General features: G+C 43.4%; 48 protein-coding genes, 1 tRNA gene and 2 riboswitches (1 of these 51 cut by a window edge). Of the genes, 25 read left to right on the top strand and 24 right to left on the bottom strand.

Annotation, left to right across the window (positions count from 1 at the left end):
* Positions 1–139: 139 nt before the first annotated feature.
* Positions 140–1,804: an energy-dependent translational throttle protein EttA gene (ettA, locus tag Q8J82_RS12960; RefSeq protein WP_304890656.1), complete on the top strand. Its 1,665-nt coding sequence runs from the start codon at positions 140–142 to the stop codon at positions 1,802–1,804.
* A 205-nt stretch (positions 1,805–2,009) separates the two neighbouring features.
* Here the strand turns inward: ettA and Q8J82_RS12965 are convergent, their stop codons facing one another.
* The 4 genes from Q8J82_RS12965 to argS form a co-directional block, all read right to left on the bottom strand.
* Positions 2,010–2,801 carry an SDR family oxidoreductase gene (locus tag Q8J82_RS12965; protein ID WP_304907981.1) on the bottom strand — a complete coding sequence of 264 codons (792 nt, stop codon included), beginning with the start codon at positions 2,799–2,801 and terminating at the stop codon, positions 2,010–2,012.
* Positions 2,802–2,989: 188 nt separating this feature from the next.
* Entirely contained in the window at positions 2,990–3,640 is a 651-nt protein-coding gene (locus tag Q8J82_RS12970; protein WP_304890658.1) for a thiol:disulfide interchange protein DsbA/DsbL, read from the bottom strand.
* 131 nt (positions 3,641–3,771) lie between these two features.
* On the bottom strand, positions 3,772–4,398 hold the full coding sequence (locus Q8J82_RS12975) for an SPOR domain-containing protein (RefSeq protein WP_304890659.1): 627 nt from the start codon (positions 4,396–4,398) through the stop codon (positions 3,772–3,774).
* Between the two features lie 120 nt (positions 4,399–4,518).
* On the bottom strand, positions 4,519–6,192 hold the full coding sequence (gene argS / locus Q8J82_RS12980; RefSeq protein ID WP_305252291.1) for an arginine--tRNA ligase: 1,674 nt from the start codon (positions 6,190–6,192) through the stop codon (positions 4,519–4,521).
* 136 nt (positions 6,193–6,328) lie between these two features.
* Here argS and Q8J82_RS12985 point away from each other — a divergent pair, with 136 nt between their 5' ends.
* On the top strand, positions 6,329–8,527 hold the full coding sequence (locus tag Q8J82_RS12985) for a primosomal protein N' (protein ID WP_304890661.1): 2,199 nt from the start codon (positions 6,329–6,331) through the stop codon (positions 8,525–8,527).
* A gap of 72 nt (positions 8,528–8,599) precedes the next feature.
* A tRNA-Gly gene (locus tag Q8J82_RS12990) sits at positions 8,600–8,673 on the top strand.
* A gap of 28 nt (positions 8,674–8,701) precedes the next feature.
* Here the strand turns inward: Q8J82_RS12990 and Q8J82_RS12995 are convergent.
* Complete coding sequence (locus tag Q8J82_RS12995) at positions 8,702–9,094, bottom strand: hypothetical protein (protein ID WP_305326962.1); 393 nt, start codon at positions 9,092–9,094, stop codon at positions 8,702–8,704.
* A gap of 254 nt (positions 9,095–9,348) precedes the next feature.
* On the opposite strand from Q8J82_RS12995, the gene thiD reads away from it, so the two are divergent.
* The 6 genes from thiD (at position 9,349) to hemE (ending at position 19,654) form a co-directional block, all read left to right on the top strand.
* A complete protein-coding gene (gene thiD / locus Q8J82_RS13000) occupies positions 9,349–10,209 on the top strand; it encodes a bifunctional hydroxymethylpyrimidine kinase/phosphomethylpyrimidine kinase (RefSeq protein ID WP_305326963.1) in 861 nt (286 codons plus the stop codon).
* Between the two features lie 21 nt (positions 10,210–10,230).
* Entirely contained in the window at positions 10,231–10,866 is a 636-nt protein-coding gene (thiE, locus tag Q8J82_RS13005; protein WP_305326964.1) for a thiamine phosphate synthase, read from the top strand.
* A complete protein-coding gene (hemL, locus tag Q8J82_RS13010; protein WP_305328450.1) occupies positions 10,863–12,152 on the top strand; it encodes a glutamate-1-semialdehyde 2,1-aminomutase in 1,290 nt (429 codons plus the stop codon). The genes thiE and hemL overlap by 4 nt, the downstream gene beginning before the upstream one ends.
* Positions 12,153–12,289: 137 nt before the next feature.
* Positions 12,290–16,990 carry a glutamate synthase-related protein gene (locus Q8J82_RS13015; protein WP_305328451.1) on the top strand — a complete coding sequence of 1,567 codons (4,701 nt, stop codon included), beginning with the start codon at positions 12,290–12,292 and terminating at the stop codon, positions 16,988–16,990.
* A 53-nt stretch (positions 16,991–17,043) separates the two neighbouring features.
* Entirely contained in the window at positions 17,044–18,471 is a 1,428-nt protein-coding gene (locus Q8J82_RS13020; protein ID WP_304907988.1) for a glutamate synthase subunit beta, read from the top strand.
* Positions 18,472–18,589: 118 nt separating this feature from the next.
* Positions 18,590–19,654, top strand: a complete 1,065-nt coding sequence (hemE, locus tag Q8J82_RS13025) for a uroporphyrinogen decarboxylase (RefSeq protein WP_304907989.1) — start codon at positions 18,590–18,592, stop codon at positions 19,652–19,654.
* A 57-nt stretch (positions 19,655–19,711) separates the two neighbouring features.
* On the opposite strand, the gene Q8J82_RS13030 is transcribed toward hemE, so the two are convergent.
* A complete protein-coding gene (locus tag Q8J82_RS13030) occupies positions 19,712–20,311 on the bottom strand; it encodes a cytochrome b (RefSeq protein ID WP_304907990.1) in 600 nt (199 codons plus the stop codon).
* Between the two features lie 109 nt (positions 20,312–20,420).
* Here Q8J82_RS13030 and Q8J82_RS13035 point away from each other — a divergent pair, with 109 nt between their 5' ends.
* On the top strand, positions 20,421–21,344 hold the full coding sequence (locus tag Q8J82_RS13035) for a quinoprotein relay system zinc metallohydrolase 2 (protein WP_305328452.1): 924 nt from the start codon (positions 20,421–20,423) through the stop codon (positions 21,342–21,344).
* A gap of 47 nt (positions 21,345–21,391) precedes the next feature.
* Here Q8J82_RS13035 and Q8J82_RS13040 read toward each other — a convergent pair whose 3' ends face one another.
* Positions 21,392–21,760 (bottom strand): DoxX family protein, encoded by a 369-nt coding sequence (locus tag Q8J82_RS13040; protein ID WP_304890793.1) that lies wholly within the window; start codon positions 21,758–21,760, stop codon positions 21,392–21,394.
* 107 nt (positions 21,761–21,867) lie between these two features.
* On the opposite strand from Q8J82_RS13040, the gene Q8J82_RS13045 reads away from it, so the two are divergent.
* From Q8J82_RS13045 to Q8J82_RS13055, 3 genes are all read left to right on the top strand, one after another.
* Complete coding sequence (locus Q8J82_RS13045; protein WP_304907991.1) at positions 21,868–22,311, top strand: GNAT family N-acetyltransferase; 444 nt, start codon at positions 21,868–21,870, stop codon at positions 22,309–22,311.
* Positions 22,312–22,403: 92 nt separating this feature from the next.
* The gene (gene fae, locus Q8J82_RS13050; protein WP_304907992.1) at positions 22,404–22,955 is read left to right on the top strand and encodes a formaldehyde-activating enzyme; all 552 of its coding nucleotides are present in this window, start codon (positions 22,404–22,406) and stop codon (positions 22,953–22,955) included.
* Between the two features lie 99 nt (positions 22,956–23,054).
* Entirely contained in the window at positions 23,055–23,285 is a 231-nt protein-coding gene (locus Q8J82_RS13055; RefSeq protein WP_304890796.1) for a hypothetical protein, read from the top strand.
* 54 nt (positions 23,286–23,339) lie between these two features.
* Here the strand turns inward: Q8J82_RS13055 and Q8J82_RS13060 are convergent, their stop codons facing one another.
* From Q8J82_RS13060 to thiC, 11 genes are all read right to left on the bottom strand, one after another.
* Positions 23,340–23,630 (bottom strand): YqjK-like family protein, encoded by a 291-nt coding sequence (locus Q8J82_RS13060; RefSeq protein ID WP_304890797.1) that lies wholly within the window; start codon positions 23,628–23,630, stop codon positions 23,340–23,342.
* Between the two features lie 2 nt (positions 23,631–23,632).
* Complete coding sequence (locus Q8J82_RS13065) at positions 23,633–24,001, bottom strand: phage holin family protein (RefSeq protein ID WP_304891777.1); 369 nt, start codon at positions 23,999–24,001, stop codon at positions 23,633–23,635.
* Positions 24,002–24,026: 25 nt separating this feature from the next.
* Complete coding sequence (locus Q8J82_RS13070) at positions 24,027–24,362, bottom strand: YqjD family protein (protein ID WP_304907993.1); 336 nt, start codon at positions 24,360–24,362, stop codon at positions 24,027–24,029.
* A gap of 418 nt (positions 24,363–24,780) precedes the next feature.
* On the bottom strand, positions 24,781–25,767 hold the full coding sequence (locus Q8J82_RS13075) for a transglycosylase SLT domain-containing protein (RefSeq protein ID WP_304907994.1): 987 nt from the start codon (positions 25,765–25,767) through the stop codon (positions 24,781–24,783).
* Between the two features lie 278 nt (positions 25,768–26,045).
* The gene (mutY, locus tag Q8J82_RS13080; RefSeq protein WP_304891780.1) at positions 26,046–27,107 is read right to left on the bottom strand and encodes an A/G-specific adenine glycosylase; all 1,062 of its coding nucleotides are present in this window, start codon (positions 27,105–27,107) and stop codon (positions 26,046–26,048) included.
* A gap of 58 nt (positions 27,108–27,165) precedes the next feature.
* A complete protein-coding gene (locus Q8J82_RS13085) occupies positions 27,166–30,153 on the bottom strand; it encodes an AsmA family protein (RefSeq protein WP_370868659.1) in 2,988 nt (995 codons plus the stop codon).
* Positions 30,154–30,206: 53 nt separating this feature from the next.
* A complete protein-coding gene (locus Q8J82_RS13090) occupies positions 30,207–30,851 on the bottom strand; it encodes an exopolysaccharide biosynthesis protein (protein WP_304890351.1) in 645 nt (214 codons plus the stop codon).
* Between the two features lie 149 nt (positions 30,852–31,000).
* Positions 31,001–31,828: an undecaprenyl-diphosphate phosphatase gene (locus Q8J82_RS13095; RefSeq protein ID WP_304890352.1), complete on the bottom strand. Its 828-nt coding sequence runs from the start codon at positions 31,826–31,828 to the stop codon at positions 31,001–31,003.
* 112 nt (positions 31,829–31,940) lie between these two features.
* Positions 31,941–32,333: a YidB family protein gene (locus tag Q8J82_RS13100; protein WP_304890353.1), complete on the bottom strand. Its 393-nt coding sequence runs from the start codon at positions 32,331–32,333 to the stop codon at positions 31,941–31,943.
* Positions 32,334–32,377: 44 nt separating this feature from the next.
* Complete coding sequence (locus tag Q8J82_RS13105) at positions 32,378–33,604, bottom strand: pseudouridine synthase (protein WP_304890354.1); 1,227 nt, start codon at positions 33,602–33,604, stop codon at positions 32,378–32,380.
* Positions 33,605–33,887: 283 nt separating this feature from the next.
* A complete protein-coding gene (gene thiC / locus Q8J82_RS13110; RefSeq protein ID WP_304907996.1) occupies positions 33,888–35,771 on the bottom strand; it encodes a phosphomethylpyrimidine synthase ThiC in 1,884 nt (627 codons plus the stop codon).
* A 67-nt stretch (positions 35,772–35,838) separates the two neighbouring features.
* Positions 35,839–35,945: riboswitch (TPP riboswitch) on the bottom strand.
* Positions 35,946–36,152: 207 nt separating this feature from the next.
* On the opposite strand from thiC, the gene Q8J82_RS13115 reads away from it, so the two are divergent.
* From Q8J82_RS13115 to Q8J82_RS13130, 4 genes are all read left to right on the top strand, one after another.
* A complete protein-coding gene (locus tag Q8J82_RS13115) occupies positions 36,153–36,299 on the top strand; it encodes a hypothetical protein (RefSeq protein ID WP_304890356.1) in 147 nt (48 codons plus the stop codon).
* Between the two features lie 331 nt (positions 36,300–36,630).
* Positions 36,631–37,377 (top strand): phosphatase PAP2 family protein, encoded by a 747-nt coding sequence (locus Q8J82_RS13120; protein ID WP_305328454.1) that lies wholly within the window; start codon positions 36,631–36,633, stop codon positions 37,375–37,377.
* Positions 37,378–37,436: 59 nt separating this feature from the next.
* Entirely contained in the window at positions 37,437–39,377 is a 1,941-nt protein-coding gene (locus tag Q8J82_RS13125) for an LTA synthase family protein (RefSeq protein WP_305328455.1), read from the top strand.
* 26 nt (positions 39,378–39,403) lie between these two features.
* Positions 39,404–39,634 carry a hypothetical protein gene (locus Q8J82_RS13130; RefSeq protein ID WP_305252282.1) on the top strand — a complete coding sequence of 77 codons (231 nt, stop codon included), beginning with the start codon at positions 39,404–39,406 and terminating at the stop codon, positions 39,632–39,634.
* Here the strand turns inward: Q8J82_RS13130 and Q8J82_RS13135 are convergent.
* Entirely contained in the window at positions 39,631–40,542 is a 912-nt protein-coding gene (locus Q8J82_RS13135) for a LysR family transcriptional regulator (RefSeq protein ID WP_304890360.1), read from the bottom strand. The two genes, Q8J82_RS13130 and Q8J82_RS13135, sit on opposite strands and share 4 nt — an antisense overlap.
* A 109-nt stretch (positions 40,543–40,651) precedes the next feature.
* Between Q8J82_RS13135 and metE the strand changes: the two genes are divergently transcribed.
* Positions 40,652–42,925 carry a 5-methyltetrahydropteroyltriglutamate--homocysteine S-methyltransferase gene (gene metE / locus Q8J82_RS13140; protein WP_304907999.1) on the top strand — a complete coding sequence of 758 codons (2,274 nt, stop codon included), beginning with the start codon at positions 40,652–40,654 and terminating at the stop codon, positions 42,923–42,925.
* 1 nt (position 42,926) lies between these two features.
* On the opposite strand, the gene Q8J82_RS13145 is transcribed toward metE, so the two are convergent.
* The 3 genes from Q8J82_RS13145 to Q8J82_RS13155 form a co-directional block, all read right to left on the bottom strand.
* A complete protein-coding gene (locus Q8J82_RS13145) occupies positions 42,927–44,729 on the bottom strand; it encodes an ABC transporter ATP-binding protein (RefSeq protein ID WP_304908000.1) in 1,803 nt (600 codons plus the stop codon).
* 325 nt (positions 44,730–45,054) lie between these two features.
* Positions 45,055–45,453, bottom strand: coding sequence for a hypothetical protein (locus Q8J82_RS13150; RefSeq protein WP_305328456.1), 399 nt, complete (start codon positions 45,451–45,453; stop codon positions 45,055–45,057).
* A complete protein-coding gene (locus tag Q8J82_RS13155) occupies positions 45,419–45,949 on the bottom strand; it encodes a hypothetical protein (RefSeq protein WP_305328457.1) in 531 nt (176 codons plus the stop codon). Before Q8J82_RS13155 ends, Q8J82_RS13150 begins: the two co-directional genes overlap by 35 nt.
* Positions 45,950–46,173: 224 nt before the next feature.
* Positions 46,174–46,407, top strand: a riboswitch (cobalamin riboswitch).
* Positions 46,408–46,588: 181 nt separating this feature from the next.
* Here Q8J82_RS13155 and Q8J82_RS13160 point away from each other — a divergent pair.
* On the top strand, positions 46,589–49,435 hold the full coding sequence (locus Q8J82_RS13160; RefSeq protein WP_305328458.1) for a ribonucleoside-diphosphate reductase subunit alpha: 2,847 nt from the start codon (positions 46,589–46,591) through the stop codon (positions 49,433–49,435).
* Between the two features lie 24 nt (positions 49,436–49,459).
* Entirely contained in the window at positions 49,460–50,602 is a 1,143-nt protein-coding gene (locus Q8J82_RS13165; RefSeq protein ID WP_305328459.1) for a ribonucleotide-diphosphate reductase subunit beta, read from the top strand.
* 48 nt (positions 50,603–50,650) lie between these two features.
* Here the strand turns inward: Q8J82_RS13165 and Q8J82_RS13170 are convergent, their stop codons facing one another.
* Positions 50,651–50,776, bottom strand: coding sequence for a TetR family transcriptional regulator (locus Q8J82_RS13170; protein WP_370868655.1), 126 nt, complete (start codon positions 50,774–50,776; stop codon positions 50,651–50,653).
* 57 nt (positions 50,777–50,833) lie between these two features.
* On the bottom strand, positions 50,834–51,481 hold the full coding sequence (locus tag Q8J82_RS13175; protein ID WP_305328461.1) for a DUF2380 domain-containing protein: 648 nt from the start codon (positions 51,479–51,481) through the stop codon (positions 50,834–50,836).
* Positions 51,482–51,835: 354 nt separating this feature from the next.
* Between Q8J82_RS13175 and Q8J82_RS13180 the strand changes: the two genes are divergently transcribed.
* The 5 genes from Q8J82_RS13180 to Q8J82_RS13200 all read left to right on the top strand — a co-directional run.
* Complete coding sequence (locus Q8J82_RS13180) at positions 51,836–52,468, top strand: TetR/AcrR family transcriptional regulator (RefSeq protein ID WP_305328462.1); 633 nt, start codon at positions 51,836–51,838, stop codon at positions 52,466–52,468.
* The gene (locus Q8J82_RS13185; protein WP_305328463.1) at positions 52,465–53,559 is read left to right on the top strand and encodes an efflux RND transporter periplasmic adaptor subunit; all 1,095 of its coding nucleotides are present in this window, start codon (positions 52,465–52,467) and stop codon (positions 53,557–53,559) included. Before Q8J82_RS13180 ends, Q8J82_RS13185 begins: the two co-directional genes overlap by 4 nt.
* Positions 53,556–56,726 carry an efflux RND transporter permease subunit gene (locus tag Q8J82_RS13190; RefSeq protein WP_305328464.1) on the top strand — a complete coding sequence of 1,057 codons (3,171 nt, stop codon included), beginning with the start codon at positions 53,556–53,558 and terminating at the stop codon, positions 56,724–56,726. Before Q8J82_RS13185 ends, Q8J82_RS13190 begins: the two co-directional genes overlap by 4 nt.
* Before the next feature lie 94 nt (positions 56,727–56,820).
* Positions 56,821–57,504, top strand: coding sequence for a protein-L-isoaspartate O-methyltransferase (locus Q8J82_RS13195; protein WP_305328465.1), 684 nt, complete (start codon positions 56,821–56,823; stop codon positions 57,502–57,504).
* Between the two features lie 13 nt (positions 57,505–57,517).
* A protein-coding gene (locus Q8J82_RS13200; RefSeq protein WP_305328466.1) for a TolC family outer membrane protein crosses the window boundary here: on the top strand, positions 57,518–57,671 show its start. The gene runs 1,316 nt beyond the window's last position; only the first 154 of its 1,470 coding nucleotides appear in the window; it begins with the start codon at positions 57,518–57,520; its stop codon lies beyond the right edge, outside the window.

Below are 57,671 nucleotides of genomic sequence, written 5' to 3' on the forward strand. Positions count from 1 at the left end.
GTGAATGCATTATACCTAGATTGCTATAGCCTTATTTGCTGCACTATTCTTTATGAGCAAGTGTATGCAAAGAAGTGTTAGCGAGCAAGCCATCCTGCTTTCTGTTAAGCTTTCATTTTTTAACATGTAAGTAAATATCATGGCCCAATATGTAATGTCTATGCTCCGCGTGAGCAAAACGGTTCCCCCTAAAAAACAGATTATTAAAGATATTTCGCTGTCTTTCTTTCCAGGCGCCAAAATTGGTCTGTTAGGGCTGAATGGCTCGGGTAAATCGACTGTGTTGCGCATTATGGCTGGTGTAGATAAAGAGTTTGAGGGCGAGGTGCAGTGGCAGCCAAATTTGACTATAGGTTACTTGCCACAAGAGCCACAACTAGACCCGGAAAAAACGGTGCGTGAAGAAGTTGAGTCTGGTATGGGAGAGGTAATGCAAGCCCAAGCTAATCTAGAAGCCGTCTATGCTGCTTATGCTGAGCCAGATGCAGATTTTGATAAACTGGCAGAGCTACAAGCCAAGTACGAAAATATTATTGCCGCCAGCGGCGCAGATTTAACCACACAATTAGAAATTGCCGCGGATGCGCTGCGTTTACCAGCATGGGATGCGAAAATCGGCCCGCTATCAGGCGGTGAAAAACGCCGTGTGGCATTGTGCAAACTATTGCTATCTAAGCCTGATATGTTGTTGTTGGACGAGCCAACCAACCATTTGGATGCAGAATCAGTAGAATGGTTAGAACAGTTTCTTGTGCGTTTTCCCGGTACCGTGGTGGCAGTCACACACGATAGATACTTCCTCGATAATGCAGCGGAGTGGATTTTAGAGCTAGACCGCGGACATGGTATTCCGTGGAAAGGCAACTACTCAAGCTGGCTAGATCAAAAACAAGCGCGCTTAGCGTTAGAGGAATCACAAGAGTCTTCACGCCGTAAAGCATTGAACACCGAATTGGAATGGGTGCGCCAAAACCCCAAAGCCCGCCAAGCGAAAAGTAAATCTCGTATTGCCCGCTATGAAGAGCTTGCCAGTGCTGAATACCAGAAACGTAACGAAACACAGGAAATTTTCATTCCTGCAGGCGAGAGGTTGGGCGACCAAGTCATTGAGTTCAACGGAGTGACTAAAGCGTTTAAAGACCGTTTGTTAATTGATAATTTGAGCTTTAGTGTACCTGCTGGCGCCATTGTCGGTATTATCGGCCCGAATGGCGCGGGTAAATCTACCCTGTTCAAAATGATTACAGGAAAGGAGCAACCCGATAGCGGTGAGGTAAAAATCGGCCAAACGGTGAAGCTTGCTTATGTTGACCAAAGCCGTGATGAATTAAGTAGCGATAAAACTGTGTTTGAGGAGATATCTGGCGGCTCTGATATTTTGACTGTCGGGCGTTATGAAACGCCATCACGCGCCTACATTGGCCGTTTTAATTTTAAAGGCGGTGACCAGCAAAAAATCGTAGGCCAACTTTCTGGCGGTGAGCGCGGACGTTTACATCTAGCTAAAACACTGATTTCTGGCGGCAATGTGCTGTTGCTTGATGAGCCTTCAAATGACCTAGATGTAGAAACGTTACGTGCACTAGAAGATGCGCTGCTAGAGTTCGCAGGTTGTGTATTGGTAATTTCACATGACAGATGGTTCCTGGACCGTATTGCCACACATATACTAGCAGCTGAAGGTGATTCACAATGGACCTTTTTTAACGGAAACTATCAGGAATATGAGGCTGATAAGCGTAAACGCTTGGGTGAGGAAGGCGCGAAGCCGAAGCGTATCCGCTATAAACCAATTACACGTTAGATTCAAGAATACATCGACCTATTACGAACGCCTTCCGTACCAGCAATTGGTATGCCCCCGAAACTACACCACAGAGACCGCAAGCGCCTTCCCCGCCACTCTTGGTGCTAAAGCACATAAGGTTGGCGTGATGGCAATTTCGGCGACAAAGGCGCGAAGCCGAAACGTATTCGTCACAAACCCATCACACGTTAAGGTTTTTTACTTATAACCAATCCCAATCCAAGCGCTTCTTATGAGGCGCTTTTTTCATGGCAAAATCCCATAATATTGGCGGTATAAAACGCATGAATCTAGCCAGCCAACCCATTTGCCATGGAATCACTACAAAACGGCGTTTGCGTTCGATAGTGTTTATAAATTTAGTCGCAGCAATATCGGCATCCATTAAAAATGGCATTTTGTAGTCATTAACAGCTGTCATGGCGGAACGAATATAGCCTGGCGCGATAGTGGTTACAGTAATATTGCTGGCGGCCATTTCTACCCGTAAACTTTCTAAATAAGTTATTGCCGCAGCTTTGCTTGCGCTATAAGCACCCGCACCGGGTAAGCCGCGTATTCCGGCAACACTTGCAATACCGACTAACCGTCCCTGCCCCGCCTGCTTCATGGCCGCAATGAATGGCTGAAAAGTATGCACCAAGCCCATGACGTTAATGTCCATCACGGCTTGAAATGCAGCAATATCTTCTTTGTGGTCTGTTAGAGTGCCACGGCTAACGCCTGCACAGGCTATCACTACATCTGGTGTGCCATGTAACAGCATAAAATCACTTGCAGCTAATGCGAGTGCAGCGTCGTCACGCACGTCTAACGGATAAATCTCACATTTTACTTGATGTGATTTTTCTAGTTTGAGTTTTAGGTTTTGTAAGTGCTCACTACGTCTGGCTATTAGGCCTATGATTGTATTCTTGTTATTGTGGCGTTTTGCATATTCTATAGCGAGTGCTTCGCCAATGCCGCTGGATGCGCCAGTGATAAAAACTTTCATATGTGAACCTTTATGAACCTTAAAAAATGAGCAAAGAAAAATGAAAATATTAAGCACATAAAAAAACCCGTTTTCACCAACAGGCAGAAACGGGTTTATTTTAAGCAGTCAGAAATTACAGTTGCACTGCAAAAGTTACCAATTAAAAATCCATTTGTAAAAAGATTTAAACCAGTTTTTATCTTCAGTTACTTTTTTGCTGGTGTAACCACCTTAGCTTTGTCAGCACGAATATTTGCAACAATATAATCGACAGTTTTTAGTGCTTGCTCGTTACCACCAGCCATTGTGCTTGAAGTAATGAATTGGCCATTAATGATAAAGCTAGGTACGCCAGTCGCGCCAGAAGCACGGAAAATTTGTGCCGCTTGGTTTAGCTTATTGTTCATAGAAAACGATTTAAATGAAGCTTCTACTTTACTTTTATCTAAACCACTTTTTTTGGTGATCCAATCAATGGCAGCAGCTTCGTTAGTTGGGTTGAGTGTTTTATCTTTATTCACTGCATCAAACAAGGCTGTGTGCAGTTTGTCAGATAACTTTAAATCTTCCAATGCGTAAAAAGCTTTAGCCATTGGTGCCCATGCGGGTTGAGGCAGGCCAGGTACACGCTTAAATACGACATCAGCAGGCAGTTTTTTAACCCATACATCCACCATAGGATCTATGTGATAACAATGAATACAGCCGTACCAGAATATCTCGGTCACCTCAATTTTATTTGGCGTATCGTTTGGCATGGCCTGAGCCGTTTTATCAAAATCTTTGCCCATTTGCGGGTCTGCCGCCAACACATTGAATGAGGCTAATAAAAGTAGTGCGCTCAACAATTTTTTCATTGTTATATTCCTTTTGCTTTATCTAAATATTAAAAATATTGGTATTCACTAACAACATGTAAACTCAAACGAATGACTCCTGTTTCGGCTGACAATTCAATGCATAATAAATTAAGGCATAAATTTAAAAATTACTGATTTTCAATATTTACTTTAATTAAATCAGCATTAAAGCCGTTGCTTAGTAAATCACCTTTTGTTTTGTTAATCTGGTCTAAATCATTTAGCGGTCCGACGCGAACGCGATGCCAAATTCCTTTATCAGGAATGCTGGCAGTTTGCACTACGGCCTCAAATCCCTGTAATGCTAATTTGGCCTTTAGGTTATCAGCCTCTTCTTCAGTTTGAAATGCGCCAACTTGTAAAAAGTAACTTTTTTGAACAACTGGTTGTGGCTCGTTTTCTTTGATTTTGATTTCTTCTTCTTTCGTTACTTTGCTCTCGCTGCCTGGCAAAATAGTGTAAAAATCAAAGCGAGTTTGGTTTTCGGTATTGTCGGCACTCGCCAATGCGGACTTTTCGGCAGCAGCTTTCTCAGCCTCTGCTTTTGCGTTTTCTTTGATTTTATCGGCTAAGGGCTTGGTTGGTTCTTTGCCTGATTGTAGGCTGAACGGGCTGTTATCGCCTTTTATATACATAACTACGCTTAGTGACGCGGCAACGCCCAATAAAACTCCAATAAGTAAGCCTGTTAAAAATGGGCTCCCTTTTTTGCTGTTTCTAGGTTTTTCGGCACTTGGTTTGTAGTCTCTACTCATAATTAATTTTGGTCCTTATTAAATCTGTAAATCTAAACTTACTTTGCTGATTATGCCTAGTCGAAACTGTTTGTGCTTGTATCGGCTTACCGTCATGATAGTGTTGATTTGCAAATAAAATTACATTTTTTCCGGGGCACTTACACCAAGTAAATCTAAACCGCTTCTTAACACTCGCTGCGTTGCGCTTATTAAACTTAAGCGCGCAAGTTTAACCGCTTCATCATCAATTAAGAATTTATATTCATTGTAATAACTGTGTAAATCGCTGGCTAAATCTTTTAAGTAATTAGCAATGGTATGCGGCGCAAGTTCCGTAGCAGCATTTGCAACCGTTTCAGGATAAGTGCTTAGGCGCTGCATGAGTGCAATTTCATGTGCGTTAGTCAGCGAGCTTAAATCCACCTTATCTAACTGCGTTGTACTACCACCCCACTGCGTTAATACGCTGCAAATACGCGCATGAGCGTATTGAATGTAGTACACAGGGTTGTCATTGGTTTGCGCTCTGGCTAAATCAATATCAAATATCAATTGCGAATCAGAACGGCGCGCTGCTAAGAAATATCTGGTCGCGTCGCAGCCTACTTCTTCAATCAAATCACGCAAGGTTACATAACTGCCCGCACGTTTGGAGAGTTTTACTTCCTCTCCACCGCGCATGACGGTGACCATTTGATGCAACACGTAATCAGGCCAACCTTTTGGAATGCCGATATTTAAAGCTTGCAGACCGGCACGCACACGGGTAATTGTGCTGTGGTGGTCTGCACCCTGCTCGTTAATTACACGAACAAAACCGCGATTCCATTTATCTGTATGGTAAGCAACATCAGGTACAAAGTAGGTATAGCCGCCGTCCGTTTTGCGCATCACGCGGTCTTTGTCATCACCAAAGTCGGTAGTTTTAAGCCAAAGAGCCTCATTTTCTCCGTAAGTGTGGCCGCTTTTAATCAGAGCCTGAACCGTTTTTTCAACGGTTCCATTAGTATAAAGCGCGCTTTCTAGCGAAAATACGTCAAACTTAATTTGAAATGCTTTTAAATCTAAATCTTGTTCGTGCCGTAAATACGCCACACTAAACGTGCGAATGGATTCTAAATTGTTGATATCCCCACTCGCAGTCACTTCAATGTCATCTGCGATTACAGTGTGTTTGGTTAAATAGGCTGCCGCAATGTCATTGATGTATTCACCGCGATAACCGTTTTCAGGAAAGCTTTCGTGTTCAGTCGAGATACCTTTGCATCTCGCTAAAACTGAAATGGTGAGGTTATCAATCTGCGCGCCAGCGTCATTGTAATAAAACTCACGTGTTACATCCCAACCATTTGCGTCTAATAAACGTGCCAGGCAATCACCTACTGCAGCACCGCGGCCATGCCCCACATGTAAAGGGCCTGTTGGGTTGGCAGACACAAACTCAACTTGCACCTTTTGTGCTATGCCATTTAAGCCATGACCAATATTGTTGCGACCATAGAGCGCGCCTGCAGCTAAAATTTCTTTTACTACCGATTGTTGAGATTGCGCATTTAAAAAGAAATTGATAAAACCAGCGCCAGCAATTTCTGTTTTAGCGATATAGTCGCTTGCAGGTAATGCTTCAATAATCAGCGCAGCAATGGCCCGAGGGTTCTGTTTCAGCGGTTTAGCCAAAACCAAAGCTAAATTGGTAGCAAAATCGCCATGTTCTGCAGATTTAGGGCGTTCAAGTAAAATGCTGATTTCTGTACTGTCAGGCGCAATAGTTTTTGCGGCAGATGCCAGTAATTGGGTAAGATGTGCTTTCAAAACAAATTCGCGCTTAAGTAAATAATTTAAGAGTGATATTTTAACCTACTGTCGCCATTTTTTCTTTAAACAGTTGAAAATCAAATGGCTACATTTAACCAAGTTATTATAATAACAACTAAAGTTTAAAATAAATTTGCCTAAACTTATCCTGAAAATTGCCTTAGATGTGCCGCTGGACCGCTTATTTGATTATTTAAGTGGTGGCCAAGTTGTAAAGATTGGTCAGCGTGTACTGGTGCCGTTTGGCCGCAGAAGCCAGATTGGTATTGTGATGGATATGGCGGACACTAGCGATTTTCCTATTGAAAAGCTTAAGCCAATCACACAAGTGTTTACTGATGAATTGCCGGTAGATGCGGAAACGTTAAATTTGGTAAAGTTTAGTGCAAGTTATTACCAATATCCGCTTGGTCAGGCTTTGTTATCTGCGCTACCTGCAAGATTACGGCAAATCGCACCAGCGGTATCACGCAAGCATTATGCCTATCAGCTTACAGATTTTGGCCAGATGCAAACAGTTGAGCAAATCCCCAAGCGCCAGTTAGTTACGCGTCGCGTATTTGCCGCTTTGCGAGCAGAAAGCTTACTGACTGAGGCTGATTTAGATGCAATTTCGAGCAGTGCGCGTAAAGCAGTAAAACAGTTAGTCAGCGATGGCTGGGCAATTAGCAAGCAAGTGCAAGTTTCAATCAAGCTACCTGAAATGCCAGCTGCGGTAATGCCAGAGCTTAATGAAGAACAAGCAATGGCAGTCAAACAGATTGTGAATGATTCGCAAAGCTTCAAGGCTTGGCTATTGCATGGCATTACTGGTAGCGGAAAAACAGAAGTGTACATTCGTTTAATGCAACACGTTCTAGAGAATAAGTGTGCGCAAGTATTAGTTTTAGTGCCTGAAATCAACTTAACGCCACAGTTAGAAGCGCGCTTTAGAAGTCGTTTATCCAATTACCCGTTGGTGAGCCTTCATAGTAATCTCAGTGAGAGTGAACGCTTACGTAATTGGCAGTTGGCGCAGTCAGGTACGGCGAGAATTGTGATTGGCACGCGACTTTCTATTTTTACGCCCCTACCTAATTTAAAGCTCATTATCATTGATGAAGAGCACGATAGTTCTTATAAGCAGCAAGATAGCATGCGTTACCATGCGCGTGATGTGGCTTTGGTGCGGGCAAAGCGATTGAATATTCCTGTGGTATTGGGTTCGGCTACGCCCGCGCTTGAAAGCTGGCATAACGCAGCGGCTAACAAATATCATTTACTTAGCTTAAATCAGCGCGCGGTCACTGCTGCACAATTACCTAATATTGAATGCATCGATACCACTAAAGTTAATCTACAACATGGCTTAACACCCCAATTGATTGCTGCTTTACGTTTAAGATTAAAACGTAAAGAACAGAGTTTGTTGTTTATCAATCGCCGTGGGTATTCGCCCGTTTTGTTATGTTCAGCCTGCCATTGGATTGCACCCTGTATGCGTTGCAGCAGTCGGCTGGTGGTGCACTTAGGGCTTCGAGCCTTACGTTGCCATCATTGCGGACATGAGCAGAAAATCCCAAACCAATGCCCAAGTTGCGGCAATGCTGATTTACATCCAACTGGGCATGGTACTCAGCGGCTGGAACAAACGCTGGCGCAGTTGTTGCCAACTGCACGTATTGCCAGGGTGGATCGTGACAGTACTAGCCGCAAAGATGCTTTAGTTGAAATTTTGGATAAAGTGCATAACCAGGAAATAGATATTCTGGTTGGCACGCAAATGCTGGCAAAAGGCCATGATTTTCCAAACCTTACTTTGGTGGGTGTGATTGATACCGATAGTGCGCTACATAGTCCAGATTTTCGAGCGAGCGAGCGGCTATTTGCACAGCTTATGCAAGTAGCCGGCCGCGCTGGCCGTGCAGATAAAGCAGGTCAAGTGATTATTCAAACCCAGTTTCCTGAACACTCCTTATTTAACGCCCTGCGCAGCCAGGATTATGTGAGTTACGCAAATGCCATGCTGCAAGAACGCGAACAAGTGCAATTTCCGCCACACGTATTCATGGCGCTATTGCGCGCTGAAGCTAATGAATATCAACTAGTACAGCAATTTTTGAATCATGCGTTTACACTAGCACGTGAATTAACTAATGATGTCACGGTGTACGACCCAATCCGACCGCAAATGGAGCGACTAAAAGGTATGGAGCGCGGTCATGTACTGATGCAAAGCACAAGCAGGCAAGCTTTGCAAAACGTGCTTAAAAATTTAGTTGGTCAGTTAAGAGGTCAGCCGATTGCATCAAAAGTCAGGTGGGCGGTAGATGTAGATCCGCTGGAATTTTAGGGGCTGGTTTATTGCTGAATGTGCTCATCGAACTAACTGCGTTTATTAAAATGCAGTAAAATATAGCCTCAAGCGGGCGTCGTATAATGGTAATACCCTAGCTTCCCAAGCTAGAGCCGTGGGTTCGATTCCCATCGCCCGCTCCAAACCAGCTCTCAGCTAGATAGTTGCAAATTAAACTTTATGTGGATTCATGCTGCATTTAATGCAGTTTTTGTTATCTAGCAGGCTTAATGAATGACACGTTCCAATTAAGTTTGTGTAGTATTCGGTGTAATTTATTTTAAATTGTTCAGAATGCTCAATGAGATATTCGACAATTTTATATTGTATGCACGCCTCCGAGCCAAAGCCCTCTTTTGTAGAATATTCAATACGGTTATCAACACTGCTATTAATATCAAACACCTTAGGTGATATGTCGGGATAGCCCAGTGCCTTATAAAAACTCATAAAATTTTTAATGTGGTGCATTACTTCGCCATCTAAAACGATGCACCAGGAATAATGTTTTTCTGGATGCACTAGGTGCAAAGTAAAATGTGGAACCGAATCAGTATTTTTCATGTTTATAACAGCTTAATCTAACTCTGAAACTACATATCACTATACCCAAATAACATTGCCTATAAAGTGGTTAATTGTAAATAATGGTTAATTGATTGGGATGCAATGATATTTTGAACAGCTCGAATGTATTGGGTTAAAATCTAAACTAGATGAATGTGTTTAACACCTTACCGGTGCGATGATAAATCGAAAATAACCGATGGCTCACCTACTTCAATTTTGAAAATTAAAATTAGCGATATATAAAGATTATGGCAAATCAGGCTCCACCTTCAGTATTAACATTTGCCGGCACAGACCCCAGCGGCGGCGCGGGTTTGCAGGCTGACATTCTGACGTTTGCCAGTATTGGTTGCCATCCGCTTTCAGTGGTGACAGCGATTACAGTACAGGATACGCGCGGCGTTGATAGCGTGTTGGCGATGGATGCCGATTGGGTGAATGATCAGGCGCGCGCAATTTTAGAAGATGTTCAGGTATCGGCATTCAAACTAGGTCTGTTGGGTTCTGTAGAAAACATTGCAGTGATAGCAGAAATCATGGCGGACTATCCCGATGTGCCGTTGTTAATCGATCCGATTTTAACGTCTGGTCGCGGTGATGATTTAAGCAATGACGACATGATGGATGCTATGATTGAATTGCTGTTTCCACAAGCCACTTTGATTACACCCAATAGCTTAGAAGCACGCCGAATTGCATTTGCTGATGATGTTGATGAGGTGGCGTTGACTTCATTGGATGAAGCGGCGGCCCGTTTATTAGCTATGGGCAGTGAATACGTGCTGATTACTGGCACGCATGAACGCTCTATTGAAGTTACTAATACTTTGTATGGTGAAAATAAGTTCATTAAAGCCTATAAATGGGAGCGTTTAGCGGGCAGTTATCATGGTTCAGGCTGTACACTAACCAGTGCGATAGCAGCTTGTATGGCGCATGGTTTAAACATGGAAGAAGCTGTGATAGAAGCGCAGGAATACACCTGGCAAACGCTTAAAAATGGCTTTAGACCTGGCATGGGGCAATTTATACCTGACCGTATGTTCTGGGCGCGTGATGAAGAAGATGCCGTTGTGAATAGTGGTGACGGCAGCGTCAAAGCTCATTAATTCAGTAACGACAAACACCTCATGATTAGTGGTTTATACGCCATAACGCCAGACGAAACCAATACTGATGTACTGCTAAGTAAAATAGAAGCGGCGCTGCAAGGTGGCATCAGCGTGTTGCAGTACCGCAATAAGTTGGCCAGCCATAAGCTTCAAACCCAACAGGCTCGTGCGATATTGCCAATATGCAGGCAATATCGAGTACCGTTCATTATCAATGATTCAGTTAAGCTTTGCATGACTTTAGACGCAGATGGCGTACACATAGGCGCAGATGACGGTAATATAGCAGAAGTTCGTGCAAGAATGGGTTTAGATAAAATCATTGGTGCATCTTGTTATAATCGATTTGATTTAGCCTTGCAAGCGCAACATTCTGGCGCAGATTATGTGGCTTTCGGAGCATGTTTTGCTTCTAATACCAAACCTACCGCACCTGTGGCTAACTTAGATTTATTTAAAATGGCGCAAACGCAGCTGAATATCCCGGCAGTGGCAATTGGTGGTATCACCCTGGAAAATGCTTCGTTGGTGATTGAGGCTGGGGCTAGTTCTATTGCTGTGATTAGTGCTATTTTTAATGCGAGTGACGTAAAATTAGCCGCACAACAATTTTCACAATTATTTAACGATAAAAACTTAAAGACTTCATCATGACATCTACCAATCAAACCCTTTTTGAAAAATCACAAAAACTCATTCCAGGAGGGGTGAACTCGCCAGTGCGTGCATTTAGAAGTGTGGGAGGCACCCCGATTTTTTTCAAAAAAGGCTTGGGTTCTAAACTGTGGGATGTGGATGACAAAGAGTATATTGACTATATCAACTCATGGGGGCCGATGATTGTTGGCCATGCCCATCCGCAGGTGATTAAAGCCGTGCAAGAAGCTGCGGCAAATAGCTTGTCGTTTGGCGCGCCGACTGGTTTAGAGCTTGAAATGGCTGAACTTATCAATAAACTCGTCCCCAGCATGGAGCAGGTGAGGTTAAACAGCAGCGGTACAGAGGCTACCATGAGTGCGATTCGCACGGCGCGTGGCTTTACTGGCCGCGATAAAATCGTGAAGTTTGAAGGCTGTTACCACGGCCATTCAGATGGTTTGTTGGTGAAAGCGGGTTCAGGGCTGCTTACTTTTGGCGAGCCAGACTCCGGCGGCGTTCCTGCGAGTGTGGCTGCTCACACTTTAACGCTTGAATATAACAATACGCTGGCGCTTAAGGATTTATTCAGTCAAGTGGGTGATGAAATCGCTTGTGTGATTATTGAGCCGGTTGTTGGCAATATGAACTTAATTGTGCCGCACATGGAGTTTTTACAAACCTTACGTGAGTTGTGTACTAAACACGGCACAGTGCTGATTTTTGATGAAGTCATGACAGGCTTCCGTGTGGCATTAGGCGGTGCGCAAGCGATGTATAACATTAAGCCCGATATGACTACGTTGGGTAAAGTAATTGGTGGCGGCTTGCCGGTAGGTGCGTTTGGTGGACGAAAAGATATTATGCAATGTCTCGCACCTGTCGGTAAGGTTTATCAGGCTGGCACGCTGTCAGGCAACCCGGTAGCGGTGACCGCTGGTTTGAAAACGCTGGAGCTGATTCAGGCGCCAGATTTTCACGCCAAACTAAGCATGCAAACTACTAAGCTGGTCGATGGACTAAAAGCCGCAGCAAAAGAAGCGGGCGTGATTTTTAACGCACAAAGTGTAGGCGGCATGTTTGGGCTGTATTTCTGCGAAAAATGCCCAACTTCTTATCATGAGATGATGCAATCTAATAAAGAGCACTTTAATCAATTCTTCCATAGTATGCTTGATAGCGGAATTTATTTAGGCCCTTCGGCGTTTGAAGCAGGTTTTGTGTCAGCCGCACATTCTGATGAAGATATAGCAATTACTATTGCTGCAGCTAAAAAAGCTTTTCTATCGATAGCGGTGTCTTAGACAGTAGTGATTAAATTCGCCTGCATTGCATTGATGTTTATAAAAATAATCTGAAACTTTAGGCTCTATCTTATTGAACACATAGGCATTAAGCGGTAAACTTAAAGGTTCCGCTAAATGTTTTGTGACTAGATAATATGGCATCAGATTTAAGTAGTTCAATCAACCTAAATTCAAGCAACCTGAATTCAAACAAATCAGTCAAGCAAGGTCTGAACAGCCTCGCTCCAACTCAGCAGGGCTTATACAGCCCTTCTAACGAACGCGATGCTTGTGGTGTTGGTTTTGTGGCGCATATCAAAGGCAAAAAAAGCCATGATATTGTGCAAAAAGGCTTGGAATTACTCACTAACTTAACGCACCGTGGGGCAACAGGTTATGACCCTAAGTTGGGTGATGGCGCTGGTTTGCTCATGCAAATGCCTGATGCATTTATGCGTAAAGAGGCAGCCAAACTCAATATTAATCTGCCAGCTGCCGGGCATTATGCCGTGGGTAATGTGTTTTTACCGCAAGCTGTAAAAAACCGCAAAGCATGTGAAGCGTTATTCACAAAAATCATCGCGGAAGAAAATCAAACATTATTAGGCTGGCGTGATGTGCCGGTTGATAACAGTAACATCGCCCAGGCTGCACGTGATGTTGAGCCTACCATGCGCCAGGTGTTTATCGCCTCTGCCAGCGCAGATCAGGATGTGTTTGAGCGTAAGTTATTTGTCATTCGTAAGCGTATTGAACATGCGGTACGCGCACTTGAGTTAAAAGATAACGCTGCGTTTTATATGCCTTCATTATCCTCACGTACCATTGTTTACAAAGGCATGTTGCTGGCAAATGAGGTTGGTGTTTATTACAAAGATTTAAGTGATGGAACCGTTGTTTCAGCGCTTGCGCTGGTACATCAGCGCTTCTCTACCAATACATTTCCGGCATGGGATTTAGCGCATCCGTTTCGCATGATTGCGCATAACGGTGAGATTAACACCATCCAAGGTAACGTGAACTGGATGGCTGCTCGTCACGAAACGATGAAATCCAGTCTGATTGGTGAGGATTTAGAAAAACTATGGCCATTGATTGTTGATGGCCAATCAGATTCAGCCTGTTTTGATAATTGCTTGGAGTTGCTGGTCGCTGGTGGCTACAGCTTGCCGCATGCAATGATGTTGCTGATTCCTGAGGCTTGGGGTGCAAAAGATGCTGACGGTAATCCGCTGATGGAAGAAGAGCGTCGTGCATTCTATGAATATCATGCCGCATTGATGGAACCATGGGACGGGCCCGCGGCAGTAGCATTTACTGATGGCCGTATGGTTGGGGCGACCTTAGACCGAAATGGATTGCGCCCTGCACGTTATCTGATAACCGATGATGACATCGTGATGATGGCCTCTGAAATGGGCGTGATTACCTTTCCGCAAGAAAGAATTGTTAAGAAATGGCGTTTAGAACCAGGAAAAATGCTGTTGATTGACATGGAGCAAGGGCGCATTATTGAGGATGCCGAGGTGAAGGGTGCGCTTTCCAGCGCCAAGCCTTACAAGCAATGGTTAGAAAAAACACGCTACTTTTTGAGTGATATGCCAAATGTAGACAATAGTTTGGATATGACGGTTAGTTTGCTGGATGCACAACAGGCATTTGGTTACACACAGGAAGACATTAAATTTGTGTTGCAACCGATGGTGCAAACTGGCGAAGAAGCTTATGGCTCTATGGGTAACGATGCTGCATTGCCAGTGTTATCAGCGAAACCTAAGCTTTTATATAACTACTTCAAGCAGTTGTTCGCACAAGTGACTAATCCACCAGTCGACCCAATCCGTGAAGAGTTGGTCATGTCGCTGGTTACCTTTATTGGCCCTAAACCTAACTTGTTGGCAGTGGATGAAGTCAAGCCATCTATGCGGCTAGAGGCCAGCCAGCCGGTATTGACGCTAGAGGAGTTGGAGCAGTTAAAGGTGATTGCTACTCTCACACAAAATCAGCATAAATCCCTGGTGCTAGATATTACTTACCCAGCTGAGCAAGGTAAGGCGGGAATGGCTGCCGCAGTAGCAAACATTACAAGTGCCGCAGAAAATGCCGTGAAAGAGGGCTTCAATATCCTCATCCTTTCTGATAGAAGCATGAGCGAAACGCGTCTGGCAATCCCCGCATTGCTGGCTTGCTCTGCAACGCATAAGCATTTGGTACAATCTGGCTTAAGAACCAGCACAGGTTTAATAGTTGACACCGGATCAGCTCGAGAAGTCCATCATTTTGCGCTGCTTGGTGGTTATGGTGCAGAGGCAGTTTGTCCGTGGTTAGTGTTTGAAACCATTAAACACATGGATACAAAAGATACATACGAAGCTGGGAAGAAGTTTGTAAAAGCGATAGGCAAAGGCTTGTATAAAGTCATGTCTAAAATGGGTATTTCTACTTACCAGTCATACTGTGGTGCGCAAATATTTGAAGCAATTGGTTTAAATAGCGCGTTTGTTAATCAGTACTTTACTGGCACTGCGACCAATATCGAAGGTATCGGTCTGGATCAGGTAGCTGAAGAAACTGTACGTTTACATAGTGCTGCCTTTGGTGAAGACCCGGTGTTGGCGAACAGCCTGGATGCAGGCGGTGAATATGCTTTCCGCGTGCGTGGCGAGGAGCATACCTGGACACCAGATTCTATTGCTAAATTGCAAAATGCTACACGTACTGGCCAATATGAAACTTACAAAGAATATGCGAAATTGATTAATGATCAAACGCGTCGCCACATGACGTTGCGCGGCTTGTTTGACATTAAGCCAGCAAGTTTGCCTATTCCACTGTATCGCGTTGAATCAGCTAAAGAAATTGTCAAACGCTTTGCGACAGGCGCGATGTCGCTGGGTTCAATTTCAACAGAAGCCCATGCTACGCTGGCAATTGCCATGAACCGAATTGGCGGTAAATCAAATACGGGTGAAGGTGGCGAAGATCCTAAACGTTTCATTCCTGTGACTAGCGGCACTAGCGTAGCTGCTGTTATTGGCCATAATTTGATAGAAAAAGACATACCGCTTAAGGTAGGCGATTCTATGCGCTCTGCGATTAAGCAAGTTGCTTCTGGTCGTTTTGGTGTAACGGCTGAATACCTGTCTAATGCCGATCAAATCCAAATCAAAATGGCTCAAGGTGCTAAGCCAGGCGAGGGTGGGCAGTTACCAGGTCACAAGGTCTCGGAATATATTGCCAAGTTACGCTTTTCCGTGCCAGGTGTTGGATTGATTTCACCACCGCCACATCATGACATTTATTCTATTGAGGATTTAGCGCAACTTATCCATGATTTGAAAAATGCGAATCCTAACGCCTCTATTTCAGTGAAGTTGGTTTCTGAAACGGGTATCGGCACCGTCGCCGCCGGCGTTGCAAAAGCCAAGTCAGATCACATTGTAGTTGCTGGTCATGATGGCGGTACAGGTGCATCTCCAATATCCTCGGTTAAACATACGGGCACACCATGGGAGTTGGGTCTTTCAGAAACACAACAAACGCTGGTGTTGAATCAGTTGCGTGGTCGTGTAGTGTTGCAAGTGGACGGCCAGATTAAAACAGGCCGTGATGTGCTGATTGGCGCATTGCTAGGCGCAGATGAGTTTGGTTTTGCTACTGCACCGCTAGTGGTTGAGGGCTGTATCATGATGCGTAAATGTCATCTCAATACTTGCCCTGTCGGTGTTGCAACACAAGACCCGGAGTTGCGTAAACGCTTTACTGGTCAGCCTGAACACGTGGTGAACTATTTCTTCTTTGTTGCCGAAGAAGTGCGTGAGCTGATGGCTTCAATGGGCATTGCAAAATTTGAAGACCTGATTGGTCGTGCTGATCTGTTGGATATGCAAGCAGGTATCGATCACTGGAAGATAAATGGTTTAGACTTCAGCAAGGTTTTCCATCTGCCAGAAATGCCAGCGAGTGTGTCACGTAAGAACAATGATGTGCAAGACCATGGCTTAATTCATGCGCTTGATAACAAGTTAGTCAAACTTGCTAAACCAGCTTTAGAAAGAAGCGAGAAAGTAGTGTTAGATCTACCAATCTCTAACACCAATCGTACAGTAGGTACGATGTTGTCACACGAAATAGCGAAACGGTACGGTCAGGCAGGTTTGCCGGATGACACCATACATGTCAAATTTACTGGTACATCTGGTCAAAGTTTTGCGGCATTTTTAGCGCAAGGTATTAGTTTTGAGCTGACAGGTGAAGGTAACGATTATGTTGGTAAAGGCCTATGTGGCGGACGTATTGTAATCAAGCCGCCAGTTGCATTCCGAGGTCTCTCGCATGAAAACATTATAGTTGGTAACACGGTGATGTACGGCGCAACGTCAGGTGAAAGCTATTTCAGTGGTGTGGCTGGCGAGCGTTTCTGTGTGCGTAACTCGGGCGCTACAGCGGTGGTTGAAGGTGTTGGTAACCATGGTTGCGAATATATGACAGGTGGCACTGTGGTGGTGCTTGGCCTAACAGGCCAAAATTTCGCCGCTGGTATGAGTGGCGGCGTGGGCTATGTGTACGATGAAGATGGCGCGTTTGCGAAGCGTTGCAATATGAGCATGGTGTCACTAGAAAAAGTAGAAAATGCAGAATCAAGCATTGGCAAAGTACATCATTTAGATCAGCCAGATGAAGTGACGCTTAAAACGCTGATTGAAAATCATGCAAAATACACAGATAGTGTACGAGCCCACGAAATGCTAGCCGACTGGGCAAATTATAGAGCTAAGTTCATTAAAGTGATGCCGAATGAATATAAACGTGCATTAATAGAACTCGCAGAAGACAAAGCGCTGGTAGCTGCTTAAGGCAGTGTTGAATAAATAGTAAAGACTTTAAATATTGGTAAAGGCTTATTAGTATGGGTAAGGTAACAGGGTTTATGGAATACGCAAGACTGGCAGAAGCAAACTTGCCAGTGACAGATCGTGTTAAAAACTACAAAGAATTTGTATTACATTTAACTGATAATCAAGCCAAGCAGCAAGGCGCGCGCTGTATGGATTGCGGCATTCCATTTTGCACTACGGGATGCCCAATCAACAACATCATTCCAGACTGGAACGATTTGGTTTATCAGCAAGACTGGAAAGCTGCAATTGAAGTGTTGCATTCAACTAACAACTTTCCTGAGTTCACAGGCCGCATATGCCCTGCCCCATGTGAAGCCGCTTGTACGTTGAACATCAACGCTGATCCAGTGGGCATTAAGTCTATTGAACATGCAATTATCGACAAAGCCTGGGAAAATGACTGGGTTACACCACAAATTCCTATACATAAGACTGGTAAAAAAATTGCAATCGTAGGTTCTGGCCCTGCTGGTATGGCTGCTGCACAGCAATTGGCGCGTGTGGGTCACACTGTGGTGGTGTTAGAAAAAAGTGACCGCATTGGTGGCTTGCTGCGTTATGGTATTCCAGATTTCAAAATGGAAAAATCACATATTGATCGCCGCATGACACAAATGCAGGCAGAAGGTGTTGAGTTCCGCGTGAATCAACATGTTGGTGAGAATGTTAAATCAGATGATTTGTTGGCTGAATTCGACGCTGTTGTGTTAGCTGGTGGTGCTGAGCATCCTCGTGATTTACCAGTATCAGGTCGAGAGTTAGATGGTGTGATGTATGCCATGGATTTTTTAACACCGCAAAATAAAGTGGTTGCGGGCGATACTATTGGCAATCAGGTGATGGCAACCAGTAAGAACGTTGTTGTTATTGGCGGCGGCGATACAGGTTCTGACTGTGTGGGTACGTCAAACCGTCACGGCGCCTTATCAATTACGCAATTTGAATTGATGCCACAACCGCCGGAAAAAGAAAATAAAGAAATGTTTTGGCCAAACTGGCCGCTTAAAATGCGTACTTCAAGTTCGCACGAAGAAGGAGCTAATCGTGATTGGTCTATTACGACCAAAGAGTTGATTGGCGAAAAAGGCAATGTAGTTGCTCTAAAAGGTGCAAAAGTAGAGTGGGTAGATGGCAAGATGGTTGAAGTTGCAGACTCTGAATTCACAATAAAAGCAGATTTAGTGCTATTAGCAATGGGTTTTGTGTCACCAATACAAAAATTGCTTGATGTCTTTGGTGTGGAAAAAGACAGTCGAGGTAATGTCAAAGCGACTACCGAAGGTGCTGACAGCTATAAGACCAGTAAAGCAAAAGTATTTGCTGCGGGTGATGTGCGCCGTGGACAATCGTTAGTGGTTTGGGCGATACGTGAAGGCCGTCAGGCTGCTCGTGCAGTAGATGAGTTTCTAATGGGCTCTTCTACACTTCCACGTTAAATTACTAGCTTAAAATTGCAATTAGCTTAGAAATAAAATTATTAGTTAAAGCTAATTAAAAAAATCTTAAGGACGCGAAGTAAAACTATTTTGCGTCCTTTTTTATTAGGTTAATAAAATGAATCAATTAAAAAATGACACGTTCTTAAAAGCGCTTATGCGTCAACCTACGGATTACACGCCCGTGTGGATGATGCGTCAAGCAGGACGCTATTTGCCTGAATATCGAGAAAGCCGTAAAACGGCGGGTAGCTTTTTGCAGTTATGCAAAAATCCGGATTTTGCGACTGAAGTCACCATCCAGCCGTTAGACCGCTACCCATTACTTGACGCTTCCATCTTGTTCTCGGATATTTTGACTGTGCCAGATGCCATGGGCTTAGGCTTATATTTTGAAGAAGGTGAAGGCCCAAAATTCGAACGTACTTTGCAACTAGAAGCGGATATTCAAAAATTAGTCGTACCAGACATGGCTAAATTGCAATATGTGTTTGATGCTGTAAGCAGCATACGTAAAGCACTTGATGGCCGTGTACCGCTGATTGGTTTTTCAGGCAGCCCTTGGACGTTAGCGACCTACATGGTCGAAGGCAAAGGCGGTACGGATTTTTTAACTATAAAAAAAATGGCCTATGCCCGCCCCGATTTATTACACCATATTTTAGAAACTACTGCGCAAACAGTGATTCAATATCTAAACGCACAAATCGCTGCAGGGGCACAAGCGGTGATGATATTTGATTCATGGGGCGGCGCACTTTCACACAATGCTTACACTGAGTTTTCGCTTAATTACATGCAAAAAATCGTAGCGGGTTTAATTAAAAACAATGATGGATGCAAAGTACCTAGCATCGTGTTCACCAAAGGCGGCGCATTATGGCTAGAAGCACAAGCTGAGATTGGCGCAGATGCATTAGGGTTAGATTGGACGGTAGATATTGGGCAAGCACGACAACGTGTGGGCGATAAAATGGCGCTACAAGGCAACTTAGATCCCGCTATTTTGCTCAGCACACCTGAGGCCATTGAGAAAGAGGTTGCCAGCGTACTGGCAAGTTATGGGCATGGTCACGGGCATGTGTTTAACTTAGGCCATGGCATTACACAATGGACGCCACCAGAGAATGCGGCAGCGATGCTAGAGGCGGTTAGACACCATAGTCAGCAGTATCATCAGTAATAAAATTAACAATAAAAAAGCCCGCATCATTTGCGGGCTTTTTTATTGTTAGTTCAATTATTTCAATGACATGCGTTTCAGCGTGTCATCTTTATCAATAAACTTATGTTTTAACGCACCTGCAATGTGCAGGATGATGAATGCCAAAAATAACATGCCAACAATTTCGTGCACCTCTTTAAAAAGTTCACGTAAATTTTTATTATCTAGCCCGGCAATGAAATCAAACCCAAACCACATGACACCATATTTGCTGTTAATCGCCATAATAAGACCACTAACAGGCACGGCAATCATTAATAAATAAAGTAAATGATGAGTGCCAGTAGCGAGTTTTCTCTCCCATGCCTTGTATGAGGCTAGCATGGCTGGCGGGCGATGCGTAATGCGCCAAAGCACACGGACTGCAATTAAGGCTAGCAGGGTTACACCGATAGATTTATGCAGATTATAGTAGAATGTTCTAGGGCTTGCTTCTTCTGCCAGTTGCCAAGTGTAAATGCCTAAGTCAAATAAATCGAAGCCAGTTTGTTTTGCGGCATCTTTCGGGATTTCGCTCATATACCAGCCGAGTGCAAACATTGCAAAAATACCAAGTGCTATAAGTGTATGTAGAATAATGGCTACTTTTGTATAGCGTGTTGAAGCGTGATTCATAGTAATATCCTGAAAGAAATAAATATTATTGTGTGTGATAGGCGTCACAGTCAATAATTGCATAAAGCTGCATCATTCTAATCGGTAACATGCATTTAAGGAATAATTCATGCGAATTCTAATGATAATCATGAGTATGCTGGTTTTTAGTAGCTGCTCTCACGCTCAAATACATTCAGATAACTTTGCTTTAGAAAGTCTAGGCGATGGTATTTATGTGCACCATGGCGTGCATTTAGACATTGATGACGGCTATCACGGTGATATTTGTAATGCTAGCTTTATCGTTGGCAGCAAAGGCGTGGCGGTTATTGATACTGGAGGTAGTCTTAAAGTTGGTCAACAGTTGCGTGAGGCAATACGCAAAGTAACGCCTTTGCCAGTGCTCTACGTGATAAATACACATGTGCACCCAGACCATATTTACGGTAATGCGGCGTTTTTAGCGGATAAGCCTCAATTTGTTGGCCATGATAAATTAGCGACAACTATGGAGCTGCGTCATGAAGCATACGCTAAATTAAATGCAAGGCTATTGGGTGACGATGCCAAAGGCAGTGAGCTTGTAAAGCCTTCAATGACGGTTAAATCAACGCTGGAGTTAGATTTGGGTGACAGAAAGCTTATGCTGACAGCTCACCCGGTAGCGCATACCAATACGGATGTTTCTGTGATGGAAAGTAAGGCTGGTACATTGTTTGCAGGAGATTTGTTGTTTATCGAGCGTACGCCAGTGTTAGAGGGCGACATTAAGGGCTTAATAGCCGAAATTGAAAAACTGAAAAGCAGCCCTGCTAAACAGGTTGTACCTGGGCATGGTCCAGTCACTAAAAATTGGGTTGAAGCGCTAAATAATGCACAACGTTATTTGAACGTGCTTTTAACAGACATACGTGCGAGTATTAAAAAAGGTGAAAGCATGGAGTCCGCAATGAATACCGCTGCGGCTTCAGAAAAAGATAAATGGGTGTTGTTTGATATTGCTAACAGGCGCAACGTGAATACGATTTACCCCGCACTTGAGTGGGAGTAAATCAGAAATAAAAAAGCGGCCTCATGCCGCTTTTTTATTGGAAGATATTATTTTTTGATGTTATCAATACTACATGCAGTAACAGGATTTAAATAAAGCATGAGCAGGCCACCTGCAATAGCTAAGTATTGCAATACTGGTAAATGTAGTAAAAAAGAAATGATTACGGCATAAATCGCCATGAATAATGCAAAAAACTTAGTTTTATAACCAAAAAATAAAGCTAAACCACCAACTAACTGCACCAAAATAATCAGTGGCGCAAAAATACTAGCCAACCCCAAGCTGCCTAATCCAGCCTGATATTGCGCATAGCCGTCTGGGTTACCAAAAAAGCCGATAATCAGCATGGTAATTTGTAATAAAAAAACTTGAGCGAGTAAAATGCGGGCAAGAGCCGTTAAATAGCGTTGCATAATTTAACCTTTTATAGTGAAATCAAATAAAAAATAATAGCCAGCATAATGCACTGAACACGCTAAAATCGCAAGTGTGCACAGACTTTAGACCGAATATCGATGGCATGAAAATTAAACACGTAAATACTCAAAAAGTGACTATTAAACAAGTGACTTGGCAAGATGCAGAAATTGAACTACGGGCAGTAAGAACGCCAGTATTTATAAATGAGCAGTTCGTTACGCCTGAGTTTGAATGGGATGAAATCGATGCTGATGCTGTGCATTTTCTCGCAATGTTTGAACACCAGCCTATCGCTTGTTTGCGCATTATCAATTATCAAAAAATTGGTCGTATGGCTGTACTTAAGCATTGGCGTGGTGCCGGGCTGGGGACAGCTCTATTGCTAGAGGCTATCAAACTCTGCAAAAAGAATGGTAGTAAGATTATTTATTTGTCAGCACAAACGCATGCGATTGATTTTTATCAAAAAGCTGGTTTTAGCCAAACTAGCGATGAATATACAGATGTAAATATTCCACATGTGGATATGCAGCTTGATTTATAGCTGTATTTAAATTGTAGTTGCAATTAAATTGAAACCAAGTCTAAGCCTTTGGTAAAATGATGTTTTATTTAACATCAATGAAGAGAAAAATTATGTCAAAAATCGTGTTTAAAGCTGGTGAAGCAACTGTTTACTCTGAAGGAAAAGACGTGACTGCTGCCATGCCAGAAATCTTAATCGGCAGTGTAGATGGTCCTGTTGGGCAAGCATTTGCTAACATGATGGCGCAAAGTAAAGGCCACACAGCAATGTTTGCAGTGCGTGACATTAACCAATTAGTGCGCCCAGCTTGCATGATGGTGCCAAAAGTAACACTAAAAGGTAGCACCGATGTTGGTTTATTCGGCGGTGTGGTGCAAGCAGGTGTTGCAGATGGTATTTTGGATGCCGTCATTGAAGGCATTATTCCTAAAGATCAAGTGAATGATTTGTGTATTGTTGCATTATTGTGGATTGATCCAGGTTGTATCGAGCTAGAAAAAGCGGGCACATTAGATAAAGCTGATTTGTACAAGAACAACTACGAAGCGATTAAACTAGCGCTTAAACGCGCATTAAACGATGAGCCAACGATTGATGAGTTGATTGCAAACCGTCATAAAATCAAACATTGCATGTGGGAAGAAAGCTGGGGCGAGATTTAGTTTGAGAAATAGCTAACAGAGGGCATTGTGGCCAAATTTTGACAAATTTTATTTTAGATTTGATATGATGAAATCTGAGACACGATATTCGGGAGATATATGGCAGAACAAAATGTATGTATGGAAGCATTCGAGCGGCTTTGCGAAGATGTAAATACTGACCAGAAGTCTGCCATAAATCAATCGGATTACTGGTTGTTTGAACTGGGATTTAGATCTGCTATTGAAGAGCTCTTATCAATTGCGGATACGGGAATACAGCCTAAAAAATTCGTGTCACCACGTTTTCAAATGTTGGCAGATAAAATTTTGAACTCACGTCTTCATTAAATAAAAAAGCGGCCTAGGCCGCTTTTTTATTGGTGCTTAATTTAATACAAAGATTTAACTTTTGATTAACAACTTGCGAAAATTACGCGCTAGTAAAAATGCTCCCCATCCCCGCTGCAGCCATTTTCCCACACGAGTAGGGCGCAGTATGCCAAATAAAGCTGCTACACCAATTGCTATAGATGGGCGTTGTTTAACATAACGCGCTATCGATAAGCCGCGATCCGCCAATGATAAAGTTGAGCGTAAAGGTTCCACCTCTTGAGCTAACGCCGTACGTTGTTCTGCAGCTTGTGATATTAGCTGTTCACGCCGTTGTGATATGAGGGCTAATTTTTTTTCCATTTTTACGAATCGAGATGCTGTTTGTCTTTAGCCAATTCAATTAAGCTTGCCTTAAATAACCTTGGCATAGCCTTCAATGCACGTATTGCAAGCCCGCAAAGGACTGCACCAGCTACTAGAAAAATGCTTGTTAACAGCCCTAACACTAACAGGCGATGGGTATCCCAAAAAGCAACCACAATAAAAATAGCTAACAATACTACACCAACGCAAAGGCAAAAAAGTGAGACAAAAGCCATCACCAAAAGCGACATGAGCCGCTCTCTACCCTCCTCTAAATCTGTTGAGAGAATATCCAGACGAGTATGCACAACAGCAACCAAAGTTGCCGCCATATTTTTAATGGATACAAATAAACCTTCATCTGCCATGTTAGGTTCTTTCCTCAAATCTAGCCTAGCGCCTGCCTATGAGAAGGCCAATCACAAGACCTACACCAGCGGCAACGCCAACAGATGCCCATGGATTTTCGTGCACATACTCATCGGTAGCTTTAGCGGCTACTTTAGATTTCTCGATTAAAGCATCCTGAGCCTCAGCCATTTTTTCCTTTGCCACAGCAAGTGACTCTTCTGCTCTAGTTCGTAAAGTTGCAAACGCTTCACCGCCCTGATTGGCTGTCGCCTTAATCAGCGCCTCAGCATCGGCTACTACTACCTTAAAGTCAGCTATTAGCTGTTCTTTGGTAACATCAGAAAATTCAGTGCCTGCGGGTAAATTTTTCAAACTCATTGACGTTTCTCCTTGTAGTTTAGTCGTAATACTATGATTGCGCTAATGATGCAAAAAAACAAGCCCTGCTAAAATAAAATGCGAATTTTTAAATTAGAGTTGCCTATTCATTCATTACATTTAATCCAGTTCGTTTTGTCTATGTTTTCGTGTCGTTCGATATTGATTCATCATACGCTGAATTTTAGTTAATTTATTGATATAGAACAAATAACCATATGAAGGAATATCACTATGGCCGTTAAATCTATTTCATTTTAGGAGTGTGTATTGACTGCTGAAAAATTCGGCGAAGAAGTATAGTCAATAATATAGTCAAGTCAGATCCAGTAAGGCCTAGAAGGCGAAATGAATTTAGAGTTAAATGTTATTTAACCAGTACTTGAAAACTACAATTTAAATTTAAAATATGTAATTTTTAAATTGTAGTTTTTCTAGGCAAGCTAAGTAAAGGCGATGCTTTCACTAGATTTTCTTTGTATGGGTGAGTCGTCTTGTTATAAAGTTTGGTAATTTTTTGTACGTACTTTTGTGTTTCGGCATAGGGAGGGATGCCCTTATACTTATTTACCGCACCTTCACCGGCGTTATAGGCGGCAGCCACTAATTGAACATCACCTTTAAAATAAGCAAGCAGCCATTTTAAATATGACAGCCCCCCCTTGATATTGTCCTCCGCCTTGTATGCGTCTTTTACGCCAAAACGTTCAGCCGTCTCGGGTATCAGTTGCATCAAACCCTGTGCATTTTTTGGTGAGGTTGCCATCGTATTGAATCTTGATTCCACTGCTATGAAGGTCATTGCCAGATTAACGTCTATATCGTAGCGTGGCGCAAGCTTGTTAACTAGCTTGAGAATATTGCCCTGAGCATTGAAAAGTTTCGTTGTTTCAACAGAAATAGATTTTTGTTCAATCTCAGCAGTTTCTGAATTTGGCGCAATTGCCACTGGAGCAGGCGGATCAGGTAAGAGGCAGGCAAGTAAAGGCGCTTGTGATGACAGGCTAGAAATTGTAGCAAGCGATTCTTTCGCACGGGCATGCCCTTGCTCCGCAGCCATAGTAAACAGTTGTCCAGCAATCTGTTCATCTAATGGCACTCCGCGCCCATTGGCATACATCCAGCCTAGTGCATACTGTGCATCGGCATCACCAAATTTTGCTGCACGGCAATAATCTGCTGCAACCACTGCATAATCTTTAGGCGTGCCTTCGGAATTTTTGAATTTAAATGCCATTGCTACTAACATAGAATTCGGATTTTTGAGAGATTTTTTTGTATCTTGCGCACCTAAATTAGGTGCTGCTAACGGCGCAGCTGAATTTTCGGTACTTTTCTGCAATTCGGTTGAAGGCTCACCAGTTGAGGCTTCAACTTCATTCGCCATAGTATTTGTGCATGCCATTAGCCCTACCAAGATCACTAATGGCTTTATACAAGATAAGTTTAAATAGTTTTTCATTGGTATAGTTAGGTCTTTACATTCAATATTTTGTTGATTAGCACAACAAAATATCTATATTTATCAGGATGATAAGTCTATCGGTTTCAGTGCAGGAATCAATGACCCGTTTGGGTCATTTGCCTTCAAGTCGTTGACGTTGATTAAACTGCAGCAATAGAAAAATAAAGTAGCTGTAGTTTAAAAAAGTTTAGATGAATGGATTTGGCTTAAACACCAATCTAAATGGAGTTTTTATTTTGTAGTAAGTTTAAAATTTTACGTATTGGTGCAGGTATGGCTGCACCGATAGCATCTTCAACAGCTATCCACATTTTGCCTGGCTCACTAACCTTAGTATCAAGTTTTAATACCTCTAAGGTTTGTGGTTGAATGTGGAGTTTAAAGTGAGTAAAAGTGTGGCTTAGTATTGGTAGTGTAATGCCAGCTTTTGCGATGATGCCAAATTGATTCAGCACTATTGATTCAACCTGATGGTTAGTTTCAACTTCAGGAAAGCTCCACAGCCCTCCCCAAATGCCAGTGGGAGGACGTTTTTCCAGCATAACTTGATCGCCACGCAAAAAAATCAACATGGTGATGTTTTTTTCAGGAACCACCTTGCGAGGTTTCGGTGTTGGTAATGCATGAACACGCTGCTGTTTGTATGCCTCACAAGTGCCGTTTAAAGGGCACTTGCTGCATTTAGGATTGCTTCTGGTGCAGATTGTTGCACCCAAGTCCATTAAGCCTTGCGTGTACGCGACTATGCTTTTGTTGGTGGTTTGCTTTGGCAGTAATTTTTCAGCTAACACCCAAAGTTCTTTTTCAATTTTTGGCGCACTTGGCCAGCCTTCTACAAAAAAATGTCTAGCGAGCACACGTTTTACGTTGCCATCCAAAATGGTTTGCACTTGGTTGAAGGAGAATGAGGCAATTGCTGCGGCGGTCGAGCGGCCTATGCCAGAAAGCGTTTGAATTGTGTCAAAATCCTGTGGAAATTGTCCGCTATGTTCATCCATAATGGTTTGTGCAGCATTGTGTAAATTTCGTGCCCTAGAGTAGTAGCCTAGTCCACTCCAATGCTGTAACACGTCATCTTGCGTGGCGCTGGCAAGGGCGGCTATGGTCGGGAAGCGCACCATGAATTTGCTGTAATAACCAATAACAGCAGATACTTGGGTTTGCTGAAGCATAATTTCGGAAACCCAAATCGCATAGGGGTCGGTAGTATTTTGCCATGGCAGATTGTGTCGCCCGTGTTGCTTTTGCCAAACAATCAAGCGGCTGGCAAAGTCAGTCATACATAACCCTGACTAGCCGCAAGTGATGCTGGTAAATACTATACGCATCATTAGATACTTAAAAGTTAAGTAATTTCTTAAGTTTTTTCTCGGCTTTTTCTTTAGCCTGGTCTTCTAAAGATTTAGGCGGTTCGGCAGGCGCAGCGGGCTGTGCTGTACTATCAGCATTTGTTGGTGTTTCTGGTGCGGCAGTATCAGCTGGTTTTTTCTTACCCAATAAACCTTTTATCGCATCCACTTTATCTCCGCCGCCTATCAATTCTTTAACGGCAACGCCTTTTTCGCCGCCCACTTTGTCCAGCAGGTTAGATTTTGCTAGCGCTGCACCTACCGCTGCAAAGTCCATACCATATTTAGGATTGGAAAATGTGCCTGTAATTTTTACTGGAATGGCAAAGCCTGCAAGTGCATCAAGATCTGCGCCGCCTTGCCCACTGAGAGATTTAACAATGGTAGGTTTGGCTAGGTAGTTGATAGACTCATTACCAATATCAATGTCACCACGGCTATCACCTTTTGCCAAGCGAAGAATCGGTGCTTTCATGGCTAAATCTTCGTTATGAGCAACACCATTTTTAATATCAAAAGTAGCCGTTAGCTCACTGAAGTCAGTTTTCTTTTTACTATCCGCATCAACGCTATCTTTTGCTTTAAGCACATTCACTTTGTTTTTAAGTTCACGAATGCTACCCGCAATATCTACACCCTTTAGTGCACCATCAGCCAAGTTAAGTGAAGCGTTACCTGCCAAAGCTTTTTTAAGCGCACCCACACTGTTGCCTGATGTAGAGACATCAATATTGACTGTGCCTTTACCTTCTAACATATTGTTATTGATGGCATCTACCATCAACGGTCCAATCGATACGGCCTTCATGCTTTGCTTGAACGTGATGCTAGGTGTGGTGCGAGCATCTACTTTTAACATGCCGCTCATGCTGCCTTGATACAAGTTTGCAGAAAACGGTGATAGTGTTGCTACGCCATTTTCTGCTTTTAAGCTTAGATTCACGTTTTCAGTTTTAACATTTGCTAATTTAAGCCAGCCGATTTTCGCCTCGCCTGAAGCGTTCAACTTTTTTAAAGCGCTCAAATCAATGGGAGTATCGCCTGTGCTTTTTGCAGTGGGCGTGCTATTTTTAGTGATGTATTTATCGGCATCCAGCTTATCAATATTGACGTTAAAACTGTAAATCGGGTCATTAAATCGGGAAACAGCCACGTTGGCATTTACCTGGCTATCATCCACTTTTGCGGCAAGTGGATTCAGGCTTAATTTTTCGCCATCGGCTTTCAGATCAATACGAATATTAGAGGCTTTGGTTTTTCCATATTTCAGATTACCAATACGCAATGATCCATCTGCATTAAGTGCTTTAAGTGTACTTAAATCCAGTGGTTTATCGCTTGCTTTACTATTAGCAGGCGCGCTGCTGGTGCTGACATATTTATCAACATCCAGTTGATCAATATCGATATCAAAAGTGTAAAGGGGTTTTGCAAAGTTGCTGATACCTATTCTACCTTTGATTCTGCTATCGTCTAATTTTACGTCAAGACCAGTTAATGCCAGCCTTTCGCCGTCAGCTTTAATATTGACGTTTAAACCTGAAATTTGGTATTTATCATACAAAATACTGCCCACATTTAGTTTGCCGTCTAACAACAGCGCTTTAAACGCACTCAGATCAGCAGGCTTGTCGTCACCTTTAGCGGCTGGCTGAGTTGATTTAGCCATTAGTTTATTCAGGTTGAGCTTGTCGGCATTTAAGTTGAATTTAATGCTGGGTTTTTTAAAGCTTGTTACGGCCACATCACCATTGAGCTTAGTTTCGTCGATATTTAAGTTAAATTTGCTATTAGCTAATTCATTTTTAAGATCTGTATGCAGCGATAAATCAAATCGACCTTGCATAGCGCCATTAGGTAAGCTTGGGTCTTTTATATCTAAATTGCCCGCAAGTTTGGGTAAGTCAAAAATCAGGTTCTCAAGATTGCCAGTAAAGGGAGAGGAAAATTTACCGTTAATGGTGCGCTTGCCTTGCACGCCAGCAATGTCGCCTGTAATACCGCTGCTTTGCAATGCCTTTGGCGATCCTTTAATGTCAGCCAAAACCAAATTTGCTTTGAAAGTGTCGCCAGCTTTATCTTGCGATAGGCTCACCGTTACTTTTTTACCGGTAACTTCATCTTTTTGCGCCACTAATTCAGGTGCATTTAAGTCTATTGTGAGTTTTGCGCCACTAAACTGTCCTGAAGCAACTAATTTTAAACTGTCGATTAAAAACTCACGTGTTTCTGGTTTGGCATCAATATCACCACTGGCAGTAATATCAACATTTTTACCACCTAATAAATCACCTTTAATCTTGGCATCTAAGCCTTTAGCAACAAAGTGTTTAGTTGTAGGGTCTACTAAAAAGTTACCTTTTAATTTTGCATCTGCCACTATTTCAGGCTGGCTAGCACTAATTGTGAAGTCAGTGGCTAAGTCTACAGGTTCAGCCAAGGCAATGTGACCCGATGTTAAATTGAACTTAGACAGCGCGTATTTGGCACCTGATCCTTCATCAGTGTAGTTCACCGCAGAGTTGCTGACTTTAACGCCGTCTACATCAAATTTAATATCTTGTGACTCTTCATCATCTTTAGAGAGTAAATCATCAAAGTTTGTGCTGCCATCTTTGTATTTAACGATGTTGGCTTGCGCACCATCAATGTAAATGGTGTCTACAATCAACTCTTTTTTGAGAAGCGGCAGCAATGCAAGTGACACTTTAACGCTGTTGACCGACGCGAATTCTTTGCTATTTTTATGTTCAGACAGAGAAATTTTACCTAAATCCGCGCCTATTTTTGGCCAAAAGGCTAGTTTGATGTCACCGTCTAATTTTAGTGTTCGTTCCTTTTTTTCTTGTACCAAATCAATGACTTTTTGCTTGTAATCGTTTGGGTTAAAGGTCACGGCAATAATCGTTACTACTAACAAAACCAGGCCAATCAAGCCACCTAGAACGTATGCGGAATATTTAAGAAGTTTTTTCATCATCACTCTCACTACAAGATATGCAAAATTTTAACACTAGAATCAGTCTGGCACTATTTCCAGAAAAAATGGTTGAATGCAACAACGCCAAATTTTAATATTAGATATGCCAGAAGACTGTAAAAAATAATCGTCAGCACTAAACAGATTAGTGCAAAAATGACCATCAAGCCATCACGTTCAACTTCACCCGTGCAATAAAATAATACGGCCAAGCTGGGAAACAGGTTTTTGAATGGCACGACGCCACCAAGTGGAATCGCCACTAGCAAGCCAACCATGATAAAAATAAAACCACCAACTTTTTCTTTTGTTCGGCCTTCAACTAAAAAACTTAAACGTGGTTTAGAAAGTTTACGGAAGAATCGAATGATGTTTAAGCAGGTATTCACTAACGCTTGGCGCATACGTAAACTTAAAGTCACCGTGCGAATCTTTTGTGGCAAGGCCAAATTCGCCTCTCCTTTATAAAGCTGCAAACCTAATGCTACAAATGCCGCACTGCCAACTAAGGCAAACAAGCCTAAAGGAATGGGTTGCAAAAAAGGCAGTATCGCAAGGGTTGCGGTGAGTGTGTAGGCGTTATGGCCCAAGCTATCAAGGGCATCACCAAAGGCTAATGGCTCGGTGGCGGCGGGTGCTGCGAATTGGTTTAAAGTGGCGACTAAATCATCAAATTGACTTGTAGCGTCACTCATGCGAATTTCCAAAAATAGCCTGGCACTTGCATACGAAAAATAATGCGCTATCAAGCAAACGCTTTGAAATCATGTGTGGCAACAAATCACCATAAAAAAGCGAATCATTCAAGTTAGCATTAAGGCTTGTTAAGCTATTGATTGTCACTTTAATGTACAGTCCAATTGACCAAGCCAGTATATGCCGTCACCAATACAATCACACCAAATGCAATTCTGTACCATGCAAAAATTGTAAAATCGTGATGGCTTACGTAGCGAATAAGTGCGCGAACCGCAATCATGGCGCTAATAAAAGCAAATATAAACCCAATCACCAATGCACCTATGTCATCTATGCTTAACAAGGCACGGTCATTGTACATGGAGTAAATCGAAGCAATTCCTAGCGTCGGCACTGCAAGAAAGAATGAAAATTCCGCAGCTGCTTTACGAGATAAGCCAAAAAACAGGCCGCCGATAATGGTAGAGCCAGAGCGTGACATCCCGGGAATAAGTGCAACGGCTTGAGCAAATCCCAATTTCAAAGCATCTAAAGGACGAATGTCATCTACAGTCTCGATGGTGACGGTGTGCTTGCGCTTTTCTGCCCATAAAATAATGAAAGCACCGGCAATAAATGCTATTGCTACTGGCACAGGTTTAAATAGGTATGCTTTTATTTTGTCGCCAAATGCCAAACCTAAAATCGCTAGTGGTAAAAAGGCAATGGAGAGATTGATGATTAGGCGATTGGCGATGGGGTCACGGCCGATGCCGGCAAAAGTGCTTACGAAGCGCGTGCGGTATTCCCATATCACTGCCAACATCGCACCTAATTGAATGGCTATGTCGAACACACCGCGTTTGTCGTGATCCATAAAGTTGAGCAGATCGCCCACCAATATGAGGTGGCCAGTGCTGGAAATGGGTAAAAACTCTGTCGCACCTTCAACAATGCCAAGAATTGCGGCTTTAAGTAATAATGTGATGTCCATGACGGTATTTTAGCAGGTTTGGCTTTTACTATCGGATGGATTTATGTACTTGATTTTTTGCCCATAAAAAAGGGCGATGAATCGCCCTTTTACGTGAATCTGCCTGACTAACTTATTTCAGCATGCCTAAAACCGTGTTGAGTAAATTGCTAGAGTCGCCTGTCACTTCGCCATTTGGCGTCATTTTATCTATCACAGATGGTAAATATTGAGCAATTTGGCTAGTTAATACTTCAGGCTTAATACCAAACTTTTCGGCCATTTCTGCAATTGCACCGCTACCTAATACGCTAGAGATCTGATCTGGTGAAATTGGTAGGTTTGCACCAGTGCTAACCCAAGATGCCGCCAAATCACCAAGGCCGCCCTGCTTGAATTTGTCTAAGACACCATTTAAGCCGCCGTTTTGATTAAACATTTCCATGGCAATTTGTGCCATGCCGCCTTTTTCCCCACCTAATTTACTTAAAACCGCACCTGCGACGTTGTCGAATAAACTCATCATTCATCCCCTTAAAAAGAAAAAACCTGCCTAAGAATTAGCATAACTCAAAAACGTTCGCCGTTGCGCAAATAGCGCCATTGTCCAACAGGTAATTTACCTAAGTTAACACTTCCGATACGCACGCGTTTAAGGCCCACCACATGCAAACCTACCATTTCGCACATGCGGCGAATCTGGCGCTTTTTACCTTCGCGCAACACAAAGCGCAATTGGTCTTCATTTTGCCAGCTGACCTTTGCAGGCTTGAGTTTTTCACCATCTAAACTTAAACCAAAATTCAAGCGTTTTAAACCTTCATCATCCAAAGTGCCTTCAACGCGAACCAGATATTCTTTTTCAACCGTTGAATCTTCACCAATTAAATGGCGTGCCACGCGGCCATCTTGAGTGAGCACTAACATTCCTGTAGAGTCAATATCCAAGCGCCCTGCTGGTGCAAGGCCATTTAGATACCTACGTTGAAACTCTCGCGCATGGTGTTGATTTAACTCGGGATCATCTAGCCACTCGTTATCAGGGTGCACCAACACAATCGCAGGCTGGTATCCATCTTCCGCCTGCCCGCTCACATACCCTACAGGTTTGTGCAAAATAATCGTCACTGTTTCAGCCTGCACTTCATGCGCATAACTGCTGATTACAATTTCAGCATCTGGGTTAATGCGTGTGCCCAGCGTATCAATAATCACGCCATCCACCATCACCCAGCTATTCATAATCCACTCGTCTGCCTCACGACGCGAGCAAATACCACGCTCCGCCATCACCTTAGAAAGCCGTGGTAACTCAGTGCTAATGGATGTGGATTTATACGCAGCTTTTGCTGCAGCACCATATTGTGGCGTGTTTACTGAGTCGTAGCCATCACGCACCTTGCCACCACGGCGAGGCGCTTGACGGTACTGCGGCTCATTTTTGTCAGGACGTGGTGTAATGCGTGTATCAACGCCCTGCGGCCTTGCTTGCCTAGGTTGTTGCTCTCTGTCATCAGCAGATTTTGACGGATATATTGGGCGGGCATTTTGCCCATCATCACCCCGAGTATTTTCACGCGGCTTACCATCGAAGCGATGATTACGTTGCCCAGTTCTAGCGGACGTATGAGCCACAGGCTCTTGCCTTGCAGGCTGCGATTCAGCTATAGCAGGCTTATTCACATTAGGTGGCGTCACGCTTCGGTCACGCTGAATCGTATTTGTGCGACGTACAGGCGCTTTGCTCGCTTTAACTTGCGTATCGTCAGGTTTTTTAGTTAGTTTAATTGTGGTCAAAATAGTCTGTATTCAATTTGGTTGTTGAGCTATTTTAACAAAATTAAGTCCTACTCCTCTATTTATTAAAACAAACGTTTGCATACATTATGTTCGAGCCTTATTTGGTGAGCCAAACTAGGCTCGAACATAGGTTGTATTGGGATGTAGGTAGCATTTGCTACAACTCATCATCTAGACGACAAATCTCTTTAGTTAATATACGCTACGTTGAAATACAGTTCAGATGTCTAAAATAAAGAAGCAGGCACTCGGTCTGCTTCTTTGACTTAAAATCTACCAGTTAAACTTTCTGATAAACCTCACTACCTTTTTTCACAAACTCAATGGCTTTTTCCTGCATGCCTTTGGTCAGTGCTTCTTGTTCTGAAACGCCTTTTTCAGCTGCGTAATCACGTACGTCCTGTGAGATTTTCATTGAGCAGAAATGCGGGCCGCACATTGAGCAGAAGTGAGCTTGTTTTGCGCCTTCTTGCGGCAGTGTTTCATCATGGAATTCTTTGGCTTTTTCCGGGTCCAGTCCAAGATTGAATTGGTCTTCCCATCTAAATTCAAAGCGTGCTTTACTTAATGCGTTGTCACGAATTTGTGCACCAGGGTGGCCTTTTGCCAAGTCAGCCGCGTGTGCCGCGATTTTGTAGGTGATGATGCCTACACGCACGTCTTCTTTGTCTGGTAAACCTAAGTGTTCTTTAGGTGTTACATAACAAAGCATCGCACAGCCGTACCAACCAATCATAGCCGCACCGATACCTGAGGTAATGTGGTCATATCCTGGTGCGATGTCTGTGGTTAATGGGCCTAATGTGTAGAATGGGGCTTCACCGCAATGCTCAAGTTGAAGCTCCATGTTTTCTTTAATCAGGTGCATCGGCACGTGGCCTGGGCCTTCAATCATACATTGCACGTCGTGCTTCCAAGCGATTTGCGTTAACTCACCTAATGTTTTCAATTCAGCAAATTGTGCTTCATCGTTGGCATCGTAAATTGAGCCTGGGCGTAAGCCGTCACCTAAACTAAAGCTCACATCGTATTGCTTCATGATTTGGCAGATGTCTTCAAAATGCTCATAAAGGAATGATTCTTTATGATGCGCCAAGCACCATTTAGCCATAATAGAGCCGCCGCGTGACACGATACCTGTCATGCGTTTTGCTGTCATCGGGATATAGGCTAAGCGAACACCAGCGTGAATTGTGAAGTAATCCACACCTTGCTCAGCTTGTTCTATCAAGGTATCGCGGAAAATTTCCCAAGTGAGGTCTTCGGCTTTACCGTTTACTTTTTCTAATGCTTGATAGATAGGCACAGTGCCGATTGGCACTGGGCTGTTGCGGATAATCCACTCACGCGTTTCATGGATATTTTTACCTGTGGATAAATCCATCACGGTATCGCCGCCCCAGCGCGTACTCCACACCATTTTTTCAACTTCTTCACTAATGGAAGAGCCGAGCGCGGAGTTGCCAATGTTGGCGTTGATTTTTACTAAGAAATTACGGCCAATAATCATCGGCTCGATTTCAGGGTGATTGATGTTCATTGGAATAATCGCACGGCCGCGAGCAACTTCATCGCGCACGAATTCAGGCGTAATCATTTTAGGAATGCTGGCACCAAAATCATGGCCTTTATGCTGCGTTTGCAGCAACTCGCTCATGTTTTCACGGCGCTGGTTTTCACGGATGGCGATATATTCCATTTCAGGTGTGATAATGCCTTTACGTGCATAGTGCATTTGACTCACGTTAGCACCTGCCTTTGCACGTAACGGCTTGCGTGTAAGATTGAAACGCATTTCAGCTAATGCCGGGTCGTTTTTGCGTGCGACACCAAACTCGGAGCTGGGGCCGTCTAATTGTTCAACATCGCCGCGCTCTAAAATCCAGCCTGTACGCAATGCTGGCAAGCCATTTCGAATATCTATGCTAATTGTCGGGTCAGTGTAAGGGCCACTGGTGTCGTATACTACAACTGGCGGATTTTTCTCTGCACCAAAAGCTGAAGGCGTATCGCTTAGCGAAATTTCACGAAATGGAACGCGAATATCTGGTCGGCTGCCTTCAACATAAACTTTGCGTGATTTAGCAAATGGCGTTGTAGTTGCAGGGTCAACTTCTGCGGTGGCGGTTAAAAATTTGGTGAGGTTTTTGTCAGCTGCGTTCACGGTGCGTTCCTATTCATTTAATTCAAAAGTAGGAAAGCATCTTGATGCTTTGCCTATGTTTATTGATAGGAAAGCAATTGTGCTTTCCTACGGCGGCATGACCCGCATCAGGTTCAAAGGGTGATTCTCACTATGATTTTTAAATATTAAAAATATAGACCCCTAGCAATCAACGAAAATTACGCTAAATTGCTAATAATAGCAAGCCCTTATCTTATAAGCGCTATAGTTTGAAATTACTTAAGTGCTTATTTTTAATTGACTAATAACAACAAGTGCCAACAAAAATATTGTAAATAATGATTTTTAATCATCAGCAACACTTGGGGTTCTTGCTATAATGAACATATTAATCAAATGTAAAAAAGGTCGGGGGTGTTTATGTCTTTAATTCTTTATCTTCTTTATTACTTAGTCGCAATTGTCGCGCTGTTTTTTCATTTCACTGGTCAGTTAGAGCGCTGGGGTATGGAGTGGGTGGTTATTGTCTTGGCAATCACCGTATTTCCCGTCGTTTTGTATCTTTAAAAAGTCTTTCAGCTTTATGGTTTCACCGTAAAGTTTTAGCTGACTATATTTCCCGTTACATCAATGGTTTCTAATGATTGCGTGTTAGAGACTTAAAGTTAAGCAACTCTATCTACTTGCCATGTAGTTCTTATTACCCTGCAATTTTTGTAGGCTAATGATTTCATTCATGTGAAATTTGCAGCATTTTTATGTGCCGTCCTGGCATCTCCCTATGCCTCATCGGCAATAAATTTATATAAAACAATTTGTTAGCTAAGCAAATACATGTGTTGTTATTTTGGCACTGTAATTGCAATCTATCTCTTGATTAAATCTATAAGAAATTCAAATGTCATCCTCAAATCAAACCTTCGCCTTGGGTGTTGGTAACAGCTTTTACCAACAACATATCGTTGGCTTGTTATTAAGTGCAATTATTCTAGCGGTTATCTACCCAAAAACGGGGTTGGATCAATTTTTAATAGCGCCTTATTTTGATGCTGCAACCCAAAGCTTTCCGCTTAAACATCAAGTTTTTTTAGAAATGGTTATGCACTCTGGTTTGAAATATTGCATAGTATTTGTCGCTGTAAGCACTTTAGCCCTTGGTCTGGTAGGCAATAAAATGGCGCCTTTCAGGGCGTCTATCGGCCTCTATAAAAAGCAGTTTCTTTGGGTGTTTATTGGCATGGCACTTTCAAGTAGTGCGGTTTCAATTTTAAAAGGTTTCAGTATTCATGGTTGCCCCAATAACTTAACCATTTATGGCGGCAATTTGCCATTATTAAAACTGTTTGAAAATTTACCCAAAGGCGTTGAAGCAGGACATTGCTTTCCTGGAGGGCACGCGAGTGGAGGTTTTGCGTTGATGGCATTCTATTTTTCTTTTCGTGATTACAAACCTAAATTAGCAGTTGCGATGTTGGTGACGTCGCTGGTGTTGGGTTTTATCATGGGCTGGGCGCAAATGATGCGAGGAGCACATTTTTTGTCACATAACTTATGGACAGCTTGGGTAGTTTGGATGATGTTGTTCGTGCAATACCTGATATGGCCACCTAAAACATTATTATCCAGCACGTTAAGACAACCTTAAGGTTCACATGCAACGATGCAAGCTGGTCTGTATTTTTTTAGATTATTTTAGGTTATTGCATGAATAAATTAGCTCAAACCCCTTCGCATCACCTTCGCCACAGAATGCCGCTGGCGGTGCTTGTGGCGGCAATTGCGCTGGCCATCTGGCTCATATTGCGAGTCGTGCTGTGGGTCGACGTAGGGGTCACCCAGTTCTCTATCCTTCAAACGCTGAAAGTATTTGGTGTTGGCTTGTGGTTTGACTTAAATGCGCTTTGTTATTTCGCCATCCCGTTTTTGCTGATTTCATTGTTTTCGCTAAATCGTTGGCGCAGCAAAGCCTGGGTGAATAAAGCGCGCTGGATATTAACTTTTTTAGTTACTTTCGGCTTAATTTTTGGCGCGGTTTCTGAGTATATTTTTTGGCAGGAATTCATCACGCGCTTTAATTTTATTGCGGTAGATTATTTAATTTATACCAAAGAAGTGATTGGCAACATTCGTGAATCTTACCCTGTTCCGCTGATATTGCTAGCAATTGCGTTAGTGGCCTTAGCGATTGTGTTTGGCATTAGTAGGTTTGTGAGTTTTGATACTAAACATAGGCCTTACAAGCAAAAGCTTAAATTACTCATTGCTGCCATTGCGCTACCTGTTATCAGTTTTCAATTGGCGAATGTAGACCAAATGGAGTTTGGTAAAAATGCTTATGCCAATGAGTTGGCTGGCAATGGTATTTTTAGTTTTTCTGCCGCTGCGCGACGTAACGAGCTGGATTACGATAAATTTTATAAAACTATTTCCAACGAATTGGCATTAAGCACCTTGCAATCTGTAGGGTCAAGCCGCCAGCCCACTGGCGTTATTTTACCTAACGATGCTAATCATAAAGTTGCGTTAGGGCCATTCACACGCAGCCCAAAAAACGTGGTGCTAATTTCGGTAGAAAGCTTATCGGCAGAGTATGTTGGCGTTTATGGCAACAAGCAGAACTTGACGCCATATTTAGATAAATTAGCCGGCGAGAGTCTGGTGTTCGATAAACTTTTCGCTACAGGTACCCGAACCGTGCGCGGTTTAGACGCACTTTCTATCGCGATTCCACCTATTCCGGGCCAAGCGATAGTGCATCGCCCGAATAGTGACCATTTAGCTGGCATAGGCGAGTTGCTGAACCAACAAAATTACGAAACTTTCTTTATTTACGGCGGTTATGGCGTGTTTGATAGCATGAACGCTTATTTTAGAAGCAACACATACACCGTGGTCGATCGCACCGACTTTGATGCTAAAACCATTCAAAGCGAAAATGTTTGGGGTGTAGATGATGAAAGCTTGTTTAATAATTCAATCGCTATATTTGACAATAACGCAAAAACGAACAAACCATTCTTTGCACATATTATGACAACTACTAATCATCGCCCTTATACTTTCCCGGAAGGTAAAATTGATTTGCCGCAAGGCAGCCGTGAAGGTGCAGTGGAATATACTGATTACGCGATTGGTAAATTCATTGAAAACTCTAAAAATAAACCATGGTTTAAAGACACTGTTTTTGTGATTGTGGCGGATCACTGTGCTTCGGTGGCGGGTAAAACTAAACTGCCAGTTGATAAGTACCACATTCCATTATTTTTCTATGCGCCAGATATGTTGCCCGCAGGTCATTACAGCCGCGTTGCCAGCCAGATTGATATCGTACCTACGCTGTTAGATGTGCTTGGCACCAAAGGCGCAGAGCATTTTTATGGACAATCGTTATTTAAAGCAGAGGCTGAAAAGCTACCAGAGCGTGCATTTATCAGCAATTATCAGGCGCTTGGCTACTTAAAAAACAAAAACTTAATTGTGCTTAACCCCAAACGAAAAGTTGAGGCTTACCAAGTCGACCCACAAAGTATGGACTCTACGCCAACAAAAGTAGATGAAACATTGCTCAATGAGGCCATTGCTTACTATCAAACCGCGAATCGTGCTTACAAAGTGGGTGCGCTTAAGCTTAAACCACAAAATTAACTATGGATGTCTATTAGGGAGTCGATATGAATAGCGCTTCCAAATATGCTTTAAGCAAAGTGCCAGAAGTGACTTTGATCTTCTGGGTTATCAAGATTTTTGCTACAACGCTTATTGACAAAGGCAGCGTGGTGATTGCCATATTGCTTGCTTGGTGGTTACTTAAAGAAGCCATCACTTTGCGCCTAATTATTAGGTGCCTTGCTGATTGTTGCTGGCTTGTTTGTTTGTTATTGCTAAGAAATAAGGCTGTTTAAAGTAACTTGATTCCTGCTAAATTTTTAGTACAGGTTTCGCGAATTATTTTTACTATATCCTGCGCATAAGGCCGCATCATGATTTCATTTTTGCCAATCGCGTAAAGTTCTGACCACAGGCCTTTTTTTGTAATCGGTTTTGCAATTACATATTCATGTTCTATATAGCTTTGGATTCCCCAGCTTGGCAAAGCTGCTAGTCCTCTACGGCTTGCCACCAGCTGAATGATGGCGATAGTAAGCTCGGCGGTGCGTCGTTCAAATGTAATTTCTTCTGGCTTCAGCACCTGACGTATCAAATCAATACGTTCTTCTGGCACAGGATAAGTAATTAGTGTCTGCTGAGCGAAATCACTGGCCAGCAGACAAGGTTTGGCCCGTAATTCGTGATTGGGTGGTAAAACAGCCATTATTTCAAATTTGAATAGGGGCAGATGCTGTAAGTCGCGCATTTTTTCTGGCAACCCGCCTATTACTAAGTCTGCTTTGCCTTCATGCAATAAGTGCCAAGGGTCGCTATGAAAGCCCGCCACCAAATCAATTTCCACCTCCGGCCACGCGCGCCTGAATACATCCATCACGGGGGTGAGCCAATCAAAGCAGGTGTGGCACTCTAAAACAATTCTTAACTCACCAGATTGTTCACTTTTCAGGCGGATTAAATCACGCTCGGTTTTATCCACCAGCGGCAGCAATTCACTGGCTAAATCTAAAAGCCGCTGACCTGCAGGCGTAAAGCGTAAACCCTGCGCAGTACGCTGAAACAAGGTGATTTCATAATGCGTTTCGATGGCACGTATTTGGTGCGAGAGCGCAGATTGCGTTAAAAATACGCGCTCGGCGGCCAGGCCTAGCTTACCCGTTTCAGCAATGGCTTTAAGTGATTTTAGGTGGCGAATTTCTATCATGGCTTTTATTCAATATGAATTTAATTCAAATTTAACACAAAAACTTTCGCTTTATTAAAATATTTTTGCGTTAGAAAATGCATGCCTTACTTTGAGATTAGGTTATAAAATGACAAAAAATACAATCAAAGCGCACATTTTGGGTTATCCGCGTGTGGGCGCAAAGCGTGAATTGAAGTTTGCTTTAGAGTCTTTTTGGCGTGGCGAGTCCAGCGCAGAGACTTTACAAGCCTCTGCGCAGGCATTGCGCGAAAATCATTGGAAAAAGCAGCAGGCGGCTGGCTTGGCGTTTGTGACCGCAAATGATTTTTCTTTATATGACCATGTACTGGATTGCTGTGTTTTATTCGGCGCAACGCCTAAGCGTTTCGGTGAAAAAGCTGCGGCAAATGAACTGGAATATTTCGCCTTGGCGCGTGGTAATGCCGCACAGCCAGCTATGGAAATGACTAAGTGGTTCGATACGAATTACCACTACATTGTGCCAGAGTTGAATGAAAATACGCAGTTTACAATTAACGCACATGACTATTTAAGACAAATAGACGAGGCACAAAAATTAAGCAAAAATGTAAAGCCTGTGTTGTTAGGGCCTGTTAGTTTTTTATATTTAAGCAAAGCGCGCGGCATCAATAAGCTGGATTTATTAGATAATTTAGCTCAGCAATACGCAGTTTTGTTGCAAGCGCTACACGCCAAAAAAATTGAATGGCTGCAAATCGACGAGCCGGTTTTTGCGCTGGATTTAGATGATACTTGGCTAAAAGCCTTTGAGCGTGCTTATGCTTATTTACGAGGCACGCGCCCGAAACTATTGCTCACTACTTATTTTGCCAATGTATCGCGCTATCAAGCCTATATTGCCCGCTTGCCAGTTGATGGAGTTCATATTGATTTGGTGCGTGCGCCAGAACAGCTTGGCCCGTGGGTAAATGCCATTCCTAGCCATTGGGTACTATCTGTTGGTGTGATTGATGGGCGTAATATTTGGCGTAATGATCTAGATAAAACATTGGCGCTGCTGGAACCCTGGGTGAAAAGATTAGGTGAGCGTTTGTGGATTGCACCTAGCTGCTCATTGCTGCATACGCCTGTTACTCTGGCACATGAAAATATGCTGGATGCTGAAATAAAATCATGGTTAGCGTTTGCCGATGAAAAGTTGGATGAGCTGCATATTATTGCACTAGCATTAAATCACGGCGTTGAATCAGTCACGAATGAGCTGGAAATTTCTCGCGTAGCAATTGCCTCACGTAACAACTCTAACCGTGTGCATAATGCGCTTGTTGAAGCGCGCATGAGTAGACTTAATACCTTAAATGAAAATCGCGGCAGTGAATTTAGCGTGCGCCAACAAACACAGCGTAAGCGTTTAAATTTGCCATTATTACCCACCACGACCATAGGCTCATTCCCGCAAACGCCTGACATACGCGCAACCCGTGCGGCATATAAAAAAGGTGAAATCAGTCAGCATAAATATCATGCCGATATGGAGTCGCACATTGCTTACGCTATCAGTGAGCAAGAGTCTTTAGGCTTAGATGTACTGGTACATGGCGAAGCCGAGCGTAATGACATGGTGGAGTATTTTGGCGAGCAGTTGGCAGGCTATGCTTTTACACAAAATGGTTGGGTGCAAAGTTATGGCTCGCGCTGTGTGAAACCTCCAGTGATATATGGCGATGTGCATCGACCATTGCCCATGACAGTCGCCACTGCAAGCTTTGCACAATCACTTTCAACAAAGCCCGTCAAAGGCATGTTGACAGGCCCTGTAACGATGCTGCAATGGTCATTTGTGCGCAACGACCAACCGCGTGAAACCACAGCCTTGCAATTAGCACTGGCAATTCGTGATGAAGTGGATGATTTGCAACAAGCTGGAATCGCGATTATTCAAATTGATGAACCTGCGTTTCGTGAAGGCTTGCCATTGCAAAAAGCGGCATGGGCGCATTATTTGGCGTGGGCGGTGCGGGCATTTAAGCTATCTGCCAGCGTAGCAAACAATGACACGCAAATTCATACGCACATGTGCTATTCAGAGTTTAACGACATTTTACCCGCTATTGCCGCCATGGATGCAGACGTGATTACCATTGAAACCTCGCGCTCTGCTATGGAATTGCTGGATGGTTTTGGCGAATTTGCCTATCCCAATGAAATTGGCCCAGGTGTGTACGATATACATTCACCACGTGTGCCAAGCGTTGAGGCCATGGAAAAGCTAATGAAGCGCGCCATAGAAGTTATTCCCGTTGAACGGCTTTGGATTAACCCAGATTGCGGCCTTAAAACCCGTGGCTGGAGTGAAACCAGACAAGCGTTAATGAATATGGTGGAGGTGGCTAAAAAGTTGCGATTACTTTTGAGCTAGATTATTGAGTGGTGGCTGTACTGTTCATGTATCGAGAAGCTTGACGTGCAAACATCTTGCTATACAAGCCATCGCTAGCTAGCAGTTGTTCATGATGCCCAGTTTCGACAACTCGTCCTTGATCCAAAACAACAATCATATCCGCCTCGCGTGCCAATGCGAGGCGATGTGTAACGAAAATTGTTGTTTTATCATGTGCGAGTTCAAGAAACCGTTCAAATAGTTCGTGTTCTGCGTTGGGATCAAGTGCTGATGTTGGTTCGTCTAATATGATGAATTTAGTTTTATTAGTACGAAAGAGTGCGCGTGCCAGAGCCAGCCTCTGCCATTGCCCTCCCGATAGAGACAACTCTTCATAGATTGCATGCTCGTCGGCAGGAAGTTTTGAAGTAAAAGATGCAAGCCCTGCCCTCTCTAAACAAGTGTTAATGCCATCTTGATCATCAAATCGATCAATATCGCCCAGCGCAACATTAAAGTTTGCTGACATTGGAAATCTCGCATAATCCTGAAACACCGCCCCGATGCTCGCCCAATATTGAGATTTATCCAGCGTGGCTAAGTCCAATCCATTAATGCTAATCTGGCCACTGCTTGGCTGAAGTAGCCCTGTGAGCAATTTAATTAAGGTTGTTTTGCCCGCCCCATTTTCGCCAACAATAGCGATTTTCGCGCCTGATTTAATCGTAAATGAAACTTCTTTTAAAGCGTATTCCTGTGTATCTGGATAAACAAATGATACATTAGACACTTCAATATCTGGTAGAGTAAGTATCATTGCATCATCCATAGATTCATCTACCTTAGCTTTAGGCTTATTACTCATCTGGTCAATCAGTCTTAACAACGGTATTACTTGCCTGCCTGTTTCAGCGGCTCTGAATGTAGAGTAAACCAAAGAATTTAGCCCGTCACTCAGTTGCATGACGATACCAATGATGATGATTAGCGAGCCTGTACTCGCATGTCCTGTCATTACAGACCAAGCAAAATATAGAGTACAAAAAGCAGCAACTGCCGAACCGAATAGGGCTGCGATAGCAGTTTTGGTGATGCCATTGACTCTTGATTGGGTAAATGCTGAAACACATTTCTGAGAATCTTTCTGCCACACAGAGAATAAGTAATCTTTTAGACCGAAGAGCCGAACCTCCTTGAAGTAAGCATTTTGCGTCATTACTCTCTCTTGCAAAGATAGGCGATGATAACGATCTACAAAAGCGTTTTCGATATGGTAACTAGCCTCTACAACTTGATACCGAGTAATTGCTGATGGTATAGCGGCCAGCAATAAAAGCGGCGGAATCCACCAATTTAAAGTGAAACCTAAAAGCAAAAGAAAAAATACACCTAGCGAGTTCACTACTGCCATGCCTAGGTGATCAATCCAAAGCCCTAGGTTCTCGAAACTGCGTGTTGCATTCGAGAGCAGGGCGCTAGTTTTTTTATTTTCTAGCACAGCCAAATCATTTTCACCAAGTACCGCTCGTAAGAAAGCGTGCTTAACCGAAAATTTGATATGGTCTCGTAGGTGATCGATGAGCAGATATTGTACTTGGGTCAGAACATTGGTTCCAAGCAAGGCTAGCGTCATGGCAATAAGTAAGATGAGCAGACTTTTAGGAATAGCCTCGGCATTAGTTCCAACAAGCGGCGCATGATCTACTAAATAGGACAACCCATAAAAAATCGTTACTGGTAGACAAGCCGCTAATAATGACAGTAGCGTAAAAGCAATCCATACCCATTGATATGAGGCAAATATGTGTTGCATGGCAGCTTGCCAATTATTTTTAAATTCCATTACTGCCACCCATCTCAAATATTTGTTGTTGTAATAGTCCTCACGGCAAATGATTCCATTAAGACTTACTAGTTAACGACTAATCGTTGTGTCTTCCACCTCCTTTTCGCGCAGTATCATATACTACTGAAGCGGTGTCGGGCTCTTGTGGAAGTACATGGGCAACCTGTCTTGCCAATACTCGCGTATTGGATATTACGTTTTGCACTACGTTAGATTGAGGTTCTTTGTTTATTTCAATTGAAAACATAATATTCCTCCTTATTAAATTCACTACATTGAAAACTGCCGCATCGATGAAATGACGATAGCAACAGGGCTTTCCTTAATCCTGATAGATATGTTTCGCTGGCGCTTGAGTATGTTTCTGTTGCCACGCCAGCGAAGTTTGCGTTCCATCGGACTTAAGAAAATCTTTAAATCGAACACGAGGGCGCTTTTGTTTACGAAAGTAATGAGGATTACCAGATGCGAGAAATTCACAGAAAGTATCCAATAAAGGCACGGATGGACATATTTCTTCATAACCAAGAAATTGTCCATTTGGATTGACTTCAAAAAACCAGTAAACGCCAGCTTTATCTAAAGCTAAATCAATACACCCATAGACTAAACCAAAATATTCCATTAACTGCAAGCATTGCGATTTGACCCATTCTGGCAAATTTATTGGTGAAATATCAGGGTGTTCAATGCGCCTTGAAAGTCTTGAATACGACAGCACCGCCAACTTTCTTAATGAATTCAACAATATGACTTGGGTCATTTGACATCAGCGTTTTTGGTACATTAAATCCAATTTTCTGCGCTATATCTAATTGTAGTGGTTTTAGAAATGCTTTTTCATTACACCGTGGATGATTGACCCACATTGAAGAAGGTGAGAGTAGGTGCAACGTGGCCTGAGCTAGATGGTCTGCTTCTGTGGCGGCAAAGGCAGTATCAGAAAAACCTGCTCGTGTAGATGATTCGCTTATTTGGAGGCGATGACGTAACCATATTGAAGTGAAAGTTTTCGACCCAATTTGTTTGTCGTTTAAATCCGAAGTGGCGTAAATTTTTGCTTTATCCTGCGACTTGAACTCAAGAGACAAAGATGCGGAGGCAGGGTAGTTTTGAGGAAACCACACATCAACGTCATGCGATGACTCACGTAACCCCCATGCCACAGCGGCAGTATCATATATAAATGGAGAAACAACTATAATCAGGACGCTCATGCCTTTTCCTTTTGGATTGCAAAAGATGTCATAAACTTTACTAGCGCAGACAGAATAACAGCGACTTTTTAGCTTGTAAATGTGGCAAATTGTCGCATCACAGATTTGCAAATGTCACTAAATAATTTAAAAATAAAAACCTTATAAAACATAAATATAGCGATTAGTTTGTAAAAAATATCTATATATTGTGTTTATTCTATTGAGTCACCACGCTATTTTGCGTTATAGTTTGGTTCTACGGTTCTTAATTTTTAGTCAAAAATCAAGATAAAAGGGAATACGGTGCAAGGTTTTTGCTATAAAAACTTTAATGCCGAAGCTGCCCCCGCAACTGTAATCAGCGAGTTATTTGTTAAATAGATGTGCCACTGAATTTGATGTTAATAAATTTGGGAAGGCCGACAAATAATGATGACCTGAAAGCCAGGAGACCTGCCGTAGACATTTTTTACATGTTTGTTGATGTGTAAAAGTATTTTTATAACGTTTGAGGCGGGGTGTCCTCGGCAGATGGAGTGTCATTGTCTGTGCACATACGCTCCGCCATGCTGGTTTTTATTTGGCGATTTTTCATTGTATTGATGATTGATTGCTCATTAAAAAGTGTCCTGCCCTTTGAGAAAAAGGGAAAATAAAATGGATGATGTACGTGCATTAAGTAGTAACCCATCTAGTCATAGCAGCACACTCGGTGCTGAGTCAGCTTCACCCACACTCCAAGTCATCCGTCGCAACGGTGCGGTGGTGGCTTTTCATCTCGATAAAATTTCCATTGCCATTACTAAAGCTTTTTTAGCGGTGGAAGGTAATCAAAGTGGCGCTTCGCAGCGCGTGCGCGACCAAGTGGCGATTCTAAGCCAGTTGGTGAATAGCGCCTTAATGCGCCGTTTGCCAGCAGGCGGTTCGATTCATATTGAAGACATTCAGGACCAGGTTGAGCTTGCGCTGATGCGTAACGGCAACCATGATGTGGCGCGCGCTTATGTGCTGTACCGTGAAAAGCGCAATGCGGAACGTGCCGCACAAGCAGAAGTGAATACAGCTGGTGCGCCACAGCTCAATATCAATATGGCTGGCAAACGCATGCCGCTGGATATTTACGCGCTTAATGCGATGGTAAATGAGGCTTGCGACGGCTTGGGTGACGCGGTGAGCGCAAGCTTGGTGGTCACGCAAGCAGTGCGCGATTTATACGATGGTATTCCGTTTAATGAAGTGTTTAAGGCGCTGATTTTATCGGCTCGCAGCCTGATTGAAACCGAGCCTGCCTACAACCAGGTCACCGCACGTTTGCAATTGGATTTAGTACGTGCAGAGGTGCTGGGAGGAGATGCCGCCGAACGCGTCAGCCATGCAGAAATGGATGTTCGCTATGCTGAATATTTTCCACGTTATATCAAAATGGGCATAGATGCAGGTTTGCTGGATCAGCGCCTAGCGCAGTTTGATTTAACAAAATTGGCGGGAGCTTTTGATAAAAGCCGTGATTTCCAGTTTGGCTATTTGGGCATACAAACACTGTATGACCGTTACTTTTTACACATAGATGAGCGCCGCATCGAGCTGCCGCAGATTTTCTTTATGCGGGTAGCAATGGGGTTGGCGATTAACGAGATTGACCGCGAAAGTCGTGCGATTGAGTTTTACCATGTGCTTTCAAGCTTTGACTTTATGAGCTCAACGCCTACGTTGTTTAATGCCGGTACGCTGCATTCGCAGTTATCAAGCTGTTACTTAACCACCGTGAGTGATGACTTGGAAGGTATTTATCAGGGTATTAAAGAAAATGCCTTGTTGCAAAAATTTGCAGGTGGGCTAGGTAATGACTGGACGCCGGTTCGCTCGCTCGGCGCGCGCATCAAAGGCACCAACGGCAAGAGCCAGGGCGTGATTCCGTTCTTAAAAGTGGTGAATGATACCGCCGTGGCCGTCAACCAGGGTGGTAAGCGTAAAGGTGCGGTGTGTGGGTATTTAGAAACATGGCACTTGGATATTGAAGAGTTTTTGGATTTGCGTAAAAACACTGGCGATGACCGCCGCCGCACGCATGATATGAACACCGCTCATTGGATACCTGATTTGTTCATGCGCCGCGTGACAGAAGCAGGCGAGTGGACTTTGTTTTCACCTTCTGACGTGCCTGATTTACATGACTTATACGGTAAAGCCTTTGAAGCGGCTTATGTGGAATATGAACGCCGTGCAGATAATGGTGAAATCAAGTTATTTAAACGTGTGCCTGCCTTGCAAATGTGGCGAAAAATGCTCTCAATGTTGTTTGAAACAGGCCATCCCTGGATTACCTTTAAAGACCCTTGTAATATCCGCTCACCACAACAGCATGTGGGCGTGGTGCATAGTTCTAATTTGTGTACTGAAATTACGCTCAATACTTCTGACACGGAGATTGCCGTATGCAATTTAGGTTCTGTAAACTTATTGCAGCATTTAAAAGAAGTTGACGGCAAGTTAACGTTAGATAGCGACAAGTTGCAAGCCACCATTAAAGTCGGTATGCGCATGCTAGACAACGTGGTGGACATCAACTTTTACCCCGTTGGCAAAGCGCGCAACGCTAATACACGTCACCGCCCAGTGGGTATGGGCATCATGGGCTTTCAAAACTGCTTACATGCCATGCGCATTCCGTATGCCAGCATGGAAGCGGTAGAATTTGCCGACCGCGCCATGGAAATGGTGTGCTACAACGCATATTACGCTTCCACAGTTTTGGCAGAAGAACGCGGAGCGTATTCCAGTTTTAAAGGCAGTTTGTGGGATCAAGGCATTTTACCGCTCGACACGCTTGATTTACTAGCCAGTGAGCGTGGCGGCCATGTGGAAGTTGACAGAAGCCAAACGCTGGATTGGGATGCTTTGCGCAAACGGATTCAGAATGTGGGTATGCGCAACTCCAACTGTGTAGCGATTGCGCCAACGGCCACCATTTCAAACATTGTGGGCGTTTCTGCGAGTATTGAACCTGAATATCAAAATTTATACGTTAAATCGAATCTATCTGGCGAATTTACCATTGTGAACGAGCAGTTGGTGAATGACCTCAAAGCCCGTGGTTTGTGGGATGCAGTGATGGTGAGCGATTTGAAATACTACGATGGCTCACTGCAAAAAATTGAGCGTGTACCTGCGGATTTGAAACAGCTTTACGCTACCGCGTTTGATGTTGATCCAAGTTGGTTAATAGAGGCCGCCGCCCGTCGTCAGAAATGGATAGATCAGGCGCAATCTCTTAATCTGTATTTCGCTGTGCCTTCAGGTAAAAAACTGAATGACACCTACATGCTGGCATGGCAACGTGGCTTAAAAACCACCTATTACTTACGTTCATTAGGTGCAACAGCGGCGGAAAAATCCACAGGTTCTGGTGGTGAGTTGAACGCAGTTTCATCGGGTACTAATGCACCTGAAGAAGCACCGAAAATGTGCTCAATAGATAACCCAGAATGCGAATCTTGCCAATAAATAATAAGAACTTAAGGAACCAATATGCTTTCATTTGAAGATGACGTTGTTGTAGAGCAAGCCAAGCCTAGCTTAACACCAACTCTAACAATAGTACCGCCAGTGGAAGTAACATCCACGCCAACAGCCGCCCACCAGCCATCACACTCCAGCCGAGTCAACGCTGCCGATAAGCGCATGATTAATGGCCAAACCGATGTGAACCAACTGGTGCCGTTTAAATACCATTGGGCTTGGGATAAATATCTAGCCGGCTGCGCTAACCATTGGATGCCACAAGAAGTGAGCATGAGCCGCGACATTGCACAGTGGAAAGACAGCACCGCACTCACAGAAGATGAGCGCTTGATTGTGAAGCGCAATTTAGGCTTTTTCACCACCGCTGATTCGCTTGCGGCGAATAATATCGTACTAGGCACCTATCGCCACATCACCGCGCCAGAATGCCGTCAATACTTGTTGCGCCAAGGCTTTGAAGAGGCGATTCACACCCATGCCTATCAATATATTGTGGAAAGTCTGGGGTTAGATGAAAGCGAAGTATTCAATGCGTATCAGGAAATTCCCAGCATTAAAGCCAAAGATGATTTTCTCATTCCATTCATCAACATACTGACTGACCCAACTTTTAAAACTGGCACGCCAGAAGCCGATCAGCAACTGCTGCGCTCACTCATCGTATTCGCTTGCATTATGGAAGGTCTCTTCTTTTATGTTGGCTTTGTGCAAATTTTAGCACTTGGCCGCCAAAACAAAATGCAGGGTGCGGCCGAGCAGTATCAATACATTCTGCGCGATGAATCCATGCATTGTAATTTTGGCATTGATGTTATCAATACCATCAAGCTGGAAAATCCGCATTTGTGGACAGCGGAATTCCGTGAAGAAATCAAAGCCTTAATGCAACATGGTGTAGAACTTGAATATCAATACGCAGAAGCCACCATGCCGCGCGGTGTACTGGGCTTAAATTCCACCATGTTTAAGGAATATCTACGCTTTATCGCCAATCGCCGCTGTCAGCAAATTGGTTTGGAGGTGATGTATCCAGGGGCAAATAACCCATTTCCATGGATGAGCGAAATGATGGACTTAAAGAAAGAGAAAAACTTTTTTGAAACCCGTGTAACTGAGTACCAGACAGGAGGCGCGTTAAGCTGGGATTAGTGATAGCTTTCGATAACTCAAACCCTTGCAGTGGATTGCAAGGGTTTGCTATTTGTAAATTGTCGCTTTAGTAACTCTGGATTCTGCCCCGATGGCTTCAATACCAAAAACTTGAATACCTCGGAACTCAAAAAGGTTGGTTGCTTTTGAAAGTATCCATTCGCTCATATTCATATGACTGTCACGTTACGTACTGTCTCTGCAAACAGTCTGAATTAAATTCATCATGTATTAGTTTGCTTTTCCAGCCAATTTTTTAAGTTCTGCGCTGACCTTATCTGCAAGTCTGTTTGCACTACTTGCGGTGGTATGGTTTTCCAGCCAAGAGCCTTCCATCTGCACGTAACTGGTAAATGCCTTCCGCTTTGTTTTAATGTCGACCAATAAAAGTCTTGGATAGACGAATAGGTAGGTCGGTTTCATGGCCACACCTATGATGATGTAATCGGCGCCACTACCCTCAGCCAGACTTGCCGCAATGTCGGTATGGTCAAATAGGTAGGTGGCAGACTGCGCTGACGATATCGCTTTAATCTGCTCATTCACCGGCACAATCTCTACGCCATCATTAACAAGCCTCTGTTTAAAAGAGACGTTAAAATGTGCAATACGCGCCAGCTCTTCCGGGGGGTTAGGTAAGTCTGTGAGGTCGTTAAGTGGAAAGTCTAAGACCATGACCTTGCCAATTGATGTAGTGGCAGTTGGTGCAACTGCTGGTTCAGCAATAGTTGGTTCAGTGGTTACTGGTAGGGCATTGGCTGATTCAGTAGTAGTTTGGGCTACAATTGGTTTTGTCGTTGTCGGCCCGGCACAGGCAGTTAGCGAGACTAAGCCAGCTAGGCTTAGAAGAAAAATGACTTTTAAAATCAAATTTTTCATGGGCGCATCTCTTTTCTTTAGAGGTAAGTTTATCATTATTTTCGAAGTGGTTTCTTAGCTACCAGTTTAAACAGCTACATCATTATATACTTACAGGTCGGTATATACTTTATATTGTAATCTCTTTTTAATAACATAATACAATTTATGTTGTAAATATTTGACGCTCAGCTTTTTTGGCATCAACCGCTTATTACGATTCAGCATGAATAAACGCATAATCTTTAAATTGCTAAATCAACTGTGTATTATAGATACTCGTAAATAGAAGCCTGACATTTGCGCTGATAAACTGGTTGACACAATATACTTAACATTGTTAAATTAACAATGTTAAGTATATTGATATGACCCATGCCGCCTAAACCAAAAACAGAAAATGAACGTCAGCAATTACGCACACTGATTATTGATGCTGCACGCGACTTGTTTGTATCACGTGGCGTAGAGGCTGTGACTATGCGCGAAATTGCCAAGCGTATTGGCTATTCTGCTACTAGCATCTATTTGCATTTTGCTGATAAAGAAGCCGTATTACGCGCCATTTGCGATACAGATTTTTTAGCGTTAGCGAATGCTCTAAAAGATATTATGCAAATTGCTGACCCCGTTGAACGCATGATAGCGCTGGGTCAGGGCTACGCAGAATTTGCATTATCGCACCCCAATCATTATCGGTTAATGTTCATGGCTGCCAGAACGCCTTATGATCCAGCACAATTAACCCTGCAACAACACAGTGCAGAGCAGGATGCCTATTTTCAACTAAAAACAGTGGTGAGTAATGTGTATGCGGCAGCTCGTTTTAGATATGATTTACAAGATGTGGATTTAATTGCCCAAACGATTTGGGCAGGCGTGCACGGGGTCTGTTCTTTGCAAATTACCATGGCATGCGATAAATGGGTGAACTGGAGCGATATTTCAGAGCGCTTGGAGTTAATGCAGGCAGTATTAATTCGTGGACTTTTAAGAGAAGCTTTATGAAAAAAATAATAACAATTTTAGGTGTTAGCATATTGCTTGTCGCTTGCCAAAAACCTGCTGAACCACCTCCCCCGCCACGCCCGGCTTTGGTGGTGGTTGTCGGGAAATCCTCAGCCAACGATGCGATGGTGCTAGTGGGTGAAGTTAAGTCCCGCTATGAATCGAACCAGGGATTTAGAATCAATGGCAAAATTATTGAGCGTAAAGTTGAAGTCGGTAGTTTCGTTAAAAAAGGCCAGGTGTTAGCGCGGCTTGATGCCGTCGATGCTGACTTGAGCACACAAGCGGCCTCTGCCGATGTGCAGGCAGCAGAAGCAAGTCATGCATTAGCCAAAGCAGAGGTGGAACGCCAGCGCACTTTATTTAACAAAAAATTCATTTCAGCTTCAGCATTGGATATGCGGGAAGCTGAACTTAAAACGTCAGCCGCGCGCTTAGCGCAAGTAAAAGCGCAAGCGGCAGTTTCAGGCAACCAATCGCGCTATACCGCATTAATCGCGGACAGGGATGGTGTGGTGACACAAATTAACGCGGAACCTGGCCAGGTGGTAGAGGCGGGCGCAATGATTGCACAAATCGTAGATACCAAGCAAATCGAGGTATTAGTTGCGGTGCCGGAATCACGCATGAGCAAGCTAAAGGTGGGTAATAAAGTTAATATCAGGCTTTGGGCGGATCGCGAAAAAACTTATGCGGGAATGGTGCGTGAAATATCGCCAGTGGCAAACTCAGCGACACGTGCTTTTGATGTGCGTGTGGCAGTAACAGACGTTGATGAGGCAGTAAAGCTAGGTATGACAGCGGGTGTAAGTTTTACCGAGACTGCGGCAGATGAAATCATTGTTCCTTCCACTGCACTGACACAAATAAATGGCAAAAATAGCGTATGGGTGATAGAAAATCAGTCGGATATAAGCGGTGTGGCAAACCCGCGTGAGGTGACTACAGGGCCATATACGGAAGCGGGGGTGGTGATTAAAAGCGGCCTGCAAGCTAATGAAATGGTGGCAATCTCTGGTGTGCATACGCTAATTAAAGGTCAGCGAGTCAAGCCGCAAATAGTTGACACTAAGAGTGAGTCAGCACCATGAGTGACGAGAATTTGCAGTCTGATGCAGTACAAGTTGGTCAGTCACGCCTTAATCTCTCTGAATGGGCGCTAAAACATCAAACATTAGTGCTTTACATCATGTTGATGCTCACTATTGCTGGTTTCCTGGCATATGCAAAGCTTGGTCAGTCAGAAGACCCGCCATTCACTTTCAAGGTGATGTTAGTCCGCACCAGTTGGCCTGGTGCGAGCGCGGTAGAAGTCGAGCAGCAAATTACCGATAAACTGGAGAAAAAAATACAGGAAGTACCGCATTTAGGGTATTCAAGTAGCTACTCGCGACCTGGCGAATCCATGATTTTTATCGTGATTAAAGACGATACGTTTTCAAAAGATATTCCGGAAATCTGGTATCAGGTACGCAAAAAAATATCTGATATTCGGCATACGCTTCCGCAAAGTATCGAAAGCCTGACTTTTAACGATGAGTTTAGTGACGTATATGGCAGTATGTATGCGCTTACTGGCGATGGTTTTGATAATTTTGCCTTAAAAAAACAGGCTGAAATTATACGTGCCGAGCTTTTAAGTACCCCGGATGTAGGGAAAGTAGATTTTTTTGGAGAGCGTAAACAGCGTATTTTCATCGAGCTATCAAATGCCAAGCTATCTACTTTAGGCGTTAGCACCACTGCCCTCATCAATATACTGCAAACACAAAATGCGGTGGTAAAAGGCGGCACGTTTGATTCGCCGAAAGAGCGCATTCGGATTGAGGTTTCAGGCAGATACAACACTGTTGAAGATTTACGGGAAATCAGGATGCGTGCAAATAATCGTGATTTTAAGCTGGGCGATGTTGCACGGGTTTATCGAGGTTATGAAGACCCGCCGCGCGACACAGTGCGCTATAACGGTAAAGAAACATTATTACTTGGTGTGAGTATGAGCCAGGGTGGAGATGTGATTGCGCTTGGCCATGCACTGGATACAAAGATACATAGAATTCAGCAAAGCCTGCCAGTAGGGTTGAGTTTTGATACCGTTACATCACAGCCAAAAATCGTGGCTCATTCTGTGAATGATTTTGTGCAATCATTAATAGAGGCTTTGGTTATCGTGCTTGGTGTAAGCTTGCTTTCACTGGGATGGCGCTCAGGCATAGTAGTGGCGATTTCAATTCCGGTGGTGTTGGCGGCTACATTTTTACTGATGAGTTTTTTTGATATTGGCCTGCATAAAATATCGCTAGGTGCCCTGATTTTAGCTTTGGGCTTGTTGGTAGATGACGCTATTATCGCAGTAGAAATGATGGCATCTAAAATGGAACAAGGTTGGGATAGAGTGAAAGCGGCATCGTTTGCCTATAATTCAACCGCCATGCCTATGCTTACAGGCACGCTGGTAACGGTGGCTGGCTTCCTGCCAATTGCAACGGCCACTTCTTCTACAGGCGAATACACGCGTTCCATTTTTCAGGTTTCGGCAATTGCGCTGATTATTTCATGGTTTGCCGCAGTGATATTTGTGCCGTATTTGGGTTATCACCTATTGCCTGATTATAAACACGCGCCAAAACCATCTAAAATTAAAGTGTGGTTTAAAAACAGGTTTGGTATTGCTGAAAATTCCAGCCAAAACAACCACCATCACGACATTTACAACACCAAATTTTATCGTGCTTTTCGTAGCATTGTGACAGCATGTGTGCGCTACCGCAAAACGGTCATTATTATGACGCTTATGATGTTTGTGCTGTCAATAATTGGTTTTGGTAAAGTGCAGCAGCAATTTTTTCCAGATTCAACGCGGCTTGAAATTATGGTAGATTTGCGTTTAACCGAAGGCGCTTCGTATCATGCAACCAATGATGAAGTAAAAAAACTGGAAAGCTGGCTGCAAGCATGGAATAAGCAACATCAAGGCATTGATAATTTTGTCGCTTACATCGGCATCGGTAGTCCGCGCTATTATTTGCCTCTGGACATTCAATTGGCACATCGCGGCTTTGCTCAGTTCGTCATCTTAACCAAAAATCTAAAAGAGCGTGAGGCGTTACGCAGTGATTTATTGACGCTGTTTGAAAATGACTTTCCTTCACTAAGAGCCTCGGTATTGCGTTTGGAAAATGGCCCGCCAGTAGGCTTTCCTGTGCAGTTTCGTGTGGATGGCAACGATATTAAAAAAATCCGCGAAATCTCTCATAAAATTGCTGACATCATGCGTGCTAACCCGCATTTGGCTAATGTGCAATTAGGCTGGGAAGAGCCAAGCAAGGTCATGAAAGTTTCCATAGATCAATCTAAAGCGCGCTTACTCGGCGTAAGCTCAGTGGATATTGCCAATATGCTTAATGGTGCGCTTGGCGAGTTATACATCACGGAATTTAGAGAAGGTAACGAGCGTATAGATTTGGTCGCACGTGGCGCAGAGATTGAACGAACTAAATTATCGCGCCTGCCAAACTTAATGATTAATACGCAAAATGGCACCAGCGTGCCACTTTCGCAAATCGCGACGATTACTTCAGAGTTTGAAGAAGGCGCCATTTGGCGACGTAACCGTGTGCCATCTATTACGGTACGCGCCCATTTGCGAGGCCATATGCAGGCGCCTGTGGTTTCAGGCCAAATTGAAGCCAAATTAGGCGAAATTATAGCGAACTTACCTTTGGGCATCACCGTTGAAACTGGCGGTGCGGTTGAAGAGTCAGCAAAAGGCGGTGCTTCGGTCGCCAAAGGAATTCCACTGTTTTTAGTCGCGGTGCTTACTTTATTGATTTTGCAACTACAAAGTTTTTCGCGGGTATTTTTAGTGTTGTTAACTGCACCTTTGGGTTTGATTGGCGTCACAATTGCACTATTAGCATTTGATAAGCCGTTCGGCTTTGTGGCGATGCTCGGTACAGTTGCGCTATCGGGTATGATTATGCGTAACTCTGTGATTCTGGTTGACCAAATCGAACAGGATAAAGCGTCAGGATTGCCTGAATGGCAGGCCATCATAGAGTCGACGATACGCCGTTTCAGGCCGATTGTACTTACTGCTGCTGCGGCTATTTTGGCGATGATACCGCTTACCAGAAGTGTATTCTTTGGCCCAATGGCAGTAGCGATTATGGGCGGTTTAGCCGTTGCTACTTTATTGACTGTATTGTTTCTGCCAGCCTTATATGCGGCTTGGTTTAGGGTAAAAATGCCGCAATAGGCTTAATTTAAGTGCTAAAAGCTTGTTTAATCAACAGTTTGTATGGCACGCGCATGCGCTATAATATATAGAACTTGATAGGAATAAATTTGCCATGACACAGACACTACAAACAAAAAACAATACGAAAAACGAAACCGCGCGTTTTAATATGATAGAACAGCAAATTCGCACGTGGGAAGTGCTAGACCCGGTGGTACTGGCCTTGCTGGACGAAGTGCCGAGAGAAGAGTTTGTTGCCGAATCTCAACAAGGCCTCGCTTTTGCTGATGTGGAACTACCCATTGGCCATGGCCAAACTATGCTTTCGCCTAAAATTGAAGGCAGAATCTTACAAGCGCTTAGTATTATAAAAACAGACAAAGTACTGTTAATCGGTACAGGTAGTGGCTATTTGACCGCGCTAATCGCCAAGCTTGCGGCACATGTGCATGCGGTAGAGATTATTCCTGAGTTATCCAGCCTTGCAAGTACGCGTTTGCAAAAACAAAATATTCACAACGTGACTTTGCATGTCGGAGATGCTGTGAACGGTTTTGCAGCTGAAGCGCCATACGATGTGATTGTATTTACCGGTTCTTTGCAACTACACCCAGCGACTGCAGAAAAAATGCTTAATATCGGTGGTCGTATGTTTGCTGTGGTGGGTGAATTACCGATTATGCAAGCGACTCTCACGCAACGGTTTAGCGAAGGCAGTCGCCGCAAAGAAACACTTTTTGAAACGTGCTTGCCGCCATTAGTTAATGCACCGCAAGCAGCAAAATTCGAGTTTTAATTAGAGAAACTTTATGCACAAGTTAAAGCATTTGCCCTTTGTGATCTCGCTAGCATGTATCGCTTTATCTGCTGCACAGCCAATATCAGCCGCAGAGATGGTTTTTGCCAAAAACTTGATATATGTTGCTGATTCTACTTCGGTTGAGCCATCGGCTAAATCAATCG

It is taken from the genome of Methylotenera sp. (genome assembly GCF_030684185.1).
In the GTDB taxonomy this organism is placed as follows: domain Bacteria; phylum Pseudomonadota; class Gammaproteobacteria; order Burkholderiales; family Methylophilaceae; genus Methylotenera.

What these genes read in the sequence shown, in the direction of transcription:
- ettA (WP_304890656.1), top strand. Translation starts at nt 140, where the DNA reads ATGGCCCAATATGTAATGTCTATGCTCCGCGTGAGCAAAACGGTTCCC.
- Q8J82_RS12965 (WP_304907981.1), bottom strand. Translation starts at nt 2,801, where the DNA reads ATGAAAGTTTTTATCACTGGCGCATCCAGCGGCATTGGCGAAGCACTC.
- Q8J82_RS12970 (WP_304890658.1), bottom strand. Translation starts at nt 3,640, where the DNA reads ATGAAAAAATTGTTGAGCGCACTACTTTTATTAGCCTCATTCAATGTG.
- Q8J82_RS12975 (WP_304890659.1), bottom strand. Translation starts at nt 4,398, where the DNA reads ATGAGTAGAGACTACAAACCAAGTGCCGAAAAACCTAGAAACAGCAAA.
- Q8J82_RS12995 (WP_305326962.1), bottom strand. Translation starts at nt 9,094, where the DNA reads ATGAAAAATACTGATTCGGTTCCACATTTTACTTTGCACCTAGTGCAT.
- thiD (WP_305326963.1), top strand. Translation starts at nt 9,349, where the DNA reads ATGGCAAATCAGGCTCCACCTTCAGTATTAACATTTGCCGGCACAGAC.
- thiE (WP_305326964.1), top strand. Translation starts at nt 10,231, where the DNA reads ATGATTAGTGGTTTATACGCCATAACGCCAGACGAAACCAATACTGAT.
- hemL (WP_305328450.1), top strand. Translation starts at nt 10,863, where the DNA reads ATGACATCTACCAATCAAACCCTTTTTGAAAAATCACAAAAACTCATT.
- Q8J82_RS13015 (WP_305328451.1), top strand. Translation starts at nt 12,290, where the DNA reads ATGGCATCAGATTTAAGTAGTTCAATCAACCTAAATTCAAGCAACCTG.
- Q8J82_RS13020 (WP_304907988.1), top strand. Translation starts at nt 17,044, where the DNA reads ATGGGTAAGGTAACAGGGTTTATGGAATACGCAAGACTGGCAGAAGCA.
- hemE (WP_304907989.1), top strand. Translation starts at nt 18,590, where the DNA reads ATGAATCAATTAAAAAATGACACGTTCTTAAAAGCGCTTATGCGTCAA.
- Q8J82_RS13030 (WP_304907990.1), bottom strand. Translation starts at nt 20,311, where the DNA reads ATGAATCACGCTTCAACACGCTATACAAAAGTAGCCATTATTCTACAT.
- Q8J82_RS13035 (WP_305328452.1), top strand. Translation starts at nt 20,421, where the DNA reads ATGCGAATTCTAATGATAATCATGAGTATGCTGGTTTTTAGTAGCTGC.
- Q8J82_RS13040 (WP_304890793.1), bottom strand. Translation starts at nt 21,760, where the DNA reads ATGCAACGCTATTTAACGGCTCTTGCCCGCATTTTACTCGCTCAAGTT.
- Q8J82_RS13045 (WP_304907991.1), top strand. Translation starts at nt 21,868, where the DNA reads ATGAAAATTAAACACGTAAATACTCAAAAAGTGACTATTAAACAAGTG.
- fae (WP_304907992.1), top strand. Translation starts at nt 22,404, where the DNA reads ATGTCAAAAATCGTGTTTAAAGCTGGTGAAGCAACTGTTTACTCTGAA.
- Q8J82_RS13055 (WP_304890796.1), top strand. Translation starts at nt 23,055, where the DNA reads ATGGCAGAACAAAATGTATGTATGGAAGCATTCGAGCGGCTTTGCGAA.
- Q8J82_RS13060 (WP_304890797.1), bottom strand. Translation starts at nt 23,630, where the DNA reads ATGGAAAAAAAATTAGCCCTCATATCACAACGGCGTGAACAGCTAATA.
- Q8J82_RS13065 (WP_304891777.1), bottom strand. Translation starts at nt 24,001, where the DNA reads ATGGCAGATGAAGGTTTATTTGTATCCATTAAAAATATGGCGGCAACT.
- Q8J82_RS13070 (WP_304907993.1), bottom strand. Translation starts at nt 24,362, where the DNA reads ATGAGTTTGAAAAATTTACCCGCAGGCACTGAATTTTCTGATGTTACC.
- Q8J82_RS13075 (WP_304907994.1), bottom strand. Translation starts at nt 25,767, where the DNA reads ATGGCATGCACAAATACTATGGCGAATGAAGTTGAAGCCTCAACTGGT.
- mutY (WP_304891780.1), bottom strand. Translation starts at nt 27,107, where the DNA reads ATGACTGACTTTGCCAGCCGCTTGATTGTTTGGCAAAAGCAACACGGG.
- Q8J82_RS13085 (WP_370868659.1), bottom strand. Translation starts at nt 30,153, where the DNA reads ATGAAAAAACTTCTTAAATATTCCGCATACGTTCTAGGTGGCTTGATT.
- Q8J82_RS13090 (WP_304890351.1), bottom strand. Translation starts at nt 30,851, where the DNA reads ATGAGTGACGCTACAAGTCAATTTGATGATTTAGTCGCCACTTTAAAC.
- Q8J82_RS13095 (WP_304890352.1), bottom strand. Translation starts at nt 31,828, where the DNA reads ATGGACATCACATTATTACTTAAAGCCGCAATTCTTGGCATTGTTGAA.
- Q8J82_RS13100 (WP_304890353.1), bottom strand. Translation starts at nt 32,333, where the DNA reads ATGATGAGTTTATTCGACAACGTCGCAGGTGCGGTTTTAAGTAAATTA.
- Q8J82_RS13115 (WP_304890356.1), top strand. Translation starts at nt 36,153, where the DNA reads ATGTCTTTAATTCTTTATCTTCTTTATTACTTAGTCGCAATTGTCGCG.
- Q8J82_RS13120 (WP_305328454.1), top strand. Translation starts at nt 36,631, where the DNA reads ATGTCATCCTCAAATCAAACCTTCGCCTTGGGTGTTGGTAACAGCTTT.
- Q8J82_RS13125 (WP_305328455.1), top strand. Translation starts at nt 37,437, where the DNA reads ATGAATAAATTAGCTCAAACCCCTTCGCATCACCTTCGCCACAGAATG.
- Q8J82_RS13130 (WP_305252282.1), top strand. Translation starts at nt 39,404, where the DNA reads ATGAATAGCGCTTCCAAATATGCTTTAAGCAAAGTGCCAGAAGTGACT.
- Q8J82_RS13135 (WP_304890360.1), bottom strand. Translation starts at nt 40,542, where the DNA reads ATGATAGAAATTCGCCACCTAAAATCACTTAAAGCCATTGCTGAAACG.
- metE (WP_304907999.1), top strand. Translation starts at nt 40,652, where the DNA reads ATGACAAAAAATACAATCAAAGCGCACATTTTGGGTTATCCGCGTGTG.
- Q8J82_RS13145 (WP_304908000.1), bottom strand. Translation starts at nt 44,729, where the DNA reads ATGGAATTTAAAAATAATTGGCAAGCTGCCATGCAACACATATTTGCC.
- Q8J82_RS13155 (WP_305328457.1), bottom strand. Translation starts at nt 45,949, where the DNA reads ATGAGCGTCCTGATTATAGTTGTTTCTCCATTTATATATGATACTGCC.
- Q8J82_RS13160 (WP_305328458.1), top strand. Translation starts at nt 46,589, where the DNA reads ATGGATGATGTACGTGCATTAAGTAGTAACCCATCTAGTCATAGCAGC.
- Q8J82_RS13165 (WP_305328459.1), top strand. Translation starts at nt 49,460, where the DNA reads ATGCTTTCATTTGAAGATGACGTTGTTGTAGAGCAAGCCAAGCCTAGC.
- Q8J82_RS13170 (WP_370868655.1), bottom strand. Translation starts at nt 50,776, where the DNA reads ATGAATATGAGCGAATGGATACTTTCAAAAGCAACCAACCTTTTTGAG.
- Q8J82_RS13175 (WP_305328461.1), bottom strand. Translation starts at nt 51,481, where the DNA reads ATGAAAAATTTGATTTTAAAAGTCATTTTTCTTCTAAGCCTAGCTGGC.
- Q8J82_RS13180 (WP_305328462.1), top strand. Translation starts at nt 51,836, where the DNA reads ATGCCGCCTAAACCAAAAACAGAAAATGAACGTCAGCAATTACGCACA.
- Q8J82_RS13185 (WP_305328463.1), top strand. Translation starts at nt 52,465, where the DNA reads ATGAAAAAAATAATAACAATTTTAGGTGTTAGCATATTGCTTGTCGCT.
- Q8J82_RS13190 (WP_305328464.1), top strand. Translation starts at nt 53,556, where the DNA reads ATGAGTGACGAGAATTTGCAGTCTGATGCAGTACAAGTTGGTCAGTCA.
- Q8J82_RS13195 (WP_305328465.1), top strand. Translation starts at nt 56,821, where the DNA reads ATGACACAGACACTACAAACAAAAAACAATACGAAAAACGAAACCGCG.